Source organism: Micromonospora parathelypteridis (assembly GCF_014201145.1).
Classification (GTDB): Bacteria; Actinomycetota; Actinomycetes; order Mycobacteriales; family Micromonosporaceae; genus Micromonospora; species Micromonospora parathelypteridis.
In genome coordinates this window covers 2635014-2689896 of the sequence record NZ_JACHDP010000001.1, presented here as the reverse complement: position 1 = coordinate 2689896, position 54883 = coordinate 2635014, and the positions used below count along the sequence as shown (strand labels likewise).

General features: G+C 71.6%; 62 protein-coding genes and 2 pseudogenes (1 of these 64 running past the window's edge). 37 read left to right on the top strand and 27 right to left on the bottom strand.

The window, feature by feature from the left end:
- Positions 1 to 79: 79 nt before the first annotated feature.
- On the bottom strand, positions 80 to 799 hold the full coding sequence (locus HNR20_RS11945; protein WP_184188346.1) for a winged helix-turn-helix transcriptional regulator: 720 nt from the start codon (positions 797 to 799) through the stop codon (positions 80 to 82).
- Positions 800 to 1040: 241 nt separating this feature from the next.
- Here HNR20_RS11945 and HNR20_RS11940 point away from each other — a divergent pair, with 241 nt between their 5' ends.
- The 7 genes from HNR20_RS11940 to HNR20_RS11915 all read left to right on the top strand — a co-directional run bounded on the left by HNR20_RS11940 (position 1041) and on the right by HNR20_RS11915 (position 5801).
- Complete coding sequence (locus tag HNR20_RS11940; RefSeq protein ID WP_184179065.1) at positions 1041 to 2099, top strand: hypothetical protein; 1059 nt, start codon at positions 1041 to 1043, stop codon at positions 2097 to 2099.
- A gap of 105 nt (positions 2100 to 2204) precedes the next feature.
- The gene (locus HNR20_RS11935; RefSeq protein ID WP_184179063.1) at positions 2205 to 2993 is read left to right on the top strand and encodes an LmeA family phospholipid-binding protein; all 789 of its coding nucleotides are present in this window, start codon (positions 2205 to 2207) and stop codon (positions 2991 to 2993) included.
- 93 nt (positions 2994 to 3086) lie between these two features.
- Positions 3087 to 3164 carry an Ms5788A family Cys-rich leader peptide gene (locus HNR20_RS32880; protein ID WP_310503780.1) on the top strand — a complete coding sequence of 26 codons (78 nt, stop codon included), beginning with the start codon at positions 3087 to 3089 and terminating at the stop codon, positions 3162 to 3164.
- 206 nt (positions 3165 to 3370) lie between these two features.
- Positions 3371 to 4219 carry a sulfurtransferase gene (locus HNR20_RS11930; RefSeq protein ID WP_184179061.1) on the top strand — a complete coding sequence of 283 codons (849 nt, stop codon included), beginning with the start codon at positions 3371 to 3373 and terminating at the stop codon, positions 4217 to 4219.
- A gap of 2 nt (positions 4220 to 4221) precedes the next feature.
- Positions 4222 to 4542, top strand: coding sequence for a DUF1416 domain-containing protein (locus tag HNR20_RS11925; RefSeq protein WP_184179059.1), 321 nt, complete (start codon positions 4222 to 4224; stop codon positions 4540 to 4542).
- Between the two features lie 170 nt (positions 4543 to 4712).
- Entirely contained in the window at positions 4713 to 4925 is a 213-nt protein-coding gene (locus HNR20_RS32285) for a hypothetical protein (RefSeq protein WP_373291013.1), read from the top strand.
- A gap of 12 nt (positions 4926 to 4937) precedes the next feature.
- Positions 4938 to 5801, top strand: a complete 864-nt coding sequence (locus HNR20_RS11915) for a hypothetical protein (RefSeq protein WP_229687093.1) — start codon at positions 4938 to 4940, stop codon at positions 5799 to 5801.
- An 18-nt stretch (positions 5802 to 5819) separates the two neighbouring features.
- On the opposite strand, the gene HNR20_RS11910 is transcribed toward HNR20_RS11915, so the two are convergent.
- From HNR20_RS11910 to HNR20_RS11900, 3 genes are all read right to left on the bottom strand, one after another.
- On the bottom strand, positions 5820 to 7874 hold the full coding sequence (locus tag HNR20_RS11910; RefSeq protein ID WP_184179058.1) for an amylo-alpha-1,6-glucosidase: 2055 nt from the start codon (positions 7872 to 7874) through the stop codon (positions 5820 to 5822).
- Positions 7871 to 8251: an SCP2 sterol-binding domain-containing protein gene (locus HNR20_RS11905; protein ID WP_184179056.1), complete on the bottom strand. Its 381-nt coding sequence runs from the start codon at positions 8249 to 8251 to the stop codon at positions 7871 to 7873. The genes HNR20_RS11910 and HNR20_RS11905 overlap by 4 nt, the downstream gene beginning before the upstream one ends.
- Positions 8252 to 8329: 78 nt before the next feature.
- Positions 8330 to 8704 (bottom strand): DsrE family protein, encoded by a 375-nt coding sequence (locus tag HNR20_RS11900; RefSeq protein ID WP_184179054.1) that lies wholly within the window; start codon positions 8702 to 8704, stop codon positions 8330 to 8332.
- Between the two features lie 12 nt (positions 8705 to 8716).
- Between HNR20_RS11900 and mtfM the strand changes: the two genes are divergently transcribed.
- Together mtfM and HNR20_RS11895 are read left to right on the top strand one after the other, a co-directional pair.
- A complete protein-coding gene (mtfM, locus tag HNR20_RS32680; RefSeq protein ID WP_030327764.1) occupies positions 8717 to 8821 on the top strand; it encodes a small membrane protein MtfM in 105 nt (34 codons plus the stop codon).
- Between the two features lie 55 nt (positions 8822 to 8876).
- A complete protein-coding gene (locus tag HNR20_RS11895) occupies positions 8877 to 9464 on the top strand; it encodes a heme-binding beta-barrel domain-containing protein (protein WP_184179052.1) in 588 nt (195 codons plus the stop codon).
- On the opposite strand, the gene HNR20_RS11890 is transcribed toward HNR20_RS11895, so the two are convergent.
- Entirely contained in the window at positions 9465 to 10343 is an 879-nt protein-coding gene (locus HNR20_RS11890) for an aminotransferase class IV (protein ID WP_229687092.1), read from the bottom strand.
- A 93-nt stretch (positions 10344 to 10436) separates the two neighbouring features.
- Between HNR20_RS11890 and HNR20_RS11885 the strand changes: the two genes are divergently transcribed.
- From HNR20_RS11885 to HNR20_RS11870, 4 genes are all read left to right on the top strand, one after another.
- Entirely contained in the window at positions 10437 to 10841 is a 405-nt protein-coding gene (locus HNR20_RS11885) for a Fur family transcriptional regulator (RefSeq protein WP_184188339.1), read from the top strand.
- Positions 10838 to 11950 (top strand): CAF17-like 4Fe-4S cluster assembly/insertion protein YgfZ, encoded by a 1113-nt coding sequence (gene ygfZ / locus HNR20_RS11880; RefSeq protein ID WP_184179050.1) that lies wholly within the window; start codon positions 10838 to 10840, stop codon positions 11948 to 11950. The genes HNR20_RS11885 and ygfZ overlap by 4 nt, the downstream gene beginning before the upstream one ends.
- A gap of 23 nt (positions 11951 to 11973) precedes the next feature.
- Positions 11974 to 12801 (top strand): beta-keto acid cleavage family enzyme, encoded by an 828-nt coding sequence (locus HNR20_RS11875; protein ID WP_184179048.1) that lies wholly within the window; start codon positions 11974 to 11976, stop codon positions 12799 to 12801.
- A 94-nt stretch (positions 12802 to 12895) separates the two neighbouring features.
- A complete protein-coding gene (locus HNR20_RS11870) occupies positions 12896 to 13855 on the top strand; it encodes an asparaginase (protein WP_184179046.1) in 960 nt (319 codons plus the stop codon).
- A gap of 219 nt (positions 13856 to 14074) precedes the next feature.
- Here the strand turns inward: HNR20_RS11870 and HNR20_RS11865 are convergent, their stop codons facing one another.
- The gene (locus HNR20_RS11865; RefSeq protein WP_184179044.1) at positions 14075 to 14872 is read right to left on the bottom strand and encodes an alpha/beta fold hydrolase; all 798 of its coding nucleotides are present in this window, start codon (positions 14870 to 14872) and stop codon (positions 14075 to 14077) included.
- A 111-nt stretch (positions 14873 to 14983) separates the two neighbouring features.
- Here HNR20_RS11865 and HNR20_RS11860 point away from each other — a divergent pair, with 111 nt between their 5' ends.
- The 6 genes from HNR20_RS11860 to HNR20_RS11835 all read left to right on the top strand — a co-directional run bounded on the left by HNR20_RS11860 (position 14984) and on the right by HNR20_RS11835 (position 19315).
- Positions 14984 to 15589: a helix-turn-helix domain-containing protein gene (locus tag HNR20_RS11860; protein WP_184179042.1), complete on the top strand. Its 606-nt coding sequence runs from the start codon at positions 14984 to 14986 to the stop codon at positions 15587 to 15589.
- Complete coding sequence (locus HNR20_RS11855) at positions 15586 to 16311, top strand: hypothetical protein (RefSeq protein ID WP_184179040.1); 726 nt, start codon at positions 15586 to 15588, stop codon at positions 16309 to 16311. The genes HNR20_RS11860 and HNR20_RS11855 overlap by 4 nt, the downstream gene beginning before the upstream one ends.
- A gap of 71 nt (positions 16312 to 16382) precedes the next feature.
- Positions 16383 to 16697: a DUF2516 family protein gene (locus HNR20_RS11850; RefSeq protein ID WP_088950380.1), complete on the top strand. Its 315-nt coding sequence runs from the start codon at positions 16383 to 16385 to the stop codon at positions 16695 to 16697.
- Positions 16694 to 17581, top strand: coding sequence for an alpha/beta fold hydrolase (locus tag HNR20_RS11845; RefSeq protein ID WP_184179038.1), 888 nt, complete (start codon positions 16694 to 16696; stop codon positions 17579 to 17581). The genes HNR20_RS11850 and HNR20_RS11845 overlap by 4 nt, the downstream gene beginning before the upstream one ends.
- 11 nt (positions 17582 to 17592) lie before the next feature.
- On the top strand, positions 17593 to 18330 hold the full coding sequence (locus HNR20_RS11840) for an alanyl-tRNA editing protein (protein WP_184179036.1): 738 nt from the start codon (positions 17593 to 17595) through the stop codon (positions 18328 to 18330).
- Between the two features lie 70 nt (positions 18331 to 18400).
- Positions 18401 to 19315 (top strand): SDR family oxidoreductase, encoded by a 915-nt coding sequence (locus HNR20_RS11835; protein ID WP_184179034.1) that lies wholly within the window; start codon positions 18401 to 18403, stop codon positions 19313 to 19315.
- On the opposite strand, the gene HNR20_RS11830 is transcribed toward HNR20_RS11835, so the two are convergent.
- Genes HNR20_RS11830 through HNR20_RS11810 form a run of 5 tightly spaced genes read right to left on the bottom strand, consistent with a single transcriptional unit; the run spans position 19306 to position 23871 of the window.
- Positions 19306 to 20274 (bottom strand): helix-turn-helix transcriptional regulator, encoded by a 969-nt coding sequence (locus tag HNR20_RS11830; RefSeq protein WP_184179032.1) that lies wholly within the window; start codon positions 20272 to 20274, stop codon positions 19306 to 19308. The two genes, HNR20_RS11835 and HNR20_RS11830, sit on opposite strands and share 10 nt — an antisense overlap.
- 23 nt (positions 20275 to 20297) lie before the next feature.
- Positions 20298 to 20939, bottom strand: coding sequence for a response regulator (locus HNR20_RS11825; RefSeq protein ID WP_184179030.1), 642 nt, complete (start codon positions 20937 to 20939; stop codon positions 20298 to 20300).
- Positions 20936 to 22204, bottom strand: a complete 1269-nt coding sequence (locus tag HNR20_RS11820) for a sensor histidine kinase (protein WP_184179028.1) — start codon at positions 22202 to 22204, stop codon at positions 20936 to 20938. Before HNR20_RS11820 ends, HNR20_RS11825 begins: the two co-directional genes overlap by 4 nt.
- Positions 22205 to 22215: 11 nt before the next feature.
- Positions 22216 to 22950: an ABC transporter permease gene (locus tag HNR20_RS11815; protein ID WP_184179026.1), complete on the bottom strand. Its 735-nt coding sequence runs from the start codon at positions 22948 to 22950 to the stop codon at positions 22216 to 22218.
- A gap of 12 nt (positions 22951 to 22962) precedes the next feature.
- Positions 22963 to 23871 carry an ABC transporter ATP-binding protein gene (locus HNR20_RS11810; RefSeq protein ID WP_184179024.1) on the bottom strand — a complete coding sequence of 303 codons (909 nt, stop codon included), beginning with the start codon at positions 23869 to 23871 and terminating at the stop codon, positions 22963 to 22965.
- Positions 23872 to 24069: 198 nt separating this feature from the next.
- On the opposite strand from HNR20_RS11810, the gene HNR20_RS11805 reads away from it, so the two are divergent.
- On the top strand, positions 24070 to 24861 hold the full coding sequence (locus tag HNR20_RS11805) for an EI24 domain-containing protein (RefSeq protein WP_184179022.1): 792 nt from the start codon (positions 24070 to 24072) through the stop codon (positions 24859 to 24861).
- Between the two features lies 1 nt (position 24862).
- On the top strand, positions 24863 to 25378 hold the full coding sequence (locus tag HNR20_RS11800) for an O-acetyl-ADP-ribose deacetylase (protein WP_184179020.1): 516 nt from the start codon (positions 24863 to 24865) through the stop codon (positions 25376 to 25378).
- 33 nt (positions 25379 to 25411) lie between these two features.
- On the opposite strand, the gene HNR20_RS11795 is transcribed toward HNR20_RS11800, so the two are convergent.
- The 5 genes and pseudogenes from HNR20_RS11795 to HNR20_RS11775 form a co-directional block, all read right to left on the bottom strand.
- On the bottom strand, positions 25412 to 26308 hold the full coding sequence (locus HNR20_RS11795) for a GNAT family N-acetyltransferase (protein ID WP_184179018.1): 897 nt from the start codon (positions 26306 to 26308) through the stop codon (positions 25412 to 25414).
- A 1-nt stretch (position 26309) separates the two neighbouring features.
- On the bottom strand, positions 26310 to 26723 hold the full coding sequence (locus HNR20_RS11790; RefSeq protein WP_184179016.1) for a RidA family protein: 414 nt from the start codon (positions 26721 to 26723) through the stop codon (positions 26310 to 26312).
- Between the two features lie 135 nt (positions 26724 to 26858).
- Complete coding sequence (locus tag HNR20_RS11785; protein ID WP_184179014.1) at positions 26859 to 27866, bottom strand: LacI family DNA-binding transcriptional regulator; 1008 nt, start codon at positions 27864 to 27866, stop codon at positions 26859 to 26861.
- 22 nt (positions 27867 to 27888) lie between these two features.
- Positions 27889 to 27981 (bottom strand): annotated as a pseudogene (locus HNR20_RS11780) (family 1 glycosylhydrolase); the annotation flags it as partial.
- Positions 27982 to 28339: 358 nt separating this feature from the next.
- Entirely contained in the window at positions 28340 to 29092 is a 753-nt protein-coding gene (locus HNR20_RS11775) for a maleylpyruvate isomerase family mycothiol-dependent enzyme (RefSeq protein ID WP_184179012.1), read from the bottom strand.
- Between the two features lie 69 nt (positions 29093 to 29161).
- Here HNR20_RS11775 and HNR20_RS11770 point away from each other — a divergent pair, with 69 nt between their 5' ends.
- Positions 29162 to 30244, top strand: coding sequence for a UDP-N-acetylmuramate dehydrogenase (locus HNR20_RS11770; protein WP_184179010.1), 1083 nt, complete (start codon positions 29162 to 29164; stop codon positions 30242 to 30244).
- Between the two features lie 369 nt (positions 30245 to 30613).
- Here HNR20_RS11770 and HNR20_RS11765 read toward each other — a convergent pair whose 3' ends face one another.
- Both HNR20_RS11765 and HNR20_RS11760 read right to left on the bottom strand, forming a co-directional pair.
- Positions 30614 to 31402 carry a class I SAM-dependent methyltransferase gene (locus HNR20_RS11765; protein ID WP_184179008.1) on the bottom strand — a complete coding sequence of 263 codons (789 nt, stop codon included), beginning with the start codon at positions 31400 to 31402 and terminating at the stop codon, positions 30614 to 30616.
- Between the two features lie 78 nt (positions 31403 to 31480).
- Positions 31481 to 32242, bottom strand: coding sequence for an SDR family oxidoreductase (locus HNR20_RS11760; protein WP_184179006.1), 762 nt, complete (start codon positions 32240 to 32242; stop codon positions 31481 to 31483).
- Positions 32243 to 32447: 205 nt separating this feature from the next.
- On the opposite strand from HNR20_RS11760, the gene mshA reads away from it, so the two are divergent.
- Together mshA and HNR20_RS11750 are read left to right on the top strand one after the other, a co-directional pair.
- Positions 32448 to 33812: a D-inositol-3-phosphate glycosyltransferase gene (mshA, locus tag HNR20_RS11755; RefSeq protein ID WP_184179004.1), complete on the top strand. Its 1365-nt coding sequence runs from the start codon at positions 32448 to 32450 to the stop codon at positions 33810 to 33812.
- Positions 33813 to 33867: 55 nt separating this feature from the next.
- The gene (locus HNR20_RS11750; RefSeq protein WP_184179003.1) at positions 33868 to 34383 is read left to right on the top strand and encodes a type III secretion system chaperone family protein; all 516 of its coding nucleotides are present in this window, start codon (positions 33868 to 33870) and stop codon (positions 34381 to 34383) included.
- Positions 34384 to 34647: 264 nt separating this feature from the next.
- On the opposite strand, the gene HNR20_RS32280 is transcribed toward HNR20_RS11750, so the two are convergent.
- A complete protein-coding gene (locus tag HNR20_RS32280) occupies positions 34648 to 35586 on the bottom strand; it encodes a hypothetical protein (RefSeq protein WP_229687091.1) in 939 nt (312 codons plus the stop codon).
- Here HNR20_RS32280 and HNR20_RS32675 point away from each other — a divergent pair.
- A pseudogene (locus HNR20_RS32675) lies at positions 35489 to 35857 on the top strand (hypothetical protein); the annotation flags it as partial. The gene HNR20_RS32280 and the pseudogene HNR20_RS32675 overlap by 98 nt on opposite strands.
- Before the next feature lie 371 nt (positions 35858 to 36228).
- Here the strand turns inward: HNR20_RS32675 and HNR20_RS11740 are convergent.
- Positions 36229 to 37527 carry an MFS transporter gene (locus HNR20_RS11740; protein WP_184178999.1) on the bottom strand — a complete coding sequence of 433 codons (1299 nt, stop codon included), beginning with the start codon at positions 37525 to 37527 and terminating at the stop codon, positions 36229 to 36231.
- Between the two features lie 98 nt (positions 37528 to 37625).
- Complete coding sequence (locus HNR20_RS11735; protein WP_184178997.1) at positions 37626 to 38912, bottom strand: MDR family MFS transporter; 1287 nt, start codon at positions 38910 to 38912, stop codon at positions 37626 to 37628.
- Positions 38913 to 39063: 151 nt separating this feature from the next.
- Here HNR20_RS11735 and HNR20_RS11730 point away from each other — a divergent pair, with 151 nt between their 5' ends.
- A complete protein-coding gene (locus HNR20_RS11730) occupies positions 39064 to 39831 on the top strand; it encodes a phosphoglyceromutase (RefSeq protein ID WP_184178995.1) in 768 nt (255 codons plus the stop codon).
- Between the two features lie 65 nt (positions 39832 to 39896).
- Here the strand turns inward: HNR20_RS11730 and phoU are convergent, their stop codons facing one another.
- The gene (gene phoU / locus HNR20_RS11725) at positions 39897 to 40550 is read right to left on the bottom strand and encodes a phosphate signaling complex protein PhoU (RefSeq protein WP_184178993.1); all 654 of its coding nucleotides are present in this window, start codon (positions 40548 to 40550) and stop codon (positions 39897 to 39899) included.
- A 204-nt stretch (positions 40551 to 40754) separates the two neighbouring features.
- Here phoU and HNR20_RS11720 point away from each other — a divergent pair, with 204 nt between their 5' ends.
- Entirely contained in the window at positions 40755 to 42038 is a 1284-nt protein-coding gene (locus HNR20_RS11720; RefSeq protein ID WP_184178991.1) for a sensor histidine kinase, read from the top strand.
- Positions 42039 to 42062: 24 nt separating this feature from the next.
- Positions 42063 to 42746, top strand: coding sequence for a response regulator (locus HNR20_RS11715; RefSeq protein ID WP_030329696.1), 684 nt, complete (start codon positions 42063 to 42065; stop codon positions 42744 to 42746).
- A gap of 72 nt (positions 42747 to 42818) precedes the next feature.
- Here HNR20_RS11715 and HNR20_RS11710 read toward each other — a convergent pair whose 3' ends face one another.
- Positions 42819 to 43472 carry an NADPH-dependent F420 reductase gene (locus tag HNR20_RS11710; RefSeq protein ID WP_184178989.1) on the bottom strand — a complete coding sequence of 218 codons (654 nt, stop codon included), beginning with the start codon at positions 43470 to 43472 and terminating at the stop codon, positions 42819 to 42821.
- A 340-nt stretch (positions 43473 to 43812) separates the two neighbouring features.
- On the opposite strand from HNR20_RS11710, the gene HNR20_RS11705 reads away from it, so the two are divergent.
- Positions 43813 to 44391, top strand: coding sequence for a TetR/AcrR family transcriptional regulator (locus HNR20_RS11705; RefSeq protein WP_184178987.1), 579 nt, complete (start codon positions 43813 to 43815; stop codon positions 44389 to 44391).
- 99 nt (positions 44392 to 44490) lie between these two features.
- Here the strand turns inward: HNR20_RS11705 and HNR20_RS11700 are convergent, their stop codons facing one another.
- Positions 44491 to 45288, bottom strand: a complete 798-nt coding sequence (locus tag HNR20_RS11700; RefSeq protein ID WP_184188336.1) for a DUF3109 family protein — start codon at positions 45286 to 45288, stop codon at positions 44491 to 44493.
- Positions 45289 to 45368: 80 nt separating this feature from the next.
- Between HNR20_RS11700 and HNR20_RS11695 the strand changes: the two genes are divergently transcribed.
- Both HNR20_RS11695 and HNR20_RS11690 read left to right on the top strand, forming a co-directional pair.
- Complete coding sequence (locus HNR20_RS11695; RefSeq protein WP_184178985.1) at positions 45369 to 46313, top strand: Ppx/GppA phosphatase family protein; 945 nt, start codon at positions 45369 to 45371, stop codon at positions 46311 to 46313.
- Between the two features lie 75 nt (positions 46314 to 46388).
- Positions 46389 to 47195, top strand: a complete 807-nt coding sequence (locus tag HNR20_RS11690) for a sugar phosphate isomerase/epimerase family protein (RefSeq protein WP_184178983.1) — start codon at positions 46389 to 46391, stop codon at positions 47193 to 47195.
- Positions 47196 to 47228: 33 nt separating this feature from the next.
- On the opposite strand, the gene HNR20_RS11685 is transcribed toward HNR20_RS11690, so the two are convergent.
- The 3 genes from HNR20_RS11685 to HNR20_RS11675 are packed head-to-tail and all read right to left on the bottom strand — an operon-like array spanning position 47229 to position 49282.
- Positions 47229 to 47816, bottom strand: coding sequence for a CGNR zinc finger domain-containing protein (locus HNR20_RS11685; RefSeq protein WP_184178981.1), 588 nt, complete (start codon positions 47814 to 47816; stop codon positions 47229 to 47231).
- A 19-nt stretch (positions 47817 to 47835) separates the two neighbouring features.
- Positions 47836 to 49002, bottom strand: a complete 1167-nt coding sequence (locus HNR20_RS11680; RefSeq protein WP_184178979.1) for a glutathionylspermidine synthase family protein — start codon at positions 49000 to 49002, stop codon at positions 47836 to 47838.
- 1 nt (position 49003) lies between these two features.
- Complete coding sequence (locus HNR20_RS11675; RefSeq protein WP_229687089.1) at positions 49004 to 49282, bottom strand: hypothetical protein; 279 nt, start codon at positions 49280 to 49282, stop codon at positions 49004 to 49006.
- Between the two features lie 106 nt (positions 49283 to 49388).
- Here HNR20_RS11675 and HNR20_RS11670 point away from each other — a divergent pair, with 106 nt between their 5' ends.
- The 6 genes from HNR20_RS11670 to HNR20_RS11645 all read left to right on the top strand — a co-directional run.
- On the top strand, positions 49389 to 50309 hold the full coding sequence (locus HNR20_RS11670) for a proline dehydrogenase family protein (RefSeq protein ID WP_110563221.1): 921 nt from the start codon (positions 49389 to 49391) through the stop codon (positions 50307 to 50309).
- Between the two features lie 100 nt (positions 50310 to 50409).
- Complete coding sequence (locus HNR20_RS11665; protein ID WP_184178977.1) at positions 50410 to 51210, top strand: alpha/beta fold hydrolase; 801 nt, start codon at positions 50410 to 50412, stop codon at positions 51208 to 51210.
- Complete coding sequence (locus tag HNR20_RS32670) at positions 51203 to 51811, top strand: TetR/AcrR family transcriptional regulator (protein ID WP_184178975.1); 609 nt, start codon at positions 51203 to 51205, stop codon at positions 51809 to 51811. The genes HNR20_RS11665 and HNR20_RS32670 overlap by 8 nt, the downstream gene beginning before the upstream one ends.
- Complete coding sequence (locus tag HNR20_RS11655; RefSeq protein WP_184178973.1) at positions 51808 to 52137, top strand: DUF2568 domain-containing protein; 330 nt, start codon at positions 51808 to 51810, stop codon at positions 52135 to 52137. The genes HNR20_RS32670 and HNR20_RS11655 overlap by 4 nt, the downstream gene beginning before the upstream one ends.
- A 64-nt stretch (positions 52138 to 52201) precedes the next feature.
- Positions 52202 to 53491 carry a hypothetical protein gene (locus HNR20_RS11650; RefSeq protein WP_184178971.1) on the top strand — a complete coding sequence of 430 codons (1290 nt, stop codon included), beginning with the start codon at positions 52202 to 52204 and terminating at the stop codon, positions 53489 to 53491.
- 42 nt (positions 53492 to 53533) lie between these two features.
- On the top strand, positions 53534 to 54883 hold the 5' portion of the coding sequence (locus HNR20_RS11645) for an efflux RND transporter periplasmic adaptor subunit (protein ID WP_184178969.1). The gene runs 42 nt beyond the window's last position; only the first 1350 of its 1392 coding nucleotides appear in the window; it begins with the start codon at positions 53534 to 53536; its stop codon lies off the right edge, out of view.

Here is a 54883-nt window from a genome sequence, read left to right as displayed (position 1 = left end):
ACAAACCCGGCAGTCAGAATAGGACTGCCAAGCTGCGCAAAAAGGGCATATGGGAAATCGCTAGGAGCGACCGCGCGAATCAGACCGGCAGGGGCGCGTGCTCCGCCTCGGCCAGCGACCGCGACGGCGGCACGACGAACTTGTAGCCGACCTGGCGAACGGTGCCGATCATCGACTCGTACTCCGAGCCGAGCTTGGCGCGTAGTCGCCGGACGTGCACGTCCACTGTGCGGGTGCCGCCGAAGTAGTCGTAGCCCCAGACCTCGCGCAGGAGCTGGTCCCGGGTGAACACCCGACCCGGGTGCTGGGCCAGGAACTTCAGCAGCTCGAACTCCTTGTAGGTGAGGTCGAGCGGGCGACCCTTGAGCTTGGCCGCGTACGTGTCCGGGTCGATGGTCAGCTCGCCGGCCCGGATCGAGCCGCCCGCGCCGGCGGTCGCGTTGCTCAGTCGGCCCACCGCCAGTCGCAGCCGTGCCTCGACCTCGGCGGGGCCGGCGGAGGCGAGGATGACGTCGTCGACGCCCCAGTCGGCGTTCAGCGCGATCAGGCCGGCCTCGGTCACCACCGCGACCAGCGGCACGCCGAGCCCGGTGGCGTGCAGCATTCGGCAGGTCGCGCGGGCCTCGCTCAACTCGGACCGGGCGTCCACCATCACCGCGTCCGGGCTGGGGCCGGCGACAAGAGTGCGGACGTCGCGCGGCGCGGTGCGGACCGAGTGCGGCAGCAGGTCGAGTGCCGGCAGCACTGCCGACGGTTCGCCTGCGCGCGCGGTCACCAGCAACAGGATCTCCACGATCACCTCCGTCCCGGCGGCGCGGGGCCGCACGCGACCAGACACACTCACGGTGGAGTGCGCTGAGAAATTGCGTGGTCCCGGCGTCGCTGACGGGCGGGTAACGCGTTGAGCCTAACCGATCGCCTCGGCCGCGCAGTCAGGCCATTTCCCGTTTGTCTAGCTTGCCCCTGATCGTGGCATAGATTTTAACGTTGCTGAAACCCGTGACCACCGCGCCGGGCGGTCGGTCTGGCACGATCGGGTCGTGTTTCCCTCCACCTCGCCCGAGGCGGGCCGCGAATCGTGGCCCGCTGGGCCCCACCCGGGTCCGGCCGCCGCACCGACCCGCGGCCACCCGCCCGCCCCGCGTACCGGTCCGGCACCCGCCGACGGCGATCGTCGCGAACGGGGTGGGCCTCGTCGTGCCCGTCGTGCCGGCGAGCCGGCTCGCCGATCCGAGGATGAGGTCGACGAGCCGGAGGAGGAGGTCGTACCCCCGGTCGAGGTGCGTCGCCAACTGGCGGTGACCATCGCCGGCTTCGCCGCGCTGCTCGGCGTCGGCCTGGTGCTCGGCGCGCAGACGTCGGGCCCCGGTCACCGGCTGCCGTTCGCCTTCATCATCTTCGGTGTCCAGTTGCTGTTCGTGCTCGCCTGGACGATGGCCATGCGACCGCCCGCGCTGCTGGTCGTCGCCGGGATCAGCGCCGCGGTCGCGGCGCTCGCGGACATCGCCGCGGTGCAGACCGACATCGCCGGCCTGGCCCCGCTGGGCTACCTGGCCGTCGGCGGGTTCCTCGCCGCGGTGCTCGGCCAGTTGGTCCGCCGGGTCGACCGGGTCCGGGTCACCGACTCACTCGGCGCGACGCTGCTCATCGTGGTCGGGGTGGTGGCCTTCGGCACCCTGATCGTGCTCAGCCGGATCCCGGCCGGCACCCAGGCGATCACGATCTGCCTGTCCGCGAGCGGTGTCGCGCTGACCGTCGCCCGGCTCACCGACGCCGTGCTGCCCTGGCCCCGGCTGGCTCCGCAGGTGCCCCGGGGCGCCGCTGGGGTGGTGGCCGGCGCGATGGTCGGCACGCTCACCAGCGCGCTGCTCGGCAGCTACCTGGTGGCTCCCTTCACGCCGACCCGGGCCGCCGTGATCGGCCTGGTCGCGGCGGTCACGGCCGTCCTCTCCGATCTCGCCGTGGGGTACGCCGAGGCGGGCCGCCTGATGGCCGGCGAACCGCCCACGATGTGGGTGGCCCGGCACATGCAGGGTCCGCTCGGTGGCTTCGCTCTCGCCGCGCCGGCCGCGTACGCCATGTGCATGCTCTTCCTCTGAAGGCACGGTTGAGCCCGGAGCCGGTCGGGTACCTATGGGTGCGCCGCGCTGCGGCACCGGCACGGACGACCCGTCGCACCTCGGCGGGCGGAGACAGGAGGCGGCGTGGCGCAGGAGTATCCGGCGAGTGAGGTCCGGCCCCGGCGGCGTGGTCGCAAGCTGCTCATCGGGTTGTTCGTTCTGCTCCTGCTGCTGGCGGGGTTGCTGGTGGTCGCGGACCGGGTAGCGGTCGGGGTGGCCGAGCGGACCATTGCCGACCGCGTCAGCCAGGAGGTCGCCAAGCAGGGCGCGCAGTCCACCAGGCCCGACGTGGAAGTGGCCGGAATTCCGTTCCTCACCCAGGTGCTCGACGGCCGCTACGAACGGATCACCATCAAGCTGCGGGACGTGCAGGCCTCGGTCGAGGGCGGCGCGGTGCAGTTGCCGGTGCTGGACGTGGATGCTCGCAACGTGCGTGCCTCGCTGGACACTCTGCGCAGCGGCCAGGGGGATGTCGTCGCGGACACCGTCAAGGGCACCGGCACGATCAGCTACGACAGTCTCGCGGCACTGCTGAAGCGGCCCGGGCTCACCCTCGGCGAGCAGAACGGCAAGCTGGCCGTCACGGCCCCGGCCGACATCCTCGGTCAGAAGCTCACCATCAGCGGCACCGCCGACGTCACCGTCGCCGACAACGGCGCCGTCGCCCTGCGGTTCAACGACCTGGACGCCGCGGGTCTGCCGAACCTGCCGCTGGCCCGCGCCTTCCTGAGCAACTACGCGAAGAGCATCTCCATCGACGTACCCCTGCCCGACCTGCCGTTCCAGCTCGCCGTCCGGGAGGTTCGACCACTGCCGGAAGGGTTGGCGGTCACCGCCGACGCGAAGAACGTACCCATCAATTCCGCTGGCTGAGGTGCGACGCCGGTCCGGCCGGCGGGCCGGGTCATTCCCGGATGGTGGTCGGCCCAGTGGCAGCACGGTCACCGGCTGGTAGGCTCCCTGCCCATGGGGACCCACCTCACCAAACGGCGCGCGGTCGACCTGTGCCGCGTGGCCACCTGCCTGTGTCGCCCCGTCATCTGACGGCGGGGCTGTCTCCGGCCGCCTGACGGCGGCCACCGGCACAGGGTTCTCGCACCTTCCGGTGAACCCACCGAACGACCGGCAGCGGCGCCGTCGCACGAACCCGTGATCCCGTCCTTCCGCTGGGTCCCGCGCGTGGTGCGACAGCTACACCCATCGATACTCGCGCGTTGGCTCACCATCCATCCTCACCAGGGAGTGATTCGATGAGTCGCGACACCGCACTCGTTTCGGCCGAGTGGGCCGAGAAGAACCTCGGCGCCCCGGGCGTCGTCTTCGTCGAGGTCGACGAGGACACCTCGGCCTACGACACCGGCCACATCGCTGGCGCCATCAAGATTGACTGGAAGACCGACCTGCAGGACCAGGTCCGCCGGGACTTCGTCAACAAGACCCAGTTCGAGGCGTTGCTCTCCGAGCGGGGCATCAGCAACGACGACACCGTCATCCTCTACGGCGGTAACAACAACTGGTTCGCCGCGTACGCGTACTGGTACTTCAAGCTCTACGGGCACGGCGACGTGAAGCTGCTCGACGGCGGTCGCAAGAAGTGGGAGCTGGATGCTCGCCCGCTGGTCACCGACGCGGTGTCCCGCCCGGCGACGCAGTACGTCGCGCAGGAGCCGGACAGCTCCATCCGGGCCTTCCGCGACGAGGTGGTCGCTGCGATCGGCACCAAGAACCTGGTCGACGTGCGCAGCCCCGACGAGTTCGCCGGCCGGTTGCTCGCCCCCGCCCACCTGCCGCAGGAGCAGGCGCAGCGGGCCGGTCACATCCCCACCGCGATCAGCGTCCCGTGGTCGAAGGCGGCCAACGAGGACGGCACCTTCCGGTCCGACGACGAGCTGCGCCGGATCTACGGCGACGCGGGGCTCGACGACGGCAAGGAGACCATCGCCTACTGCCGCATCGGTGAGCGCTCCTCGCACACCTGGTTCGTGCTGCAGGAGCTGCTGGGCCACCGCAACGTCAAGAACTACGACGGTTCCTGGACCGAGTACGGCTCGCTGGTCGGCGTGCCGGTCGCGCTCGGCGACGAACCCGGGGAGGTCTGATCATGACTCTTCCCATCGCCGCGGGTTGCGCCGCACCGGATCAGGCCGCGCCGCTGCCGGCCAGCCTCGACCTGGAGAAGGAAACCGTGATCACCGGCATCGTCCGCTCCGCTGAGGACGAGCCGGTGCCGGGCGCGTACGTCCGGCTGCTCGACTCGACCGGTGAGTTCACCGCCGAGGTGGTGACCTCGGCGGCCGGCCAGTTCCGGTTCTTCGCCGCGCCGGGCACCTGGACGCTTCGGGCGCTGTCCCGGCACGGCAACGGCGACACGGCCGTCACCGCAGGCCGGGGTGTCAACGAGGTTGGCGTCACTGTCGCCTGACCCACTGCTCTGATCGACGAGGGCCGGTTACCCGCACGGGTGGCCGGCCCTCGTCGTTCCGCAGGTTCGGGCGGTGTGTCAGTCGGGGGCGGCCATGCAGGCCTCCGAAAGGCATCGGCATGCGTCACTATTTATGGGTGGAGATCACGGTTGGTGCGGGTGGCGGTGGCGTGTCTGACGAAGAAGTTTCGATCGTGTTCTGCGTCAGCGCGGATGCCTCGGTGCTTGAGCGGGTGCTGCGACAGCTCGACGGGGCCGGTTCGGTGGTGAGCTGCGCCGACCTGACCCAGCTGCGGGCGATACTGTTCCCGCCCTCGGGTGGCTCGACGCCGCCGGTCCGCATCCCGCCCTCCTCCGCCGCCGGGCCACCGGACCGCCCGTGACACCATGGCCGGGTGAGCGGTGCTGTCCAGACGGGTTGGGCTTCTTCGGCCGGTCCCGCCGCGCCGGCGCCGGTCCGGTCGTGGCGGCGCTGGCTGCTGGCCGCGACCGCGGCCTGGGTCGTGTTGCTGGCCCTGCTCGCCTGGATGTCGGTCCGCAACGACCCGCCGACCGTGCGCGAGCAACGTACCCTCGGCCAGGCCGGCCCGGTGGTCGACCGGGCAATCGGCGAGCTTTCCCGGGCCGCCGGCGCAGCCGGTCTGCTGGAGCTGAGTCCGGCGCGGGTCGCGTCGGGCTGCCGAGTCACCCCGTTCGCCGACGGAGCAAGGCTGCGGCGTGAGGTCGGCGTGCTCGCGCCCACCGGCACCGAGCGGGCCGTGCTGGCCGGCATCGCCGAGCGGCTTCCGACGAGTTGGCGGGCCGGGGTCGGGCCCGGGGTGGACGGCCCCGAGCTGCACGCCGACGCCGGGGAGTTCGTGGCCGTCGAGGGGCGGCCGACCGTGGACGGTCGGGTGCGACTGATCGTCGACACCGGGTGTCGGCCGGTCGGCTCGGGTTACACGACAGCCCCGGCGACCGATGCCGGCCCGGAAGCTGCCGCCCTGACCGCCGCGCTGCGGGCGCTCGGCCGGCCGAGCGACGCGGCACCGGAGCTGGTCACCGCGCCCTGCCCGGGCGGCGGGCTGGCCCGCACCGCGCGGGCCGCGGACGGCCCCGGCCAGGCCGCGTCGACCGAGGCCCTCGCCCCGCTGGCCGGCGAGGCCCCACTGCTGGACAAACCCCCGGTGTACGCGTACCGCACCGGCGCGGTCACGGTGCTGGCGGAGCTCAGCCCGGATGCCACCAGACTGGCCGCCACCGTCGGCTGCCCGGACTGAGCCGGGCGTGTCCTCGGGTCAGCCGTCGCGCGGCTGATCCTCCGGGCCACGGCTGCGACCCAACGCGTCGACCATGCCCCACCGGCCGGGGATGTCCAGCAGCTCGACCCGGCCCATGCCCGGCGGCACGGCCGGGTCGATGATCAGGTGCTCGCCCTGCGGCTCCAACCCCAGGATCACCCGCAACAGCAGCAGCGGCGTACCGGTCGACCAGGCCTGCGGGCTGCACGCGGTCGGGTACTCCACCGGGTATTCGGTGAGGTCGTGGGCGTAACCGGCGAACGCCTCCGGCAGCCGCCCGCCGAAGAACTCGGACGCCGCCAGCATCGCGTCGCAGATCACCCCGGCCTCGTCCCGAAAGCCGTACCGCCACAAGCCCCAGGTGATGATCGAGTTGTCGAAGGGCCACACGGTGCCGACGTGGTAGCCGATTGGGTTGTACCGCCCCTCGTCCTCGGCGAGCGTCCGCACTCCCCATCCGGAGAACAGGCGTGGCCCGAGCAGGTGTTCGACCACCTTGGCGGCGCGGGACTCGTCCACAATGCCGCTCCACAGCAGGTGCCCGATGTTCGAGGTCAGAGCGTCCACCTGCCGGCCGTCGGCGTCCAGTGCCAGCGCGTAGTACCCGCGGTCGTCGATCCAGAAGTCGCGGTCGAACCGATGCTTGAGATCGGCGGCCTCCCGCTCCAGCTTGTCGGCGTACTCCGGGTCGTTCCAGAAGGTCCGGGCCAGTCGGGCCGCCCGGATCTTCGCGTCGTACGCGTAGCCCTGCAGTTCGCAGGTCGCCCGGGGGAAGCTGGGCAGTTGGCCGTCGGCGTACGAGATGCCGTCCCAGGAGTCCTTCCAGCACTGGTTCTGCAGACCGGTCTCCGGGTTGCGGGTCTGGTACCAGAGGTAGCCGGTGCCGAGCAGGTCACCGTAGGTGTCGATCCATTCCAGTGCCGCGCGGACCTGCGGCTCCAGCCGGCGGACCAGCGCGGCGTCGCCGGTCCAGCGCTCGTACTCGTCGATCAGGATGATGAACAGTGGCGTGGAGTCGGCCGACCCGTAGTACGGCGAGTGCGGCTGTTCCTCGAAGCCGGCGGTCTCCCCGTACCGCAGCTCGTGCAGGATCTTGCCGGGCTCCTCGTCCCGGAAGTCGTCCACCCGGTGCCCCTGCAGTCCGGCCAGCATCAGGATGGTCGGCGGGACCAACTCCGGTAGGAACGGCAGCACCTGCAACGAGGTGATGATGCTGTCCCGGCCGAACAGCGTCATGAACCAGGGCAGCCCCGCGGCGATCAGCCGCACGCCCAGGGCGATCGACTCGTAGCGCAGAGCGGCCAGGTCGTCGAGGCTGCGCCGGTACGCCCCGGCCAGCGGCTGGCAGTCGCAACCGAGCTTCGGCGCCCGGTCGATCAGTTCCTGCTGCTCGGCCCGGATCGCGTCCGCGCTGCGGCTGCCCCCGTACGGCAGGGTGGCCCGGATGTCCTCACCACGCGCCCCGTAGACGACGCTGGACACGTGTAGCCGGGTGGTCCACTTGCTGTTGCGGGCGATCCGGATCCGGAAGGTCATCCCGGTGGCGTCGACCTGCGCCGGCGTGGTCGTCTTGACCAGCGTCTCCCGGTGGAACGCCTCCCGGCGGTAGGTCAGCCGCAGCTCGTCCGCAGAGACCGAGACCGTCGTCCGACCGCGCTTCTCCCGGGGGTGCTTGATCTCGAAGAGGTCGGCGAAGTCGGCCCCGATCTCGACCCGGACGGTGAACTCGACCTCCGCACCGGTGTGGTTCAGCACGGTCAGCTCCTCCTCGAAGCTGCCCACGATCGCCCGGCTGCGGATCACCGATGCCTTCGCGTCCAGATAGTGCGTGGGTTCACCGGGCGCGAGGAAGAACTTGGTGCGGTACGACTCGGTGTCGTCGACGGAGAGGGCGTGCAGCCGCTCTCCGTCCAGGGTGAGCACCCACCTGGACAGGAATCGGGTGTCGAAGGAGAACAACCCGGTGGGGATCTCGTAGGACGGCTCGATGTCCCCCCGCCGGTCGCTGACCAGGAAGGTGTTGCCGTCCAGAATGCTGACGAGTTCCTTCACACCGGTCGTCCGGCTGCTCTGCGGGCCGTTTCCCGGGGGTCGCGGGTGCCGGGCGGGTTCGGGAAGAACCGGCGGAAGGCGAGGAAGAGCACCACGTTCCCGCTGAACGTGCTCTCGTTGCGCAGTACCGCCGCGACACCCTGGGCCTCGCCGGTGATCAGTCGGTCGAAGAGGCCCGAGCTGCTGTACCAGATGGCGTCGGCCGGTCCACGCTCGCGGCTGACCTGCACCGACCCGGGTCGCATCCGAACCAGCCAGTGCTCGGTCCGGTGGTCGCTGCCGAGGTCGATCTGGAGGGTTCCGTCGGTCAGACCACCCAGGAGGTCAGGGGCGCGCGACGGCAGTGATTCGAAGAATCTCTCCGTCGCCTCGGTCACACCCGAATCGTAGGCAGCTGTCCGAGATGTCGGGTCGGTATCGGCACTCCGCTCGAATCGACCGACCGCGCCGGGTGATCAGTAGACCAGCGCCTGCGCGCCCTCGGCCATCGCCTCCTCGACGAAGACCGCGGCACCCGCGATCCGAACACCGGGCAGTACGTCGTCCGGGCCGATCTCCCGTCGGGCCGCGCACTGGGTGCAGGCGGTCACCTGGCCGCTGGTCAGGATGACGTGCAACAACTCGGCCAGCGGTGCGGAGTGCGGCAGCTCGAACTGCTGGGCGCGACCGGGTAGCGCGAACCAGGTGGACTCACCGGTCAGCCAGAGCGACACGTCCACTCCGGCCGCGACCGCCGTCGCGGCGACCGTGAATGCCTGCGCACACCGCTCCGGGGCGTCCGCCCCCGCGGTGACCTTGACGACGAGAGTGCGGGCCATGTGGCCCAGCATAGGATGGTCGGGATGGTTACCGAGATCGGGTTTGTCAGCCTGCTGGTCGCTGGCCTGGGCGGGCTCGCCGGTGGCCTCGTCTACCTGGCCGTACGCATTTCGAGAGGACGTTGGTGAGCGCGAGGAGTGAGCTGGGCTTGCGAGCCCCGCAGCCGCGGACGAAGGTGGCAGGGTGAGTGAGAATCCGCTGCAGCCGCCGTGGCTGAACGCGCCGCCGGTCGAGGAGTACCCGTTCGAGGAGAGTCACGACCTGCGGGTCGGACCGAAGCTGCACCCGGCGCTGGATGCGCTGCTGCCCTACATCGGCCTGTGGCGTGGCCGGGGCAAGGGCGGTTTCCCCACCATCGAGGATTTCGACTACGCGCAGGAGATCCGGATCAGCCACGACGGCCGACCGTTCCTGCACTACGAGTCCCGTGCCTGGATCCTTGACGAGCAGAGCAAGCCGGTCCGTCCGGCCGGTCGTGAGGTCGGCTGGTGGCGGCCGGTGCTGGTGGACGGCCGGGCAACCGATGAGCTGGAGGCGCTGCTCACCACCCCGTCGGGGGTGATGGAGTTGCACCTGGGCAAGCGCACCGGCACCCAGGTCGAGTTCGCCACCGACGCGGTGATCCGGACTCCGACCGCCAAGGAGGTCACCGGCGGGCACCGGCTCTTCGGCATCGTCGAGGGCGCGCTGCTCTATGCCCAGGAGATGGCCGCCATGGGGCACGGGCTGAGCCCGCACCTCTCCGCTCGGCTGGTCCGGGTCGGCGGCTGACTAGACGGGGAAACCCAGCAGGGCCTGCAGGGCGGGGGTGCGGGGGCAGCGGGCCCGGCGCACCCCGTCCAGCGTGTGGACCTCGGCGGCCCCGCGTACCGACGAGGTGAACCACACGCCGTCCGCCGCGTGCAGGTCGGCCTTGGTGACCATCCGCTCGGCGGCGCCGAGGCCCAGCTCGGCGGCGTGGGCGAGCAGCCACGCCACGGTCGTGCCGGCAAGGATTCCGGTGGTGGCGGCCGGCACCGTGCAGAGCGTGCCGTGGGTGAGCCACACCACGTTGGCCCAGGGGCCCTCCAGGGCGTAGCCGTCGGAGGAGATCCAGAGCACGTCGTCCACGCTGGCTCGGTCGGCCCAGCGGCGAGCCGCGCTGTTGACCGCGTACGACGTGGATTTGATCCCGGCCGGCAGCCAGCTCAGCCCGTTCCGGGCGTCGGCGGGCACCCCCAGCGGCAACGTGGCCACACTGATCCCGTTCCGTCGGGCGGCCCGGGAGGACGCCGGCACCTCGGCCAGGGTGGCGTAGACCGTCGGCGGGCCGCCGGCTTCCGGGCCCCGCGTGCAGACCAGCCGAAGCGCCCCTTCCACCTGCGCTGGCCAGCCTTCACGTACCTCGTCGAGCAGGTCGATCAGCGCGGCGGTGGGAGGCAGGGCCAGCTCGACGGCACTGGCCGCCGCGACCAGGCGGGCCAGGTGTTCGTCGAGCAGCCACGGCCGGCCCTGACGCAGGTGCATGGTCTCGAAGAGGCCGTCGCCGCGGAGCACGCCGAGGTCGTCACCACGGAGCACGGGGTCTCCGGCAGGCACCGGGCCGCGCCCGAGAACGACGATCCGCGCGGTCGGGTCGGCCGCGACCTTCCCGATGGGCGGCATCACCATGACCGTCGAGCGTAGCGGCGGTCGATCGCGGTGCGCGGACCGGCATGGCGGCCGAACTATGATCGGACGGTGTCCGAATCCTCCCTCGCGGAAATGCTGCGGGCCCGTGGGCTGCGGCTGACGGCCCAGCGGCAGCTCGTCCTTCAGGCGGTGCTCGATCTGGGGCACGCCAGCCCGGAGCAGGTGCACACCGCCGTCCGGGAGGTCGCCGCCGGCGTCAACATCACCACCATCTATCGCACGCTGGAGCTGCTGGAACGGCTCGGCCTGGTCACCCACACGCACCTGTCGCACGGCTCACCGACCTACCACGCGGCGGGTGAGCACCAGCACGTCCATCTGGTCTGCCGGGAATGCGGAGCGATCGACGAGATCGATCCGGAGCTGCTCCGCCCGCTCGCCGACGAGTTGGTCGCGCAGCGGGGGTTCCGGGTGGATATCGGGCATGTGTCACTCTTCGGCGTCTGCGTACGCTGCGAGAACGGGGACGAGAAATGATCGACATCGCGGGTGCGGTAGCCGTCGAGAGCATCGACGAGGCGAGCCGCGACCAGCCGGATCCGGCGCACGTCACGGCCGGGGTGCGGGGGGTGGCCGCGCACTACGGCGACCCGCTGCGCGAGCAGCGCATCCTCGACACCGAGGTCGGCCTGGTCGACAGGTCACACCGAGGGGTCATCGCGGTGTCCGGGGAAGAGCGGGCCAGTTGGCTGCACACGATCACGTCGCAGCACCTGACCACGCTGGCCGCCAACGAGGGCACCGAACTGCTGGTGCTGTCCCCGCACGGCCACGTCGAGCAGCACGCCCTGGTCGCGGAGGACGGCGAGACCGCCTGGCTGGACACCGAGCCGGGGGCGACCGAGGGTCTCCTGAGCTACCTGGAGAGGATGCGGTTCTTCAGCAAGGTCGACCCGCGCGACGCGACCGCCGAGCGGGCGCTGCTGTCGCTGGTCGGGCCGGCGGCGACGGACGCGCTGGGCACACTCGGCGTGACCGGGCTCGCCGCACCGGACCTGGTCGCGGTGCCGGGTCCGAAGTTCCCGCACGGTGCCGTCCCACTCCGGGCGAGCGTTCGGTACGACGTGCGACCGCTGCCGATCGGCGGCTGGGCCCGGCGCGGCATGCTCGGGGTGGACCTGTTGGTGCCGCGATCGGCGATGGAGCAGGTGGTGGCGGAGCTGCGCGGCGCCGGCGTGCCGGTCGCGGGGCTCTGGGCGTACGAGGCGATCCGGGTGGCCGCTCGGCAGCCCCGGGTCGGGGTGGACACCGACCACCGGACCATCCCGGCCGAGGTCGACCTGATCGCCCCGGCGGTGCATCTCGACAAGGGTTGCTACCGGGGGCAGGAGACGGTGGCCCGGGTGCACAACATGGGCCGGCCGCCGCGTCGCCTGGTGCTGCTGCACCTGGACGGCGTGACCACCGATCAGCCGCCGACGGCCGGTACGCCGGTGACCCTCGACGGCCGGGCGGTTGGCTTTGTCGGCACCGCCGTGCTGCACCACGAGCTGGGTCAGGTCGCCCTCGCGGTGGTGAAGCGCAACGTTCCGGACGACGCCGCGCTGATGATCGGGGAGACCGCGGCGGCGATCGACCCGTCCTGAACGGGCCGTCTAGGATCGCCGGCATGACGACAGGGACGTTGATCACGGTGGCCCCGACCGGCGCGGAGTCGGCCAAGGCGGAGGTGCCGGCGCTGCCGGTGACCCTCGACGAGCTACTGCTCACCGCCAAGGAGTGCGAGGCGCTCGGCGCAGCCGTGATCCACGTCCACATCCGCGACGACGAGGCGCGGCCGACCCTCGACCCGGTGCGCCTCGCCGACACGGTGGCGGCGCTTCGGGAGAGCACCGACCTGATCGTGCAGCTCTCCTCCGGTGGCGCGGTGACCGATCCGGAGGCCGCCCGGCTCGCCGTGCTCGACGCCCGGCCGGACATGGCCTCCTGCACCATGGGCACTGTCAACTTCGGCGACGACGTCTTCCTCAACCGCTGGGAGTTCATCGTCGACCTGCACACCCGGATGCAGGAACGCGGGATCGTGCCGGAGTACGAGATCTTCGACCTCGGCCACCTGTCCGCGTTGCAGCGGTTGCTCGGCAGGTACGGGCTTCCGGCAGGCGGGCACGTGCACGTCGACTTCGTGATGGGTGTGCCGGGCGGAATGCCGGGCAACACCGAGACGCTTGTCGCGGCCCACCGGATGCTGCGGGACCTGCCCGAGGGCACGACCTTCTCGGCCACCGGTGTGGGCCGCAGCACCATCGCGGTGCTGCTGGCCGCGCTGTCGACGGGTGGGCACCTGCGGGTCGGCATGGAAGACACCGTGACGTACGCGAAGGGTCGCCCGGTGGAGTCCAACATGCAACTGGTCGCCCGTGCGGTCGGTTTCGCGCAGCTCGCGCAGCGCCCGCCGCTGACCACCACCGAGGCCCGCGAGTTGCTCGGGTTGTAAGGCCGGGTGTGTCCCACGCCCCTGTCACCCGGGCGGTGGACCACCTGGTCACCCCGCCGTCGGGCACCCCCGGACCGTCGGTACCGTCCAGCGCGTGACGAAGACGTACGAGGGCGGCGCGCCGCTCGCCGAGGTGGTCCGTTCCGGGTTCGTGGAGGGCGCGCACCGCGGCTCGGTGGTGGTGCTGGACGCCGCCGGTCTGCCGGTGGCCTCCGCCGGGGACGTGACCTCGCCGGTCTTTCCCCGTTCGGCCAGCAAGCCGATGCAGGCGATCGGGATGCTCCGTGCCGGCCTGGCGTTGACTGACCCGGCCGACCTGGCGTTGGTGTCGGCGAGCCACTCGGGTGAGGACTTCCACCTGGCCCGGGTCGGTGCGTTGTTGCAGCGTGCCGGCTTGGACGCAGAGGCGCTGCACTGCCCGCCCGACCTGCCGGTGGGCCTTGCGGCCCGGGAGGCGGTGCTGCGTGCCGGTGGCGGCCCCACCAGGGTGCAGATGAACTGCTCCGGCAAGCACAGCGGAATGCTGCTGACCTGCGAGGCCGCCGGTTGGCCGCTGGAGGGCTACTGGCGGCCGGAGCACCCGCTGCAGCAGCGGTTGCGAGCGGCGATCGAGGAGTTCACCGGCGAGCAGGCGGCGGCGGTGGGCGTGGACGGCTGTGGCGCCCCGGTGCTCGCCGTGTCGCTGACCGGCCTGGCCGGGGCGTACCTCCGGTTGGTCGACGCCGAGCCCGGCTCGGTGCCGCGCTCCGTGGCCGACGCCATGCGCGCGCACCCGGAGATCGTCGGTGGCACCCAGGCGGACGACACCCGGCTCATGCGTGGTGTGCCGGGTCTGCTGGCCAAGGTCGGTGCCGAGGGCGTGATCGCGGTGGCGCTGCCGGGCGTCGGCGCCGTCGCCTTGAAGATCGACGACGGCGCCGACCGCGCCCGGATGCCGGTGCTGGTCTCGGCTCTGCGCCGGCTCGGCGTGGACGCCCCGGTGCTGACCGAGTACGCGGAGGTGCCGCTCTTCGGCGGCGGCGTACCGGTCGGGGCGGTCCGCCCGCTCTGGTGACACCACCGGCCCACCGGGCGGTGGGTCCGGCCTCCCGACGCGGAGGCCAACTCCTTGTCGAGCGGTATACCTCACAGTCATAAATATGGCTGTGAGGTATACCGCTCGTCGTGGTGCCGGCCTCAACGCGGTGCCGGCCTCTTCGGGGGTGCCGGCTGCTTCGGAAGCACCGGCCTTTCGCGGCGGGGGCTGCCCCGGAGGCGGCGCGGCGCCGCGCGGTCAGCCCAGGAAGTCGAGCAGGGCGGCGTTGACCGGCTCCGGACGCTCCAGCGGCAGCAGGTGTCCGGCGTCCGGCACGTCGGGCAGTCGTACCGCGCCGGGGACCTCGGCGGCGATCCGGTCGGCGAGCCGAATGATGTCCGGCACGTCCGCGGCCCCGGCGGTGACCAGGACCGGCACCTTCAGCTCGCTGAGGCGACCGATTGCCGGCGGCGTCAGCTCGCCCACCTCGACCGCGCCGAGCGCCAGCTCGGCGGCGAGCGCGCGCTGGTCCATCTCCTGCGCGAACGCGATCAGCTCGGGGTCCACGTCCTCCGGCTGGCGGCCCGGGCCGACCACCCAGAACCGCACCTCACCGGCCGCACCGGCGACGAAGTCGTCGGGGTCGACCTCGCCGACCAGGTTGTCCCAGAGGTCGTTCGCCTCCTCGGACCACTCGTTGCCGGAGACCGCCGTGTCGAACAGCGCGAGCGCACTCACCCGGTCGGGGTGGGCAAGCGCGGTGTCGATGGCGACCGACCCGCCGAAGGAACAGCCGACCAGGGCGGCCCGGGGCAGGTCGAGCGCGTCCAGCAGCCCGACCACGTCGTCGTGGTGCGTGAACGGGGTCGGCGGCAGCTCCGAGTCTCCGTACCCGCGAAGGTCCGGAACGATCACCCGGTGTCGGGTGGCGAGCGCGGCCAGCTGTCCGTGCCACATCCGCCGGTCGGTGATGCCGGCGTGCAGCAGTACGACGGGCGAACCGGTACCGGCGTCGTCGTACGCGATGCTTGCTCCATTGACTGTGATCTTGTGCACGGCCGGACGGTACGGATCGCAGGAGCGGCGCGCAAACACGGCGTTGAGACGTTGCTAACTATGGCTAGCATTTTGCTTGCAAGAGCTAGCGGGCCGGGTTAGCGTCGCGTCATGGCCACACCGAAGGACCTTCCCGATGTCGGCGGGTTCATCCGCGATCTGCGGCGCAACGCCAAGATCTCGCTGAGGCAGCTCGCCGAGCAGGCGGGGGTCAGCAACCCGTACCTCAGTCAGATCGAACGCGGCCTGCGCAAGCCCAGCGCCGAGGTGCTCCAGCAACTGGCGAGCGCGCTGCGGGTCTCCACCCCGGCGATGTACCTGCGCGCCGGGTTGCTCGACGACAAGGAAGGCCACGGGGTGCTCGCCGCGATCGCCGTGGACGCCGACCTGACGATGGCCCAGAAGCAGTCGCTCAGCCAGATCTACGAGACGTTCCGCCGGGAGAACACCCGGCTCGCCGAGGCCCAGGCCGACGCCGAGGGCACCGGCACGGCCGGGGCGGCCACCCCGACCACCCCGACCGACGTCGCCGACCAGCCCGCCGACGTGGCCAACCTGGCCGCCACCGGCCCCACCACCGCAGGCGGCACCCCGACCGAGGCCGTGCTCGAGTCGGTTGCCGTCACCGAGGCGGGCACCGCTCCCGCCCCCAGCAGCACCAGCACCAACACCCCCGAGAAGAAGGCCGCCGAGGCGGCCGAAGAGGAGACGTCATGAGCGAGCCGAAGACCAACCGGATCCCCGCCCCGATCTACGCCGCCGCCGGCGCCGGTGAACTGGCCATCGAGCACCTGCGCAGGCTGCCGGCCGTGGTCGGCGTCCTCGGCACCCGGGTCGTCGCCGACCTGGGCGGTCGGGCCGTGTTGACCGGCTTCGAGCTGCGTCAGAAGGCCACCGAGACGCTGCGTACCGCCAATGAGACCGCAGGCACTCTGCGCGGCCGGGCGCAGGCCGAGCTGGACCTGACCAAGCTCCGCGAGTCGGCCGACCTGACCAAGCTGCGCGAGGCTGCCGACCTGGCCAAGCTGCGCGAGGTCGCGGACCTTGACAAGCTGCGCGCTGCCGCGACCCGCAACGCCGCCCTGGTGTTCGCGAGCGCCCAGGCCGCGCAGGAGCGGGCGTACGCCGCGTACGGCGCTCTGGTCGCCCGTGGTGAGCGGGTCGTCGGCGCCGGTGTGCTGGAGGCCGCCGAGACGGTCAACGCCGACATCGAGGCGACCCAGGCCGTGCCGCCGGCCACCACCCCGGCCGCCACCACCGCCCCGGTGGCTGCGACCCCGGTCGACGTGCCGACCCCGGCCGACGTGGCCGAGATCGCCGAGGCCAAGCCGGCCGCCGTCAAGAAGGCCGCCCGCGCGCCGAAGGCTCCGAAGCCGGCCGCGACCCCGTCGGCGAAGCTCCCCCGGGCCACCAAGCGGACCCGCCCGGCGGCCGAGTAGTTCGTCATGTCGACGACCCCGGCGGCGTCCTTGTCGGACGTAGCCGGGGTCCTCGACATAAGCTTGCCGGCATGGCCAACGCCGCGCCGATCTTCGCGTTCGAAGTCCGCTACGTGATCGAGCTGATCCTGCTCGTCTTCGCGCTGATCGTCCAGGGCGTCGCCCTGGTGCACGCGATCACCCAGCGCTCCGACGCTTTCCCCGCCATTGGCACTCTTCCGAAGGGCGGCTGGATCGCCATCCTCGCCGTCTGTCTCGTGCTGACGCTGCTCGGCTTCGGTCCGATCAGCCTCTTCGGACTGATCGGCATCGCCGCCGGTCTGATCTACCTCCTCGACGTTCGGGTCGGTCTGCGCGACCTGAGCGACGGCAAAGGGTTCTGGTGAGAGGTTTCCGCTGGCCACCTCCGCCGGACAGCGGGCCCCGCACCTGGGGGCCCGGCCCGGGTGGGCCACGCACCGGTCGACCGGCCCTGCCGGAGCCGGAGACCGAGTTGGTCACCACCCCGCACGGCGTACGGCTGGAGCGGTTGGTCACCGGCACCGGTGATCCGGTCACCGTCTTCGCGCACGGGCTGGGCAACGGCATCGCCACCACCCGCCCGTTCGGCAGCGGAGTGACCGGACGCAAGGTCTTCTTCCAGTTCCGCGGGCACGGCCGTTCCGAGGCTCCGGACGGGCCGTGGAACTACCTGGACCTGGCCCGGGATCTGCGCGCGATCGCGGACCTCGGCGGGGCCAGCCGGGCGTTCGGCGCGAGCCTCGGTGCGGGTGCCCTCTGCCGACTCCTGGCGGAGAGCCCGGAGCGTTTCGAGAAGTTGGTCTTCTTCCTGCCGGCGGTGCTCGACGAGCCGCGCGGGCCGGTCGCCCGCGAACGGATCACGGATCTGCTGGAGGCGGTGGAGAGCGGGGACGCCTCTGCGGTCGCGGATGTCGTCTCGCTGGAGATGCCCGCGGCGGTGCGCAACACCCCGGCCGGCTGGGCGTACCTGCGGCAGCGGCTCGACCAGCTGCTCCGCGACGGTCTCGCCGAAGGGCTGACCACCTTGCCGGAGCAGACGTCGCTGCGGGATATCAGTGATCTGGCGGCGGTCACCGCGCCGGCGCTGGTGATCGCCTGCGCGGGCGACGACCTGCACCCGGTCGAGGTCGCCGAGCGACTCGCCGCCGCGCTGCCCCAGGCCACCCTGCACGTGTACGACCGGCCCGGCGTCCTCTGGACGGAACGCGCCGATCTGCGGGACCGCATCTCCGGCTTCCTCAACGAGTAACGTGCCCTGTCATGGGCGTCACACAGCATGGCCGTACGCACCGGCTCGACCTCGCCGACCCGACCCTGCGCGAGTGGACCTGTACGGTCCTGCACGCCGACCCGGAGCAGGGCATCGTGCTGGACCGCTCGGCGTTCTACCCGGGCGGCGGCGGTCAACCACCGGACCACGGCGTGCTGCTGTGGCAGGGCGTGCAGACCCGGATCGTCGGCACCCGCAAGGGCGACGACCCGTACCTGATCCCCGCCGAGGGTGACCCGTTGCCGCCGGTCGGCACCGAGGTCGTCGGCGCGCTGGAGGACGAGCGCCGCACCCGGCTGATGCGTACGCACTCGGGGCTACACGTGCTCTGCGGTGTGGTGTTCCGCGACTTCGGCGCGCTCGTGACCGGCAACTCGATGGAGCCGGGGGAGGCCCGGATGGACTTCAACCTCCCCGAGGTGCCACCGGACTTCAAGAGCCGGATCGAGGAGCTGGTCAACGCCGAGGTGGCAGCCGACCGTTCGGTCGCCACGCGGGTGCTGCCGCGTACCGAGGCACTGGCCCTGCCCGACATCATCCGCACCCAGTCCAACCTGATCCCGGCGGACGAGCAGGAGGTCCGGATCGTCGACATCGTCGGGCTGGACGTGCAGGCCGACGGCGGCACCCACGTCGCGTCCACCGCGCAGATCGGCAAGGTGCAGGTGGTCAAGGTGGAGAGCAAGGGCCGGGCCAACCGGCGGGTCCGCGTCCGGCTGGTGGATTGAGCGCGTTTTTTCCACGTCGGGTGACAAATTCGGACGTCGGTTGTCAGGTATTCCTGACAACGTCGCAGGCATGACGCAACCGCTGACAGGAAAGATCGCGCTCGTCGCCGGTGCCACCCGGGGTGCCGGTCGGCAGATCGCGATCCAGCTCGGTGCCGCCGGCGCCACCGTGTACGCCACCGGCCGCAGCAGCAGCGCCGGCCGCTCCGAGATGAACCGGCCGGAGACCATCGAGGAGACCGCCGAGCTGGTCACCGCTGCCGGTGGCACCGGTATCGCCGTCCGGGTCGATCACCTGGTGCCCGAGCAGGTCCGCGACCTGGTCGCCCGGATCGACGCCGAGCAGGGCCGACTCGATGTGCTGGTCAACGACATCTGGGGTGGCGACCCGCTGGTCACCTGGGACAAGCCGGTCTGGGAGCAGCCACTGGACGCCGGGTTCCGCACCCTGCGGCTGGCCGTCGACACGCACCTCATCACCAGCCACTTCGCGCTGCCGCTGCTGATCCGCAAGCCCGGTGGTCTGGTGGTGGAGATGGGCGACGGCACCAAGGCGTACAACGACGAGAACTACCGGCTCTCGATCTTCTACGACCTGGCCAAGGTTTCGGTCAACCGGCTCGCCTTCAGCCAGGCGCACGAGCTCAAGCAGCACGGCTGCACGGCCGTGGCGCTCACCCCGGGGTGGATCCGCTCGGAGGCGATGCTGGAGCACTTCGGCGTGACTGAGGAGAACTGGCGCGACGGCGCTGCCACCGACCCGAACTTCCTCATCTCGGAGACTCCGGCGTTCGTCGGCCGCGCGGTGGCCGCACTCGCCGCCGACGAGGAGAAGGCCCGCTGGAACGGCGAGTCCGTCGATGCGGGCACGCTGTCCAAGGTGTACGGATTCACCGATCTCGACGGCAGCCAGCCGGAGGGCTTCCGCTACATCGTCGAGGTGGTCGACGCCGGCAAACCGGCGGACGTCACCGGCTACCGGTAGAGCGCGCCGAGGCGGTCGGCCGCCTCGGCGAACAACCGTCGCAGCTCGGGTGGGTCGAGCACCTCCACCTCGGGGCCGAGCCCCAGCAGTTGGCGGTACGCCACCTCGACGGACTCGACGGGCAACCGGGCCACCACCCAGCCCAGTCCGTCGGGTGCGCCGGCCGCGGCGACCACCTCGTCGTACACGAAGGGGGCGTCGACCAGGTGCCGGAGCTGGCGCAGGCCGGCCGCGCTGAGCCGGACGGTCACCTCGGCCCGCAGCATGGTTCGCAGGAACGACCCGGCCTGCTCGCGCCAGTGCCCGGCCAGGTCGAAGTCTCCGTCCCGGACGAAGCTCTCCTCGCCCTCCTCGACCCCGGTCACCCGGTCCACCCGGTAGGTGCGGGTGTCGTCACCGACCCGGCCGACCAGATACCAGACCGCGTTCTTGAGGACCAGCCCGTACGGCTGGACCCGGCGGGTCACCTCCCGGTCGCCGCGTCGGTAGCGCAACTCCACCACCCGGTCCCGCCAGATCGCCCGCGCCAGCTCGGTGAGCCACGGCGGCGGCGCGGTCTCCCGGAACCAGCCCGGGACGTCCAGGTGGAACCGCTGCCCGGCGCGGGCCGGGGCGTCGCGTAGGGCCGGCGGCAGCGCGGCGAGCACCTTCAGCTCGGCGGCGGCGACCGCGTCGGCGAGCCCCATGTCGCCGGCCGGTCCGGGTAGCCCGGCGAGGAAGAGCGCCTCGGCCTCGTCCCGGTTCAGCCCGGTCAACCGGGTCCGGTAGCCGCCGAGCAGGCGGTAGCCGCCGGCCCGGCCCCGGTCGGCGTAGACCGGCACCCCGGCGGCGGAGAGCGCCAACACGTCGCGGTAGACGGTCCGCTCGGAGATCTCCAGCTCACGCGCCAGCTCGCTCGCGGTCATCGAACCGCGCGCCTGGAGCAGCAACAACAGCGAGATCAGTCGGGACGCGCGCACCCGCCCATCCTGCCCGGCCCCGCTCACCGCCCGCCGGGGGTCAGCAGTCCTCTGTCGTACGCGGTGGCCACCGCGGCGGCCCGGTCGTTGACGCCGAGCTTGGCGTAGACGTGCAGCAGGTGCGTCTTGACGGTGGCCTCGCTGATGAACAGTTGACTCGCTGCCTCCCGGTTGGAGGCGCCGCGGGCCACCAGGGTGAGGACCTCCAGTTCGCGTTGGCTGAGCGGCTCCTCCACGGGAGCGCGCAGCCGGCCCATCAGCCGACCGGCGACGCTCGGCGCGAGCACCGACTCACCCCGGGCTGCGGCCCGGACCGCTCGGACCAGGTCCTCGCGAGGCGCGTCCTTGAGCAGGTACCCGGTAGCGCCCGCCTCGATCGCCGGCAGCACATCGGCGTCCGTGTCGTACGTGGTGAGCACCAGCACCCGGGCCGTGCTGCCGGAGCGGGCCAGTCGGCCGATGGCGGTCACCCCGTCCATCCCGGGCATCCGCAGGTCCATCAGCACCACGTCCGGCCGCAGCGTCGCGACCAGGGCCAACGCCTCCGCGCCGTCCGCCGCCTCGCCCACCACCTCGAACCCCGGGTCGCCGGTGAACATCCCCCGCAGCCCGTCGCGCACCACCGGATGGTCGTCGACGATCAGCAGGCGCACCTGGTTGGTCATCCGGCACCTCCGGGTAGCGCCGGGACGGACGCCGAGATGGCGGTCCCGCTGCCCAGTTCGGACTCGACGGCCACCTCGCCACCGACCTGGGTCACCCGCTGCCGCATGGCGGTCAGCCCGTACCCGCCGCCGGGCTCGCGGGACACCGGCTGGCCGGTGACGTCGAAGCCCGTCCCGTCGTCGCGGACGTCCAGCGTGACCCTGTCCGCCATGTAGGACAGGGTCAGCCCGACCCGCGACGCGTCCGCGTGCCGGGCCACGTTGGCGAGCGCCTCCTGGGCCGCCCGCAGCAGGGTCACCTCGATCTCCGGGTGCAGCGGACGGGGCGTACCGGTGGTGGCGACCTCGGCCCGTACCCCGTTCAGGGCCGACCAGCGCCCGCCCAGCTCGACGAGGGCGTCCGGCAGTCGGGCCGTCTCCAGGGGTTCCGGGCGGACCGCCCGCACCGAGCGGCGGGCCTCGGTGAGGCTCTCCCGGGCCAACGCGAGGGCGTTGTCGACGTGCCGGCACCAGTCGGCGGACCGGTCACGGGTCTGCTCGGCCGCCTCCAGTTGGGTGATGATGCCGGTCAGCCCCTGCGCCAGCGTGTCGTGGATCTCCCGTGCCATCCGCTGACGCTCGTCCAGCACACCGGCCTCCCGGGCCTGAGCGAGCAGTTGGGCGTGCAGGCCCGCGTTCTCCCGCGCCGTCTCGGTGAGTTGACGGTTGGTCTCGCCGAGTTCCGTCACCAACCGCTGGCGTTTGGCGTCCTCCTGGTCGGCGACCATCGCGAACCAGCTCACCGAGCCGGCGACCAGCAGGTTGAAGAACACCAGCACCAGCCAGAGCAGCCAGTGCGACGTCAGAACTGTCAGGCCACCGCCCTGAGAAGTGGCGACGAGGGCGGCCGTGACGACCATCCCGGCGATCCGCCAGCGTCCGGGCAGCACCGGAAAGGCGTGGATATAACCGATCCAGGCGAAGAAGCCGTACCACGGACTGGCGGCCACCAGCGCGGCGGCGAACGTGAGCAGCCCGGCGTAGTAGACGGCCATCAGCGTGAGCCGGCTCTGCCAGTCGGGGTGCAGAGTGACGAACCAGGCGACCCAGCATCCGGCAGCCACGGCGATGGCGAGGGTGGGCACCGCCCCGAGGCCGGCGGGTGCCGGTGCGACGAGGGCCAGCAGGGTGCCCAGAGCCAGCCCGCCGAAGGGAAACACGCGATAGACGTTCGCCTCGCGCTTTCGCCAGTTGGTCAGGCGGTCGTGCCCACAGCTGCTGGTCATCGGATCCCCGCTCACTCCCAGCGGAACAGTTTCGCCGCGCCAGCGCCGGCCGCCACGGCGATCACCGCCATTATCGCCAGGTGCAGCGGCTGCGGCGACGTCCCGGTCCAGGCGTCGAGGAGCGCCTGCACCCCGGGCGGCGTGTAGTCGCCGATCCGCGCCACCACGTCCGGAAGCAGGAACCGCGGCAGGTAGACCCCGCCGAAGAACATGACGACCAGGAACAGCGGCACGGCCAGGGCCTGGCCCGCCTTCGCCGTCCGGGCCACGGCGGCGACCAGCAGGCCGAGCGCCAGCAGCGCAGCCGTGCCGAGGACGAAGGCCAGGGTGAAGCCGAGCGGGTGCCGGGGCAGTGGCACCCCGAACGCCAACCGGGCGACCACGACGAGCAGCAGCGCGCTGACCAGGATCCCGGTCAGGGCCAGCACCAACTGGGCGGCGAGCAGGGCGGCCGGGTTCGCCGGCGTGGTCGCCAGCCGGCGCAGCACCCCGCGTTCCCGGTACGTGGCCAGCACGGAGGGCAGGATGTTCACCCCGACCATGGCGAGCGTCACCACCAGCAACGACGGGGCGAAGTAGCTGACGAAGGTCTGCCCGTCGAAGTTCGGATCCGGCCTGCGGAGCGAGGGGATCAGCCCGAGCACCACCAGGATCAGGGTGGGCAGCCCGACGATGGTGAACAGCGTCGGCAGGTCCCGCAGGTAGAGCCGCGCCTCGATCCTCAGGATCTGGCGGAAGGCGTGCATGGTGACTCCCTCTCAGTCTGCAAGGCGGTGCCCGGTCAGCTCGACGAAGGCGTCGTCGAGGGTGGACTGCTCCAACCGCAGGTCGGCGGCGACGATCTGGTGGCGGGCGAGCACCGAGGTGACCGCGTGCAGCATTTCACCGGTGCCGGTCACCACCACCTGGCTGCCGGTGCGCTGCACGCCGGTGACCTCCGGCAGGTCGGTGAGGAGCCGGTCGTCGATCGGGGCCGACGGCCGGAACCGGATCCGCTGCTCCGGAGCCACCGTCGACACCAGGCCCGCCGGGCTGTCCAGGGCGACGACCTGGCCCCGATCGATCACCGCGACCCGGTCGCAGAGCCGCTCGGCCTCCTCCATGAAGTGGGTGACCAGCACGATCGTCACCCCGCTGTCGCGGACCTGTTCGATGAGGCCCCAGGTGTCCCGGCGAGCCTGCGGGTCCAGCCCGGTGGTCAGCTCGTCGAGGATGGCGATCTTCGGATTGCCGACCAGAGCCAACGCGATGGAGAGCCGCTGCTTCTGACCTCCGGAGAGCTTCTTGTACGCGGTGTTCCGCTTCTCGCCGAGGCCCAGCTTGTCGATCAACGCCGCGGGGTCGGCCGGGTTGCGGTAGAACGAGGCGTACAACTCCAGTGCCTCGGCCACCCGGAGCCGGTCTGGCAGTTGGCTCTCCTGGAGTTGCACCCCGACCTGCTGCCGAAGCTGGGTCGCGTCCCGGCGCGGGTCGAGCCCGAGGACCGACACCCCGCCCCCGTCTGGGACGCGTAGGCCGGCGACACACTCGACGGTGGTGGTCTTACCGGCGCCATTCGGGCCGAGGACGCCGAAGATCTCTCCGGCCTCCACGGTGAACGACACGTCGTTCACCGCCATCAGATCGCCGTACCGCTTCTTCAGATGGGTCACCTCGATGACTGCCATCGTGCCGCCTTCCGCCGCTGGCTTCGTACCCCTTCAAGGGTCGTCGGGGTGACCCGGCGGCGAATCGACCGCTCGGCGACGATCACCGCCGTCGCCGGTGGATCGCCCCCGTCCACCAACCGGTTGATGTGTACGGCGAGAGTCACTGCTAGCGCTCCGCCCGGCGGATTCGATCACCGCTCGTTAGGCTGCTCGATCGTGGACGTCAGCAGAATCGCCAGCCCGGTGACCGGGGTCGTCGGACGCTTCTTCGCCGGAGCGGGTCTCCTCCTGCGGGGGCTCGGCCTCTACGTCCGCAGCCCGGGGTTGATGCTGCTCGGTGTGGTGCCGGCGCTTATCTCGGGAGCGCTCTTCGTGGCCGCGCTCGCCACCCTGGTGTACTTCGTGGACGACCTCGCCGCGCTCGTCACCCCCTTCGCCGACGACTGGTCGACCACCGCCCGCAGCCTGGTCCGGGTGATCGCCGGGCTGGCCTTCCTGGGGCTCGGCGGCCTGCTCGGAGTGCTCACCTTCACCGCGGTGACCCTGGTCATCGGCGACCCGTTCTACGAGAAGATCTCCGAGCAGGTCGAGCAGCGGTACGGCGGCACGCCGAACGCGATCGACGTGCCCTTCTGGTCGTCGTTGCGCCGCAGCCTCGCCGACTCGGTACGGCTGGTGGCCCTCACGGCGCTGGTCGGCATCCCGCTGTTCCTCGCCGGCTTCATCCCGGTGGTCGGCCAGACGGTCGTCCCGGTGATCGGGGCGGCGGTGGGTGGCTGGTTCCTCGCCGTGGAACTGGTCGGGGCACCGTTCTACCGACGCGGAATGCGGCTGCCGCAGCGCCGGACGATCCTGAGGGCCGACCGACCCGCCGCCCTCGGCTTCGGGGTGGCCGTCTTCCTCTGCTTCCTCATCCCGCTCGGCGCGGTGCTGATCATGCCGGCCGCCGTCGCCGGCGCCACCCTGCTGGCCCGCCGCTCGCTCGGCCAGCCGATCGAGGAGAGCTGACATGGAGATCACCCTGGTCGAGGGGGACATCACCACCCAGCAGGTGGACGCCATCGTGAACGCCGCGAACTCGTCCCTGCTCGGTGGCGGCGGGGTCGACGGCGCCATCCACCGGCGCGGCGGCCCGGCCATCCTGGCGGAGTGTCGGGCGCTGCGGGCGTCCCACTACGGCAAGGGCCTGCCCACCGGGCAGGCGGTGGCGACCACGGCCGGTGAACTGCCGGCCCGCTGGGTGATCCACACTGTCGGACCGGTCTGGTCGGCCGCCGAGGACCGTGCCGCGCTGCTGCGCGACTGCTACGCCAACAGCCTCGCGGTGGCCGACGAGTTGGGCGCGACCACCGTGGCGTTCCCGCTGATCTCCGCCGGCATCTACGGCTGGCCGCTCGACGACGCGGTCCGTCAGGCGTTGTCGGTGCTGCGCCCGGCCACGCCCGTCGCCGTCACGGAGGCGCGCCTGGTGCTCTTCGGCGCCGACACCCACGCGACAGCCCGCCAGGTCTTCGACGCTGCCTGACGAGCTTCTCCGCCGGCCTCGGCCTTCGACTGATCAGGTCAGCTCGGCCAGGCAGGACCACTGGGCGGCCACCGGCCGGTAGCCCAGCCGGGCGTTGATCGCGAGCATCGGCGCGTTCTCCTCGTCGTTCGAGGTGTACGCGATCCGTACGCCGTTGGCGGCTGCCCGGTGCAGCGCCGCCATCTTGGCCAACCGGGCCAGCCCACGACCCCGGTACGACGGGACGGTGCCGGTGTAGTCCGACCACATCCGGTCGCCGTCCCTCTTGACCAGACTGAAGGCGACCACCTCCCCGCCGACCTCGGCGGCGACGCTGGCCGTCTTGTCCAGGCCGAGGTTGTCCCAGACGTCGTACTGCCAGCTTTCGTAGTCCTTCGTGTCGACCGGCACGTCGCCCGGTTCGTCGGCGGCCGCGGCCACGTCCGCCGCGTACAGCAGGTGCGGGTCCAGGTCGGCGATCGGGCACAGCCGTATGCCAGGCGGCGGCTCGGGTAGCGCGGGTGCCGGGTCCAGATCGAGCGCCGAGTAGCGCACCTCGCGGCTGGGCTCGTAGCCGTGCCGGCGGGCAAACGGCAGCGCCTCCGGTTGTGCCATGGCACGCACCCGGCGGACTCCCAACGGGCGGAGGTAGTTGGTCGCGGCCGTCAGCAGCCCGCTGCCAACGCCGCGACGCCGGTGCTCCGGGTGCACGTGCAGTAGATTGATGCCGCCGACGTTCGCCAGCGATGTCGTGCCGATGCGCTCGGCGGACACCCAGCCGACGACCTGGTTATCGACCTCGGCCACAAGGGCGGTCCACTCCTCCCCCGGCGGAGGTTCGGCGATCATCTTCCGGGTCGACTCGACCCCGCGCACCAGGTATGGGAAGACCATCGCCCGCAGGGCCACCACGGCCGGGGCATCATCCGGCTGCGCCACACGAATCCGCATGTCAGGCCCCCGTCCGAACGGCGGCGACGGCCTCGACCTCGACGAGTTGGTCGGTGTAGCCGAGCACGGCCACCCCGAGCAGGGTGCTGGGCGGGTCGTGGTCGCCGAAGAAGTCGCGGACCACCTCCCAGGCCGTCACCAGGTCTGCCTGCCGGGAGGACGCCACGTAGACGGTGGTCTTGACCACGTCGGTGAGCCGGGCGCCGGACGCCTCGAGGGCCGTCTCCAGGTTCGTCATCACCTGCCGGGCCTGCGCGGCGTGGTCACCCGGCGCAACGGTGCGTCCCTCGGCGTCCAGCGGGCAGGCGCCGGCGGTGAAAATCAGCCGGGCGGGTGGATCGACGGTGGCCGCGTACGCGTACTCGGCGACGTCGGAGAGGGCGGGGACGTGCAACAGCGCGACAGGTTCCGGCATGCCGGCGAGGCTAACCATGATCGCCCGCCGGAGCGACGCATTAACCAGGCGTCCCTCGCTCACGACCGCCCAGCAGGCGCCAACGTCCTGGTGGTTGCGCGGATCGTGCGGCGAGCGCGGCCCCGCCCGGCGCACTCAGGCGGAGGCGCGCCGGATCAGCTCGGTGGGGAGCATGACGGCCTGCTCGATGGTCTCCCCGGCGGCCAGCCGGAGCAGTTGCCGGGTCATCCGCCGGCCCAGCTCCACGATCGGTTGCCGGACGGTGGTCAGCGGCGGCTCGGTGTAGGCGGCGGTCTCGATGTCGTCGAAGCCGACCACCGCGACATCCTCCGGCACCCGCCGGCCGGCCTCGCGCAGCGTACGCAGGGCGGCGTGCGCCATCAGGTCGGAGGCGGCGAAGACACCGTCCAGGTCGGGGTGCTCGGTGAGCAGCCGGTGCATCGCCGCCGACCCGGACTCCCGGGTGAAGTCACCGACGGCGACCAGCTCGGGCAGCCCCGCGTCGGCGACCGCGGCGCGGTAACCGTTGAGCCGTTCGATCCCGGCGACCATGTCCTGCGGCCCGGCGATGGTGGCGATCCGTCGGCGACCGTTGTCGATCATGTGTCGTACGGCGGCGGTCACCCCGCCGACGTGGTCGACGTCGACGTACGGCACGGGCGCGTCGCCGAGCGGTCGACCGCTGACCACCACCGGGATGCCGAGCCGGGCCAGCGTGCCGGGCAGCGGGTCGGCGCCGTGCAGCGAGGCGAAGAGCACCCCGTCGACGTGCCGGCCGGTGGTGTACCGCTCGACCCGATGGTGGCCTGCGGGTGAACCGGCGAGCATCAGCACCAGTTGCTTGTCGGCCGCTTCCAACTCCTGGCTGACGCCGCGAATGATGCCGGGGAAGACCTGGTCGTCGGAGAAGACCCGGGTGGCCGCCTCCGGCATGACCAGGGCGATCGAGTCGGTGCGTTGGGTGACCAGGCTGCGGGCGGCGAGATTGGGGACGTACCCCAATTCGGCGACCGCCCGGGTGACTGCCTCGCGGATCGGTTCGGCGACGGTGGTGGAGCCGTTGACCACACGGGACACGGTGGCCCGGGACACCCCGGCCCGCGCCGCCACCGCTTCGAGCGTCGGCCGCTGCGCCGTCGTCATCGCGCCTTCTCCCCGCTCGTCGCCCGAACCGCCTGCGGTAACCCTCCGCCTGTTCGACGTTGTCCAGGATTGACCATACGAGATAGGTGCCCAGGTCCACGCCCCGGGAGATCGCCGCGGTGATCAGTGTTGGCGTGGGCGTCCCAGTTGGACGGACTTGAATCGTCGTCGCGAGCCGCGCCATCGAACCGGTGGGCGACGGGCCCCGGGGGGAGCTGCTCGGGGACACGGATATCACTCACGCTGACCGCCCTTTCACGAATCCGCCGAAGATCCGCGGCTGAAGACCTGGAAGGTCAGCAGCGCTGCTCGCTCACCGAGGGCGTCGACACCCGGAGAGCGCTCTCCCGTCAGGGTGGTGGGTGAATCCACGCTGTGTCAAGAGAGCGCTCTCTTGCGTCTGCCGGATCGAACCCGGACGCCATCGAGGACGCCACCCCGGCAGGATGACGCCCTCGTCGAGGCGGAGCCGATCAGCGGGTACGCAGACCTTCCAGCAGGGAGGGATCGCCGGCAACGTCCAGCGTCTCGAAGCTCACTCGACCCCAGAGCGCCAACAGCAGGTCGCTCGCGGTGCCGCTGACCTGCGCCCGGGCGTGGTGGTCGTCGTGGTCGAAGATGGTCGCGGTATCGAGCAGCGCCACCCCCTGGCCACGCAGCCGCAGATACCACTCCTGAGCCGCGTCGGTCGCGGTGAGCTGAACCACCCCGTGCCAGTCGCCCGGCGTCCGCCGACGGCCCGCGGGGAGCCAGGTGTCCAGCACCTCACTCACCCCGTCGGCCGCGAGCTTCGCCTCCACCGGCTCGCCGGCCGCGATGGCAAGCTGGGCGTCCCAGCGGTGCACCGCCGTCTCGTGCGCCATCCGACGCGGCCAGAAACCGGCCTTCTTCGGCTGCGGCGCCCAGTTCCACGCCGGTGCCTCCGGGTCGAGCCCGTCGAAGACGGTCATCAGCCGGTCGTACCCCTGGTGCCACAGCTCTAGCGGGCTCACGCCCGCGTCGGCCGGGTCCTGGCGGTCCGGTCGGGTGGTCTGCCCGTTGCCGGCGAACGACGAAACCCAGTGGTAGATCCGAGCGAGATGCAGCGTGAGATCGTTGACCGTCCAGCCCGGACAGGACAGGACCGGTGTCTCCGGCGGCGCCTCGGCCACCGCCGCGGCGAAAGCCGGACCCTCCGCTCGGAGTGCCCCGATCCAGAAATCCTTGCTGCCCTGCAGTCTGCTCATCGCCATCCTCCCGGGGGTGCCGGGCGACCAGTGGGTGCCACGGCTATCAGTCAGCCTAAGGTGAAGGGCGTGCCAGACGCCTCCGCCCAGCCGACAACCGAAGCCGATCGTGCCACCCCTGGTCCACTGGCCAGCTACACCACTCTGCGGATGGGTGGGTCGGCCGAGCGGATCGTGACCGCCGGCAGTGCTGACGAGATCGTTCGAGCGGTCCGGGCCGCGGAGGCGCCACTCCTGATCCTGGCCGGCGGCAGCAATGTGGTGATCGGCGACTCCGGCTTCCCCGGCACCGTCGTCCTGGTCCGCTCCCGTGGCCTGCGCGTCCTCGCCGAGGACGCCGAGTCGGTCACCGTACGGGTCGACGCCGGCGAGCCGTGGGACGACCTGGTCGCCGCCACGGTGGCCAACGGCTGGGCCGGCCTGGAGTGCCTCTCCGGCATCCCCGGCTCGACCGGCGCCACCCCGATCCAGAACGTCGGCGCGTACGGCCAGGAGGTCGCCGAGACGATCACCGGCGTCGAGGTGTACGACCGGGCCAAGGGCACCCGCCACGTCATCCCCGCCGCCGACTGCGGGTTCGGCTACCGGGGCAGCATCTTCAAGTACCGGGACCGTTGGGTGGTGCTCGCCGTCGACTTCCGGCTCGCCCGGTCCCCGATCTCCGGCCCGGTGCGTTACGCCGAACTGGCCCGCGCGCTCGGTGTCGAGGTGGGCGACCAGGTGCCCCTGGCCGACGCCCGAGCCGCGGTGCTGCGACTGCGCGCGGGAAAGGGCATGGTGCTCGACACCACCGACCCGGACACTCGCTCGGTCGGCTCCTTCTTCACCAACCCGGTGCTCGACCAGTCGACCTACGAGCTGCTCCTGGAGCGTGCCGCCGAGCTGGGTGATCCGCCCGCCTGGCCGGGGGCCGACGGCCTGGTCAAGGTGAGCGCGGCCTGGCTGATCGACAAGGCCGGCTTCACCAAGGGCTACGCCGGTGCGGGTGGGGTGACCATCTCCAGCAAGCACACCCTGGCCCTCACCAACCACACCGGCAGAGCCCGCACCGCCGACCTGCTGACCCTGGCCCGCGACATCCGCGACACGGTGCACGCCCGCTTCGGCGTGACCCTCCACCCCGAACCAGTCCTCATCAACTGCACCCTCTAACCCACACCCAGTCGACCTCGCCCGCCGGACGAATACCCCAGACGGACGGCCCCGTGACCCCCGCGGTGGGGAGGCGGGGCGTGATCCACACAGTTTCGGCGACAAGGCGGTATCCGCCGGGCGAGATACCCCCACATCGGCGACATGGAGTCGATCACGCCCGAGTCGCCGGTAGACGTCCGCCGGCTGGCCCCTGCGGAACTGACCGGCCGCCCCACCCGACCTTCCGGCGATCTTGCAGTTTCTGACGCGACATATCGGGCGTAGAGCCAGATATCAACGACAGGAAGTGCAAGATCGCGGGGCGGGGTGGGGTGGGGTGGGGCGGGGCGGGGCAGGGCGGGGTCAGGGGCGGGGTCAGGGGCGGGGTCAGGCTGGGGGCCAGGGGAGGGTCAGCTCTCCTTGGCGCCAGCGGTTCGGGCTGCCCAGGATGGGCCAGCCGGTTTCGCGGAGACGGGTCACCGCGCTCAGCCAGCGTTGGCGGGGGCCGAAGGTGGCGTAGGGCGCGGCGGCCTGCCAGGCGTCGTCGAGCGCGCGGATCAGATCGTGGATCGGCTCGCCGGGGACGTTGCGATGGATCAGCGCCTTGGGCAGCCGCTCGGCCAGCTCGGCGGGACTACCCAGGGTGGTGAGCTTCGCGGCCAGGGTCAGCGTTCGGGGGCCCTCGGCGTCGATCAGCAGCCAACTGGCGAGCCGGCCCAACTCGTCGCACGTGCCCTCGACGAGCACCCCACCAGGGGCGAGCGCGGCGGTCATCGTCCGCCAGGCGTCGGGCACCTCGCTCTCGTCGTACTGTCGCAGCACGTTGAACGCGCGGACCAGCACCGGCCGGAGCCCGGCCAGCTCGAACCCGCCTCGGGCGAACGTCAGGCCGGGCGGGTCGGCGGCCGGCGTCGCGGCGGCCACCCGGGCCGGGTCGATCTCCAGCCCGACCAGCCGTACGTCGGGACGCACTCCCGCCGCCAGCCGGGCGCGCAGCTCCACCGCGGTCACCGGGGTGGCGCCGTAGCCGAGGTCGACCACCAGGGGGTCGGCCGCCGCCAGCAGCCGGTCGGCGCAGGTGGCGACGATCCAGTTGTCCACCCGACGGAGCCGGTTCGGGTTGGTCGTGCCCCTCGTGACCACGCCGAGCGGCCGGTGTCGTGCCGCGCCGCTCATACCGCCCCTCCCGGTCGATGACCCTGGTGCCGGTCTCCGTGCGCGTCTGCGGGGCTCGCAGACCCGGCTGGCGCGCTGCTAGACCCGGTGCACCTTGTGCTGGGCGGCCTGCGCCCGCGGCCGGACCACCAGCCGGTCGATGTTGACGTGCTCGGGGCGGGTGGCGCACCAGGCGATGCAGTCGGCCACGTCCTCGGCTACCAACGGCCCCGGCACTCCGGCGTAGACGGCGGCCGCCCGCTCCGCGTCACCCTCGAAACGGACCAGCCCGAACTCGTCGGTCTTCACCATGCCCGGGTCGATCTCGATCACCCGCAGGGGTCGGCCGCACAGCTCGAGGCGGAGCGTGCCGGCGATGGCGGTCTGCGCGTGCTTCGCCGCGGTGTAGCCGCCCCCGCCCTCGTAGACGGTCAGGCCTGCGGTGGAGGAGACCACCACGATGGTGCCGGAGCCGGACGCCTCCAGCGCCGGCAGCAGCGCCTGGGTGACCCGCAGTGTGCCGAGCACGTTGACGTCGTACATCCACTGCCAGTCGGCGACCGAGCCGGACTCCACCGGGTCCAGCCCCCGCGCTCCGCCGGCATTGTTGACCAGCAGGGTGACCGGCCCGGGTGCCTGGGCCGCGGCCTCGGCCAGTCCGGCTACCGATTCGTCCGACGTGATGTCGCAGGTCACCGCGGTGGCCTGCCCGCCGGCGGCGGTGATTTCGGCGACCAGGTCGGCGAGCCGCTCGGCGCGGCGGGCGGCGGCGAGCACGTGGAAGCCCTCGGCGGCGAGTCGGCGGGCGGTGGCCGCGCCGATCCCGCTCGATGCTCCGGTGACGATGGCGACAGAGGTCATCCCGACATTCTCACCCCGACCGCGCAACCCGTTCCGACCGGGCGTCGGGCCGACATCGACGGGTGTGCGGTGATGAGGTCCGTCACGCCCGGGGGCCGCGCCGGGGATTTTCCGAAGCCCGATGGGGAAGATGACACCCGGCGTAGAGGTTGACCGAGAAGCGCCGGTCGTGCGAGTCGGCATCAACCGTGACAAAGGAGCGGATGTGGCGGAAATGCACACCGGTGTCGGTCGTCAGCGAGGTACCCAACCGTGGCCCCGGCCTCGCCGCATCGCCACCCTGTCGGTGCACACCTCGCCCCTGCACCAGCCCGGGACGGGCGATGCCGGCGGCATGAACGTCTACATCCTCGAAGTCGCCCGGCGACTCGCCGAGGCCAACGTCGAGGTGGAGATCTTCACCCGGGCGACCTCCGGTGACCTGCCCCCGATCGTCGAGATGGCACCCGGAGTGCAGGTCCGGCACATCACCTCGGGCCCGCTGGAGGGCCTCACCAAGGAAGAGCTGCCCGGCCAGCTCTGCGCCTTCACCGCCGGGGTGCTGCGCGCCGAGGCGTCCCGCCCGCCCGGGCACTACGACCTGATCCACTCCCACTACTGGCTCTCCGGCCAGGTCGGTTGGCTGGCCAAGGAGCGCTGGGGGGTGCCGCTGGTGCACACCGCGCACACCCTGGCGAAGGTCAAGAACGCCCAGCTAGCGGCCGGCGACCGGCCGGAGCCCAAGGCCCGGCTCATCGGCGAGGAGCAGGTGGTCGCCGAGGCGGACCGGCTGGTCGCCAACACCCGGGTCGAGGCCAGCGACCTCCTCGATCGTTACGACGCCGACCCGACCCGGGTCTCCGTGGTGCAACCGGGCGTCGACCTGCGTCGGTTCCGGCCTGCACCGGGCGACCGGTCCGCGTCGACCCGTGAGGCTCGCCGTCGGCTGGGGCTGCCTGCTGACGGGTACGTCGTCGCCTTCGTCGGTCGGATCCAACCACTCAAAGCCCCCGACGTGCTGATCCGCGCCGTTGCCGCCCTGCGGGAGCGCGACCCGGCGCTGGCCGCCCAGGTGACCGTGGTGATCTGCGGCGGGCCCAGCGGCAGCGGGCTGGACCGGCCGACCGCGCTGATCGAACTGGCCGCCAAGCTCGGCGTCACCGACGGGGTGCGGTTCCTGCCACCGCTCACCGGGGACGACCTGCCGGCCCTGTACCGGGCGGCCGACCTGGTCGCGGTGCCGTCACACAACGAATCGTTCGGGCTGGTCGCCCTGGAGGCACAGGCCTGCGGTACGCCCGTACTGGCCGCCGCCGTCGGAGGGCTCGTCACTGCCGTGCGGGATCACGTGAGCGGCGTGCTGATCGACGGGCACGACCCGGTCGACTGGGCCAGGGCGCTGGGCCGGTTGCTGCCGGACCAGGCCCTCCGGGCGGTGCTCGCCCGGGGCGCCGAGCAGCACGCCCGGCACTTCTCCTGGGACCGTACGGTCACGGGTCTGCTCGGTGTCTACGGCGAGGCGATCGCCGCGCACCGCGCCCGGCTCGCCGCCGACCTCGCGGGCGACCCTGCGCTCTCCTGCTCCTGGTGACCCGGGCGTTGGTCGCCAACCGGTGCGCCGGCCGGGTCGGTCGTAGAGTGGGCCGGTGAGCCCGAAGAGCGATCTTGCCACCCTGATCGAGTCGGTCTGTGCCGAGCGGGACCTGACCTGGGAGTCGACCGGCCCCAACTCGTACGCGGTGACCCTGCCGGGCACCCACAAGCTCAAGACGGTCTGCAACCTGATCGTCGGCGAGCACGCGCTGCGGGTCGAGGCGTTCGTGATGCGCCAACCGGATGAGCGCCGTGAGGAGCTGTGGGCCTGGCTGTTGCAGCGCAACGCCCGGATGTACGGCGTCTCCTTCTCCACCGACGCGGTCGGCGACGTGTACCTGACCGGGCGCGTCAATCCGGCCGGCGTGGACGCCGACGAGTTGGACCGACTGCTCGGCGCCGTCCTCACGTACGCCGACGAGTCGTTCGACACGATGCTGGAGATCGGCTTCGGCAGTTCGATCCGGCGGGAGTACGAGTGGCGGGTCAAGCGTGGCGAGTCGACCGCCAACCTGGCCGCGTTCGCCCATCTCTTCGAGCCCTCCGGCTCCGGCCCCGACCCAACCTGACCGCCCCCCGCGCACCCGCACCCTGCGCACCCGCGCACCCGCACCTCGCGCCCCGCGCCCCGCGCCCCGCGCGAAGATCGTGCTCGAACCAGGAAGTAGTGGTCTTGGTGCGGCGCCGATGCCACTCGATCCTGGATCGAGCACGATCATGGCGAGCTGACGGTGGTTCGGACTGCTCCTGACGGGTATGCCGCACCGCGCGGTGCGGCAAGGGACCCCCGCGCGCCGAGGACGGAGTGTCGAGGAGCGTGAGCGTCCCATGGCTCAGCGGAACAGCTCAGGTCGCGGCGGGACTGCGACCAGGACCAAACGACAGGCTGGCAACCAGACGCCGGGTACTCCCGGGATCTCCGAGTCGGAGATTTCCCGGATGCGGGTGGACGACATCCGCGGGCAGTTGCGCAAACGCGGGGTCTCCGGGATCTCCGCGCTGCGCAAGCCCGACCTGGTGAAACAGTTGGTGCGCTCGCTGCGTTCCAATGCTGGTGGCGCGGGCCGGCGTAGCAGTGGACCGGCTGGTCGGGCCACCGGCACCAGGGCGTCGGCAGGTCGGGCCTCCGCGACGAAGAAGTCGGCGTCGAGGGTGGCACCGAGTCGCGCGAAGGCCGCACCGGCCAACAAGAGTGCTCCCGCGAAGCGGGCCGCCGCCAAGAAGACGACGGCGGCCAAGAGAACGGCCGCCGCGAAGAAGACGACGGCGGCCAAGAGAACGGCCGCCGCGAAGAAGACGACGGCGGCGGCGAAGAAGACGACCGCGGCGAAGAAGACGACCGCCGCCAAGAAGACGACAACGGCGACCAGGTCGACCGCCGCGCGCAGGGCGACAGCGGCGACCAAGTCGACGACCGCCCGTACCGCTCCGGCGCGGAAGGCGCCGGCCAAGAAGGCACCGGCGCGGCCAGCGGCGAAGCGTGCTACGCCCGCCAAGCGCACCACGGCCAAGCGCACGGCACCCGCCAAGCGCACCACGGCCAAGCGCGCGGCGCCCGCCAAGCGCACCACGGCCAAGCGCACGGCACCCGTCAGTCGCACCACGGTGAAGCGTGCGGCGCCTGCCAAGCGCACGGCGTCACCGTCGGCCAGCAGCGGCACGGGTGCCGGTGGGATCCGGACCGGACGGGGCACCGGACGGTCGGTCCGCAGCTCGCAGGTAATCTCGTCGGCGTCGGACCGGCCGGAGCGTCCGGGGCGGAGCTTGATCACCGCGAATCATGAGGTGATTCAGCGTTGGGCCCGGGAGCGTGGTGCGAAGCCGGCGACCATTGCCGGCACTGAGCGGGACGGCCGGGCGGGTGTTTTGACCTTCAACATTCCCGGATACCGGGAAAGCAGCCGAATTCGCGAGATCACCTGGGATGACTGGTTCTACACCTTTGACCTGCGCCGGCTGAACTTGATTTATCAGGAACAGCTGCGTGATGGCCGGCAGAGTAACTTCTTCCGGACCGAGTCACCCGATCGGGAAGACGGTTGAGGTGTTTGCGGGAATGGCTGACGGGTACGCGGCTGTTGCCAAACAGCGAGGCCGGAGCAGCGGATACTCGCCAGTTGTGACCGGCGAGACAGCCGTTCTGGGTTGAATCCAGAATCCGGGCGAACTAGCTTTATTGCACCGCGCCCTGCTTGGAAACGTTCGGGGGAGCGGCGGATCGAACAGATCCGCGCACCAGGCAAGGCGCGAGGGGACGGGTGGACCTACCGTTGGGGGACGGTGCCCACCTGTTTGGACCGGCGGCTGAGCGGGCGATGCTTACGGGGGTGAGTATTGCCCGCCGCCGCCGGCCCCACCGGCGGGCGCCCACCACGTCCTCAGGGACGTGGTGGGCGCTTTGCGTAAGGAAATCGTCAGGCGATCGGCGCGCGGTCTTCGGCGTGGGTTGTCGGTTTCCGCTCGGCGGCTTGGCGGAGCGCGGCGACGTGTCGCTCCCGGGGTGGTCCGGCGAGCAGATGTCCGAGTGCGGCCACCAGGCCCAGCCCTCCCACGATCAGCCAGTGCCGGTCGCCGAGGTGCTGCAGGCTCAGCCCGCCGAGGGTGGGGGCGACGAACGCCGCAGCCGGGAACGTCAGGTAGAAGACCGACTGGTACCGCGCGCGTAGCTGCGGCGGCGCCAGATCGGCGTTGATCTGCGCGTTGGGCGGTGCGGCGAGCATCGAGCCGACCGTCCAGACCGCTGCGGCGCCGAGGTAGATGGCCAGCTCGTCGGCGACGGCGAGCACGCCGAAGCCGAGCGCGAGCAGCGCGGTGGAGGCGGCCAGCACGACGTCCTTGCGGTGCCGGTCGATCAGCCGGGGCACGAACAGTTGCCCGACCACGATCAGCGCGCCACCGAGCGCCACCACCAACCCGTACGACGATGGGCCCAGGCCGTCCGCGCTCATCGCCAGCGGCATGATCGTCGAGGTCTGCATGGTGAGCACGGCCAGCACGAAGGTGAGCCCGACGAAGACCAGGAACGTACGGTCGGTGAGCGCGGTGTGCAGCCCCGGGCGGCGGGTCCGGGTGGACTTCGGTGCCGAGGGTGCCGCCGGCTGGAGGTCGACGGCTGGCGTGGTCAGGCGCAGGGTCTCTGGCACCTTCCAGCCGATCACGGCGGCGGCCGCCAGTGTGGCCCCGGCGTCGACCAGGAACAGCGCGGTGAAGCTCGCCTCGGCCAGCACCCCGGCGAGCAACGAGGCGACCGCCATTCCCAGGTTGAACGCCCAGAACTGGAGGTTGAACGCGCGCGAGCGCCGTTCGGCGGGCACCACGTCGACGATCGCCGCGACGAACGCGGGGCTGGGCATCGAGTGGACCACGCCGATCAGCGCGGAGAGCACCGCGATCAGGAGTAGGGGCCGGCTGTAGGCGAGCGCCACCATCAGACCGGCCGTGACCAGGTGCGCGGCGAGGAGGGTTGCCCTGCGGCCCCACCGGTCGGCCAGCACCCCACCGAGCAGCACGCCGGCGGCCCCACCGGCCCCGTACGCGCCGACCACCGTGCCGGCCAGCCCAACGCTCGCTCCGCGTACGTCGGTGAGGTAGAGCGAGAGGAACAGCATGGCGAACGCGCCAGCCCGGTTGATCAGCAGGCCGGCCCAGAGGTACCAGAAGGTGGCGGGGAGACCGCCCGCGGTGTCGTGCCACCAGCGCCGCAGGGCGTGCACCCAACCTCCCGACAGTTTGGTTTCTTAACCATTTCCTCTGCACGGTAGGAAGTCGGGCCGCGTTGCGCCAGTCGGTTTCCTGATCTTCGGGCTTGTCGTCAGGCGACTGCCTCGGCGGGCTGGGGCCCCCGGTTGGCGGGGGTGACCGGTGCCAGCGCTTCGCCGGAGCGGCGCAGCGCGACGGCACGCCGCTCCCGGGCCGGCCCCGACACCAGGTGGGCCACCGCGGTCAGGACGCCGAGCGCGGCGCAGCCGTACCAGAGCGTGTCGTTGCCGGCGTGTTCGCGTAGCAGGCCGCCGAGGATCGGTGCGCTGGCGCCGGCGATCTGCCACGAGAGGGAGAACACCCCCTGGTAGCGCCCGCGCAACTCGGCCGGGGAGAGTTCGGCGATCAGCGTGGAGTTGGACGGCGAGTTCAGCATCTCGCCGACCGTCCAGATCAGCACGGTCAGCCCGTAGAACCAGGCGGTGCCGGCGAACGCGGTCAGCCCGAAGCCGACACCCATCACCACCGCTGCCAGCGCGAGCACGTGCGAGCGGCTCCGACCCCTGATCAGCCGGGGTACGAAGAGTTGGCCGACCACGATGAGGATGCCGTTGAGCGCGATGACCGAGCCGTAGGTGGCCGGGCTCAGGTTGTCGTCGCCCATGGCGATCGGCAGCATCGAGATGTGCTGGAGGAAGACCAGCGCGGAGAACAGGTTGAGGGCCACGAAACCGAGGTAGACACGGTCGGTGAGGATCGTGCGCAGGGCGCCGCGTGGGGCACTCGCCGCCGCGGTGCTGGCAGAACCCGCCTGCCGGGTCTCCGGCACCCGAGTGAAGATGATCAGCGCGGTTACCAGCATGGTGCCGGCGTCGACCACGAACAGCAGCAGGTAGTCGGCCTGCGCGGCGAGGCCGGCGAGGATGGCGGCGCAGGCGAAGCCCAGGTTGATCGCCCAGTAGTTGAGCGAGAAGGCGCGCAGTCGGTCCTTCGCCGGCACCACGTCGATCATCATCGCCCCGAACGCGGGCCGGGCCGCCTCGGCGAACATGCCGAGCAGCAGGGCGCCCAGTGCCACCGCCCAGAGGTCCCGGGCCAGCCCGAGCGCGAGCATCATGGCCGCTGCGCCCACGTGTGCGGTGAGCAACGTCGGTCGGCGGCCCCACCGGTCCGCCAGCGTGCCGCCGGCGGTGGTGCCGAACGCCCCGCCGACGCCCCAGAGGCCGATCACCAGGCCGGCCTGGGAGGCCGAGAAGCCGCGCTCCTGGGTCAGGTAGATGGCGAGGAAGACGAGGACGAACGAGCCGAGCCGGTTGATCAGGGTGCCCGACCACAGGTACCAGAAGGTGGTCGGCAGGCCGCCGGTGGTGTCCCGGAACCAACTCCGCATCGTCCGCATATGGCGCCCCGCTGTAAGTAATGACCGATGTGACTGTCGTGCCTTACAACCCTAGCGGCGGGCGGATCCGCTGGTCACCCGCATTTTCACGTGGTGGTCGTCACGACGGCTGCCCGCGTGTCCCAGGGGCGGTTGAGGCAGGATGATCCGCATGACTGCGAGCGAAGGGCCCACCGTCGGGACGCTGGTCCTGCTGCGGCACGGTGAGAGCGACTGGAATGCCAAGAACCTCTTCACCGGCTGGGTGGACGTCGACCTGACCGAGAAGGGCGAGGGCGAGGCGCGGCGCGGTGGCGAGCTGCTGCGCGAGCACGGCCTGCTGCCGGACGTCGTGCACACCAGTGTGCTGCGCCGTGCGATCCGCACCGCCGAGTTGGCGCTCAACGCCGCTGACCGGCACTGGATCGCGGTGCGCCGGTCGTGGCGGCTCAATGAGCGGCACTACGGCGCCCTGCAGGGCAAGAACAAGAAGCAGACCCTGGATGAGTACGGCGAGGAGCAGTTCATGCTCTGGCGCCGGTCGTACGACACCCCACCGCCGCCGATCGACGACAACGACGAGTGGTCGCAGGTCGGTGACCCCCGCTACGCGCTGCTGCCGACCGAGCTGATGCCGCGTACCGAATGCCTCAAGGACGTCGTCGACCGGATGCTGCCCTACTGGTACGACTCGATCGTGCCGGACATCCTGGCCGGCCGGACGGTGCTGGTGGCCGCGCACGGCAACTCGCTGCGGGCCCTGGTCAAGCACCTCGACCAGATCTCCGACGAGGCGATCGCCAAGCTGAACATCCCGACGGGCATCCCGCTGCGCTACGACCTCGACCCGCAGCTGCGCCCGCACACCCTGGGTGGCACCTACCTCGACCCGACCGCCGCGAAGGAAGCCGCCGCCGCGGTGGCCAACCAGGGCCGCTGAGCTACTGAAAAGGGGCCCCCCGTCAACGCGTGAGCGGTGACGAGGGGCCCCAACCTCGATCGGGGTCAGCTGGCGTTGGGCGTGTTCTGCCCGGTGATCAGGTAGATCACGTGCTCGCCGGCGTTGACCGCGTGGTCGGCGAAGCGCTCGTAGTACCGGCCCAGCAGGGTGGCGTCGATCGCGGTCTCCACCCCGTACGGCCACTCGTCGCCGAGCAGCATCGCGAACAGGTTCTTGTGCAGCTCGTCCATGGCGTCGTCGTCGCGGTCCAACTCGCCGGCGAGGTCGGCGTCGGGCTTCGCCAGCACCGAACCGATCTTCACGGCCATCCGGTCGGCGATCTCCGACATTTCGGTGAAGACCGTCCGCAGTTCGGCGGGGACGGCGGGGGAGGGGTGCCGGCGCAGCGCGGTCTTGCCCACGTGCTCGGCGAGGTCACCCATCCGCTCCAGGTCCGCGGCGACGTGCAGCGCGGTGATCATTGCCCGGAGGTCGGAGGCGACCGGCGCCTGTCGGGCGAGCAGGTCACAGACCCGCTCCTCGACGTGCCGGTAGAGGTCGTCGATCTCGGCGTCCCGCTCGATGACCGTCTCGGCGGCCTGCCGGTCGGCGGTGAGCAGGGCCCGGGTGGCCTGGCGCATGGCGGCGCGGACGCCCTCCGCCATGTCCACCAGCAGTTGGCTGACGATCTGGAGGTCGGCCCGGAACTCGTCGCGCATCATCACGTCCTGTGGTCGGTCGCCGCCGACGGGTGCCGGCGCAGGGGGTTGAGCAGGTGCGACGCCAACGGTAGGGGGCGCGGACGGACCCCGGATGAACCACGGTGAACGACGCCAGACTCAGGGGTGAACAATTCTGAAAGTGAGGGTGGTTCGTCCCGGTCTGTGTGGTAGCCAGGTTAACAATGACCCTACGATCGCCGGGTGGAGTGGGCGGTGGCGGTCGTGGTGGCCGTGGCGTTGGTGGCCGGGTTGGCCGCCGGTTTCCTGCTGCCCCGGTTCCTGCGAGCGCGGGACGGTCGCTCCACGTCGACGGGGAGCGCGAGCTCCCGCTGGAGCAGGGGGAGGCCCGCGATCGCCGACGAGCAACAGGCCGGGCTCGGCCGCCGGACGATCGACTCGCTCCGGGCCGGTGTCGTGGTACTGGACAACGACGACATGCCCGTGCTGATCAACCCGGCCGCCCGCGCGATGGGGCTTCTGCGTACCGGTGGCCTCCCCGGCTCGATCGCCGCGCACCCCCTGATCCGCACCCTTGCCGGCCAGGTACGACGCACCGGCGTGCGGCGCGAGATCGAGCTGGACCTGCCCCGGGGTCGCGACAGCGCGGGGGAGAACCCGCTCGGCGTGCACCTGCGGGCAATGGGCCTCGGCAATGGCTTCATCGCGGTGGAGGCGGTCGACGTGACCGAGTCACACCGTCTGACCCGCGTACGACGCGACTTCGTGGCCAACGTGAGCCACGAGCTCAAGACCCCGATCGGGGCGCTGCAACTGCTCGCCGAGGCACTGCTGGACGCGACCGAGCCGGCCGACGCCGCGGCACCCGACCTCTCCGAGGACCTGGTGGCCGCCCGCCGGTTCGCCGAGCGGATCCAGCACGAGTCGACCCGCCTGGGCCGGTTGGTGCAGGAGTTGCTGGAGCTGACCCGGTTGCAGGGCGCCGAACCGCAGCCGCCACCCGAGCCGGTCGCACTGGACTGGGTGATCGCCGAGGTGGTCGACCGGACCCGCACCACGGCTTCCGCCCGGGGCGTCGAGGTGAGCGTGGACGGTGAGCGTGGCCTCACCGCGTACGGCAGTGACTCCCAGCTCGCCACGGCGGTGGCGAATCTCGTGGAGAACGCCATCAACTACTCGGGCGAGGACACGGTTGTTCGGGTCACCCTGCGCGGTGACGACGAGCACGTCGAGATCGCGGTCGCCGACCAGGGCATCGGCATCGCCCCCACCGACGTGGACCGGATCTTCGAACGGTTCTACCGGGCAGACCAGGCCCGTTCGCGTGCCACCGGCGGCACCGGCCTCGGCCTGGCAATCGTGAAACACATCGCGAGCAACCATGGCGGACGGGTCGAGGTGTCGAGCACTCTTGGTGGTGGATCGACGTTCACCCTCCGGCTGCCCGCCAGTCCCCCGGATGACCTGCTGGCGACACTGCCGCCGGTTGGGATCGAGTCCGGTCCGACTGGGCTACGGCAGGTCTGACAGCAAATGGAAAGGAAGTCCCCGTTGAGCCGCGTTCTGGTGGTCGAGGACGAGGAGTCGTTCTCCGACGCCTTGTCGTACATGCTCCGTAAGGAGGGCTTCGAGGTTTCGGTCGCTGCGACCGGCACCGACGCCCTCACCGAGTTCGACCGGACCGGCGCCGACATCGTGCTGCTCGACCTGATGTTGCCAGAGATGTCGGGGACCGAGGTCTGCCGGCAACTGCGGCAGCGGTCGGCCGTGCCGATCATCATGGTCACGGCCCGGGACAGCGAGATCGACAAGGTGGTCGGGCTGGAGATCGGCGCCGACGACTACGTCACCAAGCCGTACTCGCCGCGGGAACTGGTTGCCCGGATCCGGGCGGTGCTGCGCCGGCAGAGCCCGGAGGTGGCCGAAGCGGGCGCTCCGACGCTCGCCGCCGGGCCCGTGCGGATGGACATCGAACGGCACGTGGTGACCGTCGACGGCGGGGCCGTACAGCTCCCGCTGAAGGAATTCGAGCTGCTGGAACTGCTGCTGCGCAACGCGGGCCGGGTGCTCACCCGCGGCCAGCTCATCGACCGGGTCTGGGGCGCCGACTACGTCGGTGACACCAAGACGCTGGACGTGCACGTCAAGCGGCTGCGTTCCAAGATCGAGCCGGAGCCGTCCGCGCCGCGCTTCATCGTCACCGTCCGGGGCCTGGGCTACAAGTTCGAGCCGTGATCGGCGTGCCCGAAGGGGGTCTGCGTTCGGCGCGGGCCCCCTTCGGGCTGTCCGAGGTTGGTCAGCGGTTGGTCAGCGGACGACCTTGAAGTTGAAGTTGGCGGTGTCGAGCCGGCCGAAGAGCCGCAGCCAGAGCGGGAGCAGCATCTCAGTGCCCCGCGCGCTGGAGAGGTCACCGAGATCGATCACGTCGTTGTGCCCGAAGCTGACGAGCAGCCCGGTGACGATCCGCTTGGCCTCCGCGTCGTCGCCGGAGACGAAGACGCTGTGCTCACCGTCGGCGAGCTGACGTGGATGCGCCATCAGCTCGGCGGTCAGCGTGTTGAGCGACTTGACCACCCTGGTCTGCGGAAACTCGCGCTGGATCCGTTCGGCGAGGGAGTCGGTGTTGTGCACCGACAGGGTGGGCGGAAAACCCGCACCGAAGTCGAGCGGGTTCGCGATGTCGAGCAAGACCTTGCCGGCCAGGTTCGGCGCGCCGGCTGCGGTGAGCGCCGGGAGTGAGCCGTTGCCGTTGGTGGCGTTCACCACCAACTCGGCGGCGCTGGCGGCTTCGGCCAGGGTCGCGAGACCGACCTCGGGGTGTTGCGCCGCCCAGGCGGCGTATTCGCCGGCCCGCGTGGCCGCGACGTCGCGGGTGCCGATGGTGACCTGGTGGCCCAGCACCGCCGAGCGGGCGGGGATCGCCTGCCCGACCGAGCCGGTTCCGAGAACTGCGATACGCATGTCGATCGATCCTCCGTCGGGGCGCGGAGTGGCGTCGCGCCGGTCGCAGCAGGCTAACAGACAGGTCTGTCTACTGGCTGTCCCTTTCCAGCGGCGGGAGAGTGCCGGCGGCGGCGGGGGAGTGCCCGCGCCGCCTTTGGAGCTGATGTCATAAACGAGTCATCCGCTGATGCCGCAAACGATTCAGCTCCAAAGGCAGGCCGACCCAATGTCCCCAGCTCCTTCGCGGGCCCGTCGCGGGTCTTGCGGGTGGCGGCGTCCGGCGCAGGACGGGTGCATACTGCCGCAGACGGAACTGTCTGTAATATCGGCCGGTCACCAGCACGTTGAGGGAGTATCGATGCCCGCGCCTCGCAGTCCGGCCGGTTCGGCCCGGGACCGGATCCTGGACACCGCGTTCCGGCTCTTCTACGCGCACGGGCCGCGCGGCGTTGGGGTGGACACCGTGATCGCCGAGTCGGGCGTGGCCAAGGCGACGCTCTACAAGCACTTCCCGCGCAAGGACGATCTCGTGCTGGCGTACCTCGATCGGGTCGACCAGGCGTGGTTCGGCGCGTTACGGGCTGCGGCCCGGGACGCCGGCAACGAGCCGCGCGACCAGTTGGTCGGGATGTTCGACGCGTTGGCCGGCGCCTGTCGGCGGGATGGCTACCACGGCTGCGCGTTCATCAACACCGCCGCCGAGTCACCTGCTGGCGGCCCGGTGCACGCTCGGACGGTCGAGCACAAGACAGTGGTCCGGGCCTGGGTGACCGAGTTGGCCCGTCAGGCCGGCGCGGTCGATCCGGAGTTGCTCGCCCGGCAGCTCACCCTGTTGCTCGACGGCGGGCTTGCCAGCGGTGTGCTGGACGGCGACCCGCTGATCGCCGACGCGGCCCGGCGCAGCGCCAGCACCCTGGTCGACGCCGCTCTGCGCTGATCGGCGCTCAGCCAGGCGAGCGAGCAGCGTGGCGTGTCGTTCGATGATCTCGTCCGCGAGATCGCCGAAATCCTTGACCTTCCGTCGTGCCAGGATCAGCTAGAGCTCGTCGGCGGGGTGCGGCGCGACCATGCCCTGCTTCGTCCGCGCCGCGCACAGCTCGGCCAGCCGCTCGTAGGCGGCAGCGCCGATCAGCGCGGTCAGCTCCGGGGAGTACGACAGGTACATCGGTTCGGCGCCGACGTGCGCGTCCGTCGAGGAGGTGCACCACCAGTCCAGGTCGTGCCCGCCGGCCCCCCAGCCGCGCCGATCGAACTCGGACAGCGTGGAGACCAGCACCTTGGAGTTGTCCGGCCGCTTGACCCAGTCCTGATCTCGGCGGATCGGCAACTGCCAGCAGACGTCCGGTTTGTATTCCAACGGGTGCACCCCGTCGCGCAACGCCTGGGCGTGCAGAGCGCAGCCACCACCGCCGGCGAAGTCGGCGTCGTTGAGGAACACACACGGGCCCTCGGCGCCCTGGGTGGCGGTGCGGCGGGCCGGGTTCTTGCCGTCGATGGTGTCCTCGTCGGTCCAGTTCTTGAACCCGCGCTGGAAGTGCTGCCAGGTCGACGGGGTGAGCCGCTTGACGGCGTTGCGGACCCGCTTCTCGTCGTCCGAGTCGGTGAAGAACGCCCCGTGCGAGCAGCAACCGTCGGCGGCCCGCCCGGCGATGATGCCGTGGCAGCCCTTGCCGAAGATGCAGGTCCAGCGGGAGAGCAGCCAGGTCAGGTCGGCGCGGATCAGGTGCGCCTCGTCAGCCGGGTCGGTGAACTCGATCCACTCCCGGGGGAAGTCCAGCGGCACCTCACGACTACGCGGGTCGTCCGGGTCGTCCACCAGCACACGGAGCTCCATCGTCACCCGGACCAGCGTACGCGCGGTGACGTCGCCGGGCCGGCGAGCCGCGCAAACGTGTTGCACCTAGGGTCTTCACCATGCGACTGGGTGTCCTCGACGTCGGTTCCAACACGGTGCACCTCCTGGTGGTGGACGCGCACCACGGCGCGCACCCGTGGCCGGCGCACTCCGAGAAGGTGGTGCTCCGGCTGGCCGAGCAGATCGGCCCCGACGGCGCGCTGACCGCCGCGGGCGCGGACGGCCTGGTCAAGGCCGTGAGCATGGCCAAGGCGGCCGCCACCGGGCTGGAGGCCGACGACCTGATCGCGTTCGCCACGTCCGCGGTGCGCGACGCCACCAACGCGGCCGAGGTGCTGGCCCGGGTCCGGGACGAGACCGGCGTACGCCTGGCAGTGCTCTCCGGCGCGGACGAGGCGCGGCTGACGTTCCTGGCCGTGCGGCGTTGGTTCGGCTGGTCGGCGGGTCGGCTGCTGGTGCTCGACATCGGCGGTGGCTCTTTGGAGATCGCCGCCGGCATCGACGAGGACCCGGACGCCGCGATCTCGCTGCCGCTCGGCGCGGGGCGGCTGACCCGGGAGCGGCTGCGGGTCGACCCGGGCAGCGCGGCGCCGCCGTCCGCCGAGGCTGTCGACAAGCTGCGGGATTACGTGGAGGGTCGGCTGGACAAGGTGGTCGACCAGATGACCGAGGTGGGTTGGGGTCGCGCGGTGGCCACCTCGAAGACGTTCCGCACCCTGGCCCGGTTGGCGGGGGCGGCGCCGTCCGGGGCCGGGCTCTGGGCGCGGCGCAGCCTGACCCGCCCTGGTCTGCGCCAGGTCATCGGCTTCATCCGACACATCCCACCGGCACAGTTGATGGAGTTGGAGGGGGTCAGCTCGGGCCGGGCCCACCAGTTGCTGGCCGGCGCGGTGGTCGCCGAGGCGGTGATGCGCCGCCTGGATCTGGACTCGCTGGACATCTGCCCGTGGGCACTGCGGGAGGGCGTCATCCTCCGCCGACTCGATCAACTCGAACCGGTCTGACCGGGCGGGCGGTTTCGGCTGATTTGCCGGCGCTCGTCACGATGCCCCCGGCGCTGCCGGGCTACGCTGACTGATGTGACTTCCCGCGTTCCCGTGCTCCTGTCCAGCTCGTCGGTCTTCCCCGAGCCGACCGCGGCGGCGTTCCAACTGGCCGCGGCACTCGGCTACGACGGCGTCGAGGTGATGGTCTGGACCGACGTGGTCAGCCAGGACGCGGGCGCGCTGCGCGGCCTCTCCGCGCACTACGGCATGCCGGTGCTCTCGGTGCACGCGCCCTGCCTGCTGGTCACCCAGCGAGTGTGGAGCCCGGACCCGTGGGAGCGGCTGCGCAGGGCCGCCGAGCTGGCCGAGACGCTGGAGGCGCCGACCGTCGTGGTGCACCCACCGTTCACCTGGCAACGGGACTACGCGCGCAACTTCACCGAGGGGTTGGCCACCGTCGCGGCCCGGTTCACCGGGCTGCGGTTCGCGGTGGAGAACATGTACCCGGTGCGGATGGCAGGTCGGCAGTTTGTTCCGTACGTGCCGGGTTGGGATCCCACCGACACCGGCTACCCGTCGTACACCCTGGATCTTTCGCACTGCGCGGCCTCGCACAGCGACCCTCTCGAAATGGCCGACCGGATGGGCGCCGGGCTGGCCCACGTGCACCTCGGCGACGGCACCGGTGAGGGCCGCGACGAGCACCTGGTGCCCGGCCGCGGCACCCAACCCTGCGGCGAGCTGCTCTCCTCGCTGGCCGGGCGTGGCTTCACCGGGGCGGTGGCGGTGGAGGTCGCCACCCGGGGCGCGAAGAGCCGCGCGGTGCGCGAGGCGGACCTGCGCGCCGCACTGGAGTTCGCCCGTCAGCACCTGACCGCGCCGTCCCCGGTCGACGTCTGAGCCGTCCCGCCCCGCGACCGGGCGGTGGCGGTGTCAGCTGACCGGCGAGAGCGAGTCGGCGCCCGCGGTCGGCTGCGGGGCGACCGTCACCTGCTCGCCGACCGCCGCCCGCTTGCGGGCCCGGTGCGCGGCCACGTGCGAGCGGGTGGCGCAGCGCTCCGAGCAGAACCGCCGGCAGCAGTTGGACGACGTGTCCAGGTAGACGTTGCCGCACCGCTCGTCGGCGCAGACCCCGAACCGTGCGCTGCCGTACTCGCAGAGCCAGACCGACAGCCCCCAGACCGCGCCGGCCAGGTATTCCGCACTGACCGAGGCGCCCCGGCTGGTCACGTGCATGTGCCAGTCGCTGGAGTCGTGCCCGGAGATGCGCGGCTGCACCGGGAACGCCTCAAGCAGCGCGTTCAGCTCGGTGACCGCCTGGGCGTCACGGCCCGAGGTGCCGTATTCGAAGACGTCGCGCAACCGCTTCTGCGCCCGCCGGAAGATCGCGACGTCCCGGTCGGCGACTTCGTCGCGCATCCAGGCGTTGTCGTCGGGGAAGATGGCCCGCAGGTCGTCGAGGTCGTCCAGGCGGGCGTTGACCAGGTCAACGCCGGTCCGGGCGTACGCGTCGAAGTTCACGCCCCCAACGGTAGACGACTCATGGGGTGCGTGCCGCGTCGATGTAGTGCGGCAGGAAGCGCGCGTAGCCGTCGGTGATCAGACTGGCGCTCTCCCGCACCCCCACCCCGGCCGACTCGCCGTCGACGATCCAGCTGCCCAGCACCATCCGATTACCGTCGAACTGGGGCAATGCCCGGAACTCCTGGTAGCACCAGCCCTCGTCGCCGTAGATCCCCGGATTGGTGATCTCCTCGTCGGCGGTGACGATGCGTACCGAGCCGCCCTCCCGGCCGAGTAGCGGCTTGGCCACGTACTCCGTCATGCCCCGCGGCGAGTCGAGGTAGGCCGGGAGCAGGTACTCGTGGTCGGGGTACAGCTCCCAGAGGACCGCGAGCAGCGCCTTGTTGGACAGCAGCAGCTTCCAGGCCGGCTCGATCCAGGTGGTCGGCGTGCCCGGTGCCAGCGCCGCAGGCCCGTACGGTTCGGCCAGCATCCACTCCCACGGGTAGAGCTTGAAGCAGGTGGTCACCGGGCGGTCGGCGGCGTCGACGAAGCGGCGGCCGTCCCAGCCGATCTCCTGGATCGGGAGCAGCTCGACGGTCAGACCGGCCTGTCGGGCGGTCTCGGCGAGGTAGCCGGCGGTCATGTGGTCCTCGCCCGACTCCTCCTCGTTCGACCAGAGCACGTGCACCCGTGGAGCGTGCAGTCCGGCCCCGATCTTGGCCCAGGCGGCGACCAGCCGCTCGTGCAGGCTGTTCCACTGGTCCAGCTCCGGCCGGGTGTGCTCCAGCCAGTACCACTGGATGATGCTCGCCTCGACCAGCGCGGTCGGGGTGTCCGCGTTGTACTCCAGCAGCTTCGGCGGCCAACTGCCGTCGTACGCGAGGTCGAAGCGCCCGTAGAGGGTGGGTGGCGCCTCGCGCAGCGACCGGGCCACCGCGTCGGCCGCCCACGCCGGGATACCGAAGTCGGCGTACCGGCGGTGGGCCACCACGTGCTCGGCGGCGGCCACCGACATCCGGTGCAGCTCCTCGGTGGCCTCCTCCAGCCGCAGCACCTCGTCCAGGTCGAACGCGTACGCGGCGGTCTCGTCCCAGTACGACATGATCCCGCCGTCGGGCAGCTCGGTGTCGACGTAGACCAGCCCCTGCTCCCGGATGGTGGCGTCCCAGTCGGGTCGGGGCGTGACCGTCTCACGGCGCACCTCAGCCGCCGCAGGAGGCGAGGTGGGTGCCGAACCCTCCACGATCGGGCAGGGCCGCCGTGGTCGGCTCCGGGGCCGCGCGACCGGCGGTCGGTGCGGACACCCGCATCGCCAGTGCGACCGTCTCGCCGCCGCCGACCGGCCCGAGGGCGCAGTCGTCGTCATCGTCGTCGTCCGAGGTCATGTTGCAGCCGGAGAGGGCGAGCGCGAGGGCGGTGAGCGCGCCGAGCTGCACGGAGGCCGACCGGAGCCGGCGGCGGGGGCGGGGGCGTTGGTCCACGGCATCGTTGTAGCCGATTGGCGCCACCGCCGCCGCCCCGCCCCCGGGTCGGAGTGCCCCGGCCGCCCCTCGGCGGGGGTCCTGGCAGGGGCGTTACGCTCGGCTCATGCTCCGTTCCGTCATCCTCGCCGCCTCCCGGTCATCCCAGGTCGAGCGGCTCGTCGCGACCGCCCCGTACACCCGGGACGTCGTTCGCCGGTTCGTTGCCGGCGCCGCCACCGACGACGCGTTGCGCGCGACCCGCGGGCTCGTCGACGACGGTCTCGCGGTCACCCTCGACCACCTGGGTGAGGACACCGTCACCCCCGAGCAGGCCACCGCCACGCGTGACGAATACCTGAAGTTGTTGAAGATGCTCGGCGGTGCGGGGCTCACCCCGGCCGCCGAGGTGAGCGTGAAGCTCTCCGCTCTCGGCCAGATGTTCGACGAGCAGTTGGCCTACGACAACGCCAGGGCGATCTGCGTGGCGGCCGATGCGGCGGGCACCACGGTCACCCTGGACATGGAGGACCACACCACCACCGACTCGACGCTGGAGGTGCTGGGCCGGCTGCGCAAGGACTTCCCGTCGACCGGTGCCGTGCTCCAGGCGTACCTGCGTCGGACCGAGTCGGACTGCCGGGAGCTCTCCTCGGCCGGGTCGCGGGTGCGGCTGTGCAAGGGCGCCTACAAGGAGCCGGAGTCGGTGGCGTACCAGTCGGCCCGCGAGGTGGACAAGTCCTACGTGCGCTGCATGAACATCCTGATGTCCGGCGACGGCTACCCGATGCTGGCGACCCACGACCCTCGGATGATCGCCATCGGTGAGGACCGGGCCCGCTGGTTCGACCGGGGGCCGGAGCGTTTCGAGTTCCAGATGCTCTACGGCATCCGCCCCGAGGAGCAGGCCCGCCTGGCCGGCGAGGGTTACACCGTCCGCACCTACGTTCCGTACGGCGACGAGTGGTACGGCTACCTGATGCGCCGGCTCGCCGAGCGCCCGGCCAACCTGGTCTTCTTCGGCCGCGCTCTGATCTCCAAGAAGTAACCCCGAACCGGTCGACGGGCCGGCGGTGACCCTCTGGTCCCGCCGGCCCGTTCGTGTCTGTGGCTTGACGGGATTGGCTAATAGGCTTAGCCTTAAGGCTATGACTACTAACCAGGTCCGCCGGGACCGCGGACACATCGCGTACGAGGTGCACGGGGACGGCCCACTCGTCGTGCTCGCACACGGGATGGGCGAGAACAGGGCGAGCTATCGACACCTGGTGCCGCTGCTGGTCGCGGCCGGCCACCGGGTCGCCTCGGTCGACGTCCGGGGGCACGGAGAGTCCAGCGCCGGATGGCCGACGTACGCCCCGGCGGAGGTCGGCGCCGACCTGCTGGCCGTGGTCCGCGACCTCGACGCCGGACCGGCCGTGCTGGTCGGCAGCTCGTCCAGCGCGGCGGGGGTGGTCTTCGCCGCGACCGACGCGCCCGAGCTGGTCACCGGCATCGTGCAGATCGGCGCGTTCGTCGGTCAGCCGAAGCTCAACCCTCTGCTGCGGATGGCGATGGGGGCCGTGCTGCGCAGCCCTCGACTGTTCGGAATGTTCCACAACACGCTCTTCCCGGTGCACCGGCCCGACGACGACGCCGCGTACCGCAGGTCGATGGTGGCCAACCTGCGCGAGCCCGGCCGGATGGCCGCGGTCCGTGGCGTGATCGAGCCGGTCGAGCCGCACTGGACCGCCCGCGCCCCGCAGGTCCGGCAACCGGTGCTGGTGCTGATGGGTGCCAAGGACCCGGATTTCCCCGACCCGGGAGCCGAGGCGCGCGCCGCCCGCCGGCTCTTCCGCACCGCCGAAGCTCGGATGATCGAGGAGTCCGGCCACTACCCGCACGCCGACCGGCCGCAGCGCACCGCCGACGAGTTGCTCGGCTTTCTGGCGGTGTGCGCCGGTGCCTAGGGTCGGCCTCAACCAGCAGACCGTCGTGCGGGAGGCCGCCCGGCTGGCCGACGAGGTCGGCTACCAGCAGCTCACCCTCGCCGCGCTCGCCAGCCGGCTCGGCGTCGCGCTGCCCAGCCTCTACAAGCACGTGCGGGGGGCGGACGCGTTGGACCAGAAGCTCTCCGCCCTGGCCACCGCCGAGCTGGCGACGGAGATGACCACCGCCGCCGTCGGCCGGGCCGGCGGCGACGCGCTCCGGGCGATGGCCGACGCCTACCGTGGCTACGCCCACCGGCACCCCGGCCGCTACCCGGCCACCCAACGGGTGCCCGATCCGGCCGACCCGGAGCACGTCGAGGCGGGCGAGCGCGCGGTCGGTGCCGTCTTCGCGGTACTACGCGGGTACGGGCTCACCGACGACGACGCGGTGGACGCGACCCGGGCCCTACGCAGCGCTCTGCACGGCTTCGTCGCCCTGGAGGCCGCCGGCGGCTTCGGCCTGCCCCAGGATGTCGACCGCTCGTACCACCAACTGGTCGCCGGCATGGACGTCGCGTTCCGCTCCTGGCCCGACCCCCAGCAGAGCGCGGCGCAGCAGGGCGGGGAGCAGCAGTCGTGATCCGAGCGCTCGGGCTTTTGCTGATCTTCCTGTTGGAACTGGCCGTGCTGGCGATCGGCGCGCGCTGGGGCTGGGCACTGGACGCGCCCACCGCGGGCAGGCTGCTCGCCGCCATCGGCGTGCCGCTGCTGCTCGCCGGACTCTGGGGTGCTCTCGGTTCGCCGCGAGCCCGGCTGCCGCTGCGCCCGCCAGCCAAGTTCGCGTTCCAGACCGGCTGGTTCGTGCTCGGCGGCGCGATGCTCGCCCTGCTCGGGCAGCCGTGGCTCGGCCTCGCCCTGGTCGTCGTCTGGGTGGTCGTCACGATCCTGCTGCGCCGCGCCACCTGACCGGACCACACGCCGGGCGGTACCGGCCTCGCCCCGTCCACCGATTGGTCGTACCCTTCGGCGGGTGACTGACGGGGTGCAGCAGCCAGCACCACGGCGGCTCTGGCCGCTGTGGACGGTGCTCGTGGTGGTCGTCCTGCTGCTGGGCTGCGGCCTGCCGGCGCTGCTCGTCGTCGGAGTGATCCGGGAGGGCGGTGCCCGGTCGACACTCAGCCGGGTCGGCGCCTCGGCGACCGACGACCCGGCCACCGCGGCGGCCCGAGCGCTGGCCGACCGGATGACCGCCCAGCTCGACCGGCAGTCCACGGCACTGCTCGGCGGCGACCGTGCCGGCTTCCTCGCCATCGCCGATCCCACCACGCACGCCGACCTGCGCCGGCGCTTCGCCGCACTACGCGAGCTCAAGGTGACCGTCTGGCGGGCGGAGCCGAGCGGTCTGCCCGCGCCGATCGTGGGCAAGCCGGGAGAGTGGCGCCTCCTGGTGCGCTTCCAGTACTGCTTCGTCGCACCGAACTGCCGGCCCAGCCCGGTGCTGATCGGCACCCGCTGGCGGGAGAACGGCGAGCAGCCCCGCCTGGTCGCCATGGAAGAGTCCAAGTCGGTGGAGACCGGCACCCGGCCGTGGGAGATCAGCGACCTGGCCGTCGCGATCGGCGCGCGGACCATCGTCGCCACCACCCCGGCGCTGCGCGGCAAGCTGCCCGGCCTGCTGGCCCAGGCCGAAGCGGCGGCCAAGGTCGCCGACGGGTACGTGGTCGCCGGCTCGCCGCCGGATCGCTACCGGATCTTCTACGCCGGCCGCACCGAGTGGCAGCGCTGGTACGGCGGCGATCGACCAGAATGGACCGGCGGTTACGCGGTGACCGTCGGCGGCGGCCACCACGAGGTGGTGCTCAACGCCGACGGGCTCCCCAGCAGCGGCACCGACGACCTGCTCCGGCACGAGTTGACCCACGCGGCCTCGCTGCCGGAGCGCGGCTATCCGGGTAAGACCACCTGGTGGCTGGTGGAAGGGCTGGCCGAGTTCGCCGGCGCCGGCGGTCAGGCGGTCGACCGGTACGAAGGGCTCGCCGAGGTGCGGAAACTGGTCCGGGGCAACTGGGATGGCAAGTTGGCGGGCATCAACCCCGCCGACGACGCCTCCGCCGAGCAGGTCAGTGGCAGCTACGGCGTCGGCTACCTCGCGGTCCGGCACCTCGTCGACCGGTACGGGCCACAGCGGCTGCTCACCTTCTTCAAGGCCGTGGTGCACGAGCGCAAGACCCTCGACGTGGCCGCCGAGGAGGCGTTCGGCGAGCAGTGGTCGACGCTGCACGACGAGTGCGTCGCGTACGTCCGCGCCGCCACCGCCTGACGGGCTCCTGGGCGGTGCGACGGTGAGCCGTACCATCGATGGGTGCGCCGCCCCCAGTTGCCGCGGCCGTCCAGCGCCACGCGGCCCCGCCTGCTCACCGCCCTGACCGCCGTCGCCGTCCTCACCGTCACCACCGCCGCCTCGTGCGGCGACGACGACCCCGACCTCGCGCTGGCGTCGGCGGCCCGCAACCAGGTCAGCGAGGTGATCGACGCGCCGGCGACCGTGACCGCCCGGGCCGCGGCCACGCTCACCGCTCCCGCCGACGGCACCCTGGCGAGCCTGCGTGTCCAGCCTGGACAGCAGGTGAAGCGCGGTCAGATCCTCGCCGTGGTCGACTCGCCCTCGGCTCAGCAGCGGCTTCGTCAGGCGAAGCAGGCGTTGGAGGCGGCGAAGCGCGCCGGGCGGGGTGTCTCCACGGGTGACCTGACCGGCAGTCGGCGTGGCACCGACAAGGCGGCCGACGAGGCGTTCGACGCCGCCCGGAAGGCCGCCGACAAGATCGCCGACCCGCAACTGCGGGACGCGCTGCTGACCCAGGTGACGTCCGCGCAACGGCAGTACGCCGCCGCCGCTCGCAGCGCCGACCAGGCCGTCCGCGCGGTGCAGCGGGGGATCAGCGGGCTGAGCTCCGCCGTCGGCGCGCTCTCCGCGGCGCAACGGCTGCAGGCCCAGCAGGCGTACGACCTGGCGAAGGCGACAGTCGACGCGCTGACCCTGCGCACCCCGATCGCCGGGGTGGTGCAGCCGGGTGGCACCCGGGCCAGCGGTGGGTCGACCGGGGGCCTCGCGGGGCTGCTGGAGCAGGCCGGTGGCGCCCAGGCGGCCGGCATCGACCCGTCCGTGCTGACCCCCAGCCAGGGTGGGCCGCCCGCCGGGGTGGACGACGCGGTCGCGGTCGGCGGCCAGGTCAGCGCCGGCACGCCGGTGCTGACCGTGGTGGACACCGGGCAGTTGGGGCTGCTCGCCGAGGTGGACGAGACGGACGTGCTGCTGGTCAAGGCCGGCGTGACCGCCACCGTCGAGCTGGACGCCGTCACCGGTGCCAGCTACGACGCGACGGTCCGTTCGGTGGACGTGCTGCCCACCAACTCCGCGCAGGGCGGGGTCACCTACCGGGTACGCCTCGCACTGGGCGCCGGGAAGCTGGCCGAGGACGAGCCCGCGCCCAACCCCCGGCCCGGTATGAACGCGATCGTGCACCTGCGGGTACGCGAGGCCGCCGACGCGGTGACCGTCCCCGCCTCGGCGGTGTTCTCCTCCGACGGCCGGGACGCGGTCTGGGTGGTCCGCGACGGCAAGGCTGGCCGGGCGGCGGTCACCGTGGGCGTACAGGGGTCGGATCTGGTGCAGATCCTCAACGGCGTGCAGCCCGGCGACCGGATCGTGGTG

Bases quoted from the DNA above. Each gene is read 5' to 3' on its own strand.
- HNR20_RS11695 (WP_184178985.1), top strand. From the start codon at position 45,369: ATGCGACTGGGTGTCCTCGACGTCGGTTCCAACACGGTGCACCTCCTG.
- HNR20_RS11765 (WP_184179008.1), bottom strand. From the start codon at position 31,402: ATGAGCGGCGCGGCACGACACCGGCCGCTCGGCGTGGTCACGAGGGGC.
- HNR20_RS11670 (WP_110563221.1), top strand. From the start codon at position 49,389: ATGCTCCGTTCCGTCATCCTCGCCGCCTCCCGGTCATCCCAGGTCGAG.
- HNR20_RS11790 (WP_184179016.1), bottom strand. From the start codon at position 26,723: ATGCCGGAACCTGTCGCGCTGTTGCACGTCCCCGCCCTCTCCGACGTC.
- HNR20_RS11815 (WP_184179026.1), bottom strand. From the start codon at position 22,950: ATGCACGCCTTCCGCCAGATCCTGAGGATCGAGGCGCGGCTCTACCTG.
- phoU (WP_184178993.1), bottom strand. From the start codon at position 40,550: ATGCGCGACGAGTTCCGGGCCGACCTCCAGATCGTCAGCCAACTGCTG.
- HNR20_RS11820 (WP_184179028.1), bottom strand. From the start codon at position 22,204: ATGACCAGCAGCTGTGGGCACGACCGCCTGACCAACTGGCGAAAGCGC.
- HNR20_RS11700 (WP_184188336.1), bottom strand. From the start codon at position 45,288: ATGGAGCTCCGTGTGCTGGTGGACGACCCGGACGACCCGCGTAGTCGT.
- HNR20_RS11930 (WP_184179061.1), top strand. From the start codon at position 3,371: ATGAGTCGCGACACCGCACTCGTTTCGGCCGAGTGGGCCGAGAAGAAC.
- HNR20_RS11785 (WP_184179014.1), bottom strand. From the start codon at position 27,866: ATGACGACGGCGCAGCGGCCGACGCTCGAAGCGGTGGCGGCGCGGGCC.
- HNR20_RS11925 (WP_184179059.1), top strand. From the start codon at position 4,222: ATGACTCTTCCCATCGCCGCGGGTTGCGCCGCACCGGATCAGGCCGCG.
- HNR20_RS11810 (WP_184179024.1), bottom strand. From the start codon at position 23,871: ATGGCAGTCATCGAGGTGACCCATCTGAAGAAGCGGTACGGCGATCTG.
- HNR20_RS11900 (WP_184179054.1), bottom strand. From the start codon at position 8,704: ATGCTGGGCCACATGGCCCGCACTCTCGTCGTCAAGGTCACCGCGGGG.
- HNR20_RS11730 (WP_184178995.1), top strand. From the start codon at position 39,064: ATGACTGCGAGCGAAGGGCCCACCGTCGGGACGCTGGTCCTGCTGCGG.
- HNR20_RS11825 (WP_184179030.1), bottom strand. From the start codon at position 20,939: ATGACCAACCAGGTGCGCCTGCTGATCGTCGACGACCATCCGGTGGTG.
- ygfZ (WP_184179050.1), top strand. From the start codon at position 10,838: ATGATCGACATCGCGGGTGCGGTAGCCGTCGAGAGCATCGACGAGGCG.
- HNR20_RS11795 (WP_184179018.1), bottom strand. From the start codon at position 26,308: ATGCGGATTCGTGTGGCGCAGCCGGATGATGCCCCGGCCGTGGTGGCC.
- HNR20_RS11735 (WP_184178997.1), bottom strand. From the start codon at position 38,912: ATGCGGACGATGCGGAGTTGGTTCCGGGACACCACCGGCGGCCTGCCG.
- mtfM (WP_030327764.1), top strand. From the start codon at position 8,717: ATGGTTACCGAGATCGGGTTTGTCAGCCTGCTGGTCGCTGGCCTGGGC.
- HNR20_RS11710 (WP_184178989.1), bottom strand. From the start codon at position 43,472: ATGCGTATCGCAGTTCTCGGAACCGGCTCGGTCGGGCAGGCGATCCCC.
- HNR20_RS11855 (WP_184179040.1), top strand. From the start codon at position 15,586: ATGAGCGAGCCGAAGACCAACCGGATCCCCGCCCCGATCTACGCCGCC.
- HNR20_RS11760 (WP_184179006.1), bottom strand. From the start codon at position 32,242: ATGACCTCTGTCGCCATCGTCACCGGAGCATCGAGCGGGATCGGCGCG.
- HNR20_RS11665 (WP_184178977.1), top strand. From the start codon at position 50,410: ATGACTACTAACCAGGTCCGCCGGGACCGCGGACACATCGCGTACGAG.
- HNR20_RS11775 (WP_184179012.1), bottom strand. From the start codon at position 29,092: ATGAGCAGACTGCAGGGCAGCAAGGATTTCTGGATCGGGGCACTCCGA.
- HNR20_RS11835 (WP_184179034.1), top strand. From the start codon at position 18,401: ATGACGCAACCGCTGACAGGAAAGATCGCGCTCGTCGCCGGTGCCACC.
- HNR20_RS11800 (WP_184179020.1), top strand. From the start codon at position 24,863: ATGGAGATCACCCTGGTCGAGGGGGACATCACCACCCAGCAGGTGGAC.
- HNR20_RS11850 (WP_088950380.1), top strand. From the start codon at position 16,383: ATGGCCAACGCCGCGCCGATCTTCGCGTTCGAAGTCCGCTACGTGATC.
- HNR20_RS11705 (WP_184178987.1), top strand. From the start codon at position 43,813: ATGCCCGCGCCTCGCAGTCCGGCCGGTTCGGCCCGGGACCGGATCCTG.
- HNR20_RS32880 (WP_310503780.1), top strand. From the start codon at position 3,087: ATGGGGACCCACCTCACCAAACGGCGCGCGGTCGACCTGTGCCGCGTG.
- HNR20_RS11885 (WP_184188339.1), top strand. From the start codon at position 10,437: ATGCTGCGGGCCCGTGGGCTGCGGCTGACGGCCCAGCGGCAGCTCGTC.
- HNR20_RS11890 (WP_229687092.1), bottom strand. From the start codon at position 10,343: ATGGTGATGCCGCCCATCGGGAAGGTCGCGGCCGACCCGACCGCGCGG.
- HNR20_RS11840 (WP_184179036.1), top strand. From the start codon at position 17,593: ATGGGCGTCACACAGCATGGCCGTACGCACCGGCTCGACCTCGCCGAC.
- HNR20_RS11860 (WP_184179042.1), top strand. From the start codon at position 14,984: ATGGCCACACCGAAGGACCTTCCCGATGTCGGCGGGTTCATCCGCGAT.
- HNR20_RS11875 (WP_184179048.1), top strand. From the start codon at position 11,974: ATGACGACAGGGACGTTGATCACGGTGGCCCCGACCGGCGCGGAGTCG.